Genomic DNA, 55,007 nt, shown 5'->3' with positions numbered 1-55,007 from the left:
GAGCTTCAGGCGACGCAGGGTGGGGTCCCACGTCCCCGTATGATAAAAGGAGAACCGCCGACGTTTCGGCGTCCGAGAGATTGGCATTTCAATTCACGACTGTGTTCTGGGAGGAATAGATGAGAGTCGGTCTGTACGAAAGATTCGTCCGCGCGGGTGCGACCCGGCGTGACATTCTCAAAGGCGCGGCCAGCATGGCCGCGCTCTCGGCGGCATCGGGTGCCGGTCTCGGCGCATTGACGCGTCCGGCTTTTGCCGCCGATGATCTGCGCGCGCAGTTGCTGCAGGTCCCCGGCGTCGGCAAGGGTCAACCGACCGACGCCGACTTTCAGAAGGTCGGTGAGATGTGTCTTGGCGCCACCAAGGCCAGTATCAAGCAAGGCGAGTTTGCCGGTGTCGAACTCACCTTCATGGGTCTCAACAACCTGAACCTGCACAATGTGCTGTATCGCGGCTTCCTGAAAGCGTGGGAAGATTATACCGGAGCCAAGTTCACCTGGATCGACCTAGCGCAGGCCGATTACAGCGCCCGCCTGCAACAGTCGATCGCCACCGGCACCGTCGACTTCGACGTCATCGAGATGGGTGCGCCCTTCGAAGGCGACGTTTGCGGTAAGGGGCTGGCCTCCGAGATGCCGGACTGGGTCAAGACCCAAATCGATATGGACGACCTGGTCAACTATCTCAAGCCGCCTGTCGGCACCTGGGATGGCAAGCAGTACCGCGTGACCGTCGACGGCGACGCGCACAATTTCAACTATCGCACCGATGTCTTCGCCGACAAGGGTCTCGCCGATGAGTGGAAAGCCGCTGGCAACACAACGCCCTGGGGCGTGCCGACCACCTGGCAGCAGGTGCAAGCCGTAACCAAGTTCCTCAAGGGCAAGAAATTCAACGGCCAGGACGTTTACGGTTACCTCGACGCGCCCAAAGGGTGGGGTGGCTTCGGCTTCTACTTCCTCGGCAGCCGCGCCACTGCCTATGCCAAGCATCCGGACGACAAGGCATGGCTGTTCGACGCCGACACGATGAAGCCGCGCGTCAACAATCCGGCCTGGGTGCGCGCCATCCAGGACGTCATCGACGCACTGCCTTCGGAGCCGGCCGACCAGATCAACGCCGATCCGAACACGACCGCCTTCCAGCAGTTCCTGGCCGGCACGGGTTCGATGGTGACCTGGTGGGGCGACGTCGGCTCGAACGTCAAGACCAACGATACTTCAGTAGTCGGCGACGTCACCGGATTTTCGATCCTGCCCGGCTCTGACGATGTCTACAATTCCAAGACAGGCAAGTGGGACAAGCTCGCCAGCGGCCCGAACTTTTCGCCGAACTGCGCCTATATCGGTTGGGGCGTCTATGTCATGGCCCGCGTCGACAGCGACGAAAAGAAGAAGAAGGCGGCCTGGTCGGCAGCTGCACATCTCGGCGGCAAGGACCTGTCGCTTTGGTGCGCGGCGTATCCGTCGGGCTTCCAGCCCTACCGCAAAAGCCATTTCAACATTCCGGAATGGGTGGCGGCCGGCTACGACGAGGCGTTCATCACCTCGTATCTCAAGTCGGAAGCCGACAGCTACAACCATCCGAACGCCGCCATCGAGCCGCGCATCCCCGGCATCTTCCAGTATTACAGCACCGCCGAGGATATCCTGGCCAACACGTTTGCCGGCAAGATGAAGGCGCAGGAAGGCGCCGACGCGATTGCCGCCGCCTGGGAGAAGCTGACCGACCAGATCGGCCGCGAAAACCAGGTCAAGCTCTACAAAGCCTCGCTTGGCATGTAGGCTTATCCTATCGTGATAACGGTCCGGCGGCGCAAGCTGCCGGATCTGACCGGCTCGGGCCGGTCGCAGGTTTAGTTTTTAGACGGACGGGGACGCGTGGCTGACCAGACCACCAATGCATGGCCGGCAAACGCCGGTCCAGCCGATCTGATCTCGCCAGGCCGTAAGCGGGCGGGGTTTGCCCTGATGGCCGCCGCCACGCTTGGCCTGCTGGCGGTGATCGCGCTGGAGATCCTCTACAAGAGTGAAGTCACCACGCTCGGTTTCGAGACTTGGCGCCCCGTCGTCTACGCCTATGTGTTGTGGGGCGTGGCGCTCGGCGCCGGCCAGGTGCTGACGCGCGGCGAAGACGGCCAGCGCGCGCTGTTCCTGCTGCCGGCGCTGCTGTTCACCATCGCCATGGTGATCTTCCCGACGCTGTTCGGCTTCTACATCGCCCTGACCGACTGGAACCTGTCGTCCTTTTCCGGCCGCAAGTTCAACGGGCTCGACAATTTCTGGCAGATGCTGGCCGACCCCTACTACCGCAACGCGCTGTTCAACATGGTGCTCTATGTGCTCGCCGTGCTGGTCGAATACGTCATCGCCTTTGGCCTGGCGCTGCTGCTCAACGCGCAGATCCGGGCGCGCAAATTCTTCCGTGTCGTCTTCCTGATGCCGCTGATGCTGTCGCCGGTCGCGGTGTCGTGGATGATCGGCAAATCGCTGATGGAGTACCGCTTTGGGCCGGCGGCGACGCTGGCGCGCCATCTCGGCTGGGAGAACCCCGCCTTCTTTTCCAACCCGATCACCGCCCGTATCTCGATCATGGTGCTCGATGCCTGGACCTTCATCCCGTTCATGATGATCATGCTGCTTGCCGGCCTGCAGGCGATGTCGCGCGACGTGTTGGAGGCGGCGCGCGTCGATGGCGCCACGACCTGGCAGACCTTCTGGCAGGTCACCTTCCCGCTGATGCTGCCGGTTTCGGTGACGGCGGTGATCCTGCGCATCATCTTCAAGCTGAAGCTTGCCGACATCATCATCACCGTCACCTCGGGCGGCCCCGGCGGCGCCACGGATTCGGTGTCGAGCTTCATCTACCGCGAATATCGCGACCGTTCGAACGTCGGCTACGGCACCATGCTGGCGATGGCCTATCTCGTCATCATCGTCGTGTTCGTGACCTGGCTGTTGAAATTCGCCAACCGCTTCGTGCGCAACGTGAACTGACGGGGGAGCATGAGCGTCCAGACCACCGACTATGTCGCTTCGGAAATCCGCTCGCCGGTGGGCTTCCTGGCCAACCGCGTCTTCATCTATGGCGCACTGGCGTTCTGGGCTTTCATTTGCCTGTTCCCGATCTACTGGACGATCTCGACCTCGTTCAAAACGGCCGTCGACGTCACCCAGGGCCATCTGATCCCGTTCGTCGACTTCCAGCCGGACTGGAAGGGTTGGCGCTCGCTCGGCCTGTCGCCGGATTCGATCTTCCAGACCTCGACGGTGCGCGAGGAATTTTTCAAGCGCTTCATGAATTCGGTCATCACCTCGGTCGGTGCTTCGAGCCTGGCGATCGTCATCGGCAGCCTCGCCGCCTATGGGCTGACCCGCTATCGCTATCAGTTCGCCTGGTTCAAGAACGAGGACATCTCCTTCTTCTTCCTGTCGCAGCTGATCCTGCCGCCGGTGGTGCTGGCCCTGCCCTTCCTGGTGCTCTACCGCGAAGTCGGCCTGCTCGACATGCGCATCGGGCTGATCCTGCTCTACACGCTGATGGTGCTGCCGATCGTCATCTGGATCATGCGCGACCAGTTCAACTCGATACCCGTCGAGCTCGAGGAAGCAGCCCTGGTCGATGGGCTGTCGATCTGGGGCGCCTTCCTGCGCATCGTCATGCCGATTGCGCTGCCCGGCATGGTCGCCGCCTTCATCCTGGCGATGGTGCTGTGCTGGAACGAGTACTTCTTCGCTGCCCTTCTAACCTCGACCGACGCCAAGACCATTCCGGTGATGGTGGCGAGCCAGACCGGCTCGCAAGGCATCAACTGGTGGTCGATGGCAGCGCTGGCCACCGCCGCGATCGCGCCACTGGCGGTGATTGGCATTGCGCTGGAACGCTATCTGATCATGGGTATGACGGCGGGCGCGGTGAAGTAGGGCGCCTCTTCCTTCTCCCCTTGTGGGAGAAGGTGGATCGGCGCGCAGCGCCGAGACGGATGAGGGGTGTTCCAGCGGAGTGAGGCGTTGGCGTTCCCTGGAACACCCCTCATCCGTCGCCTTCGGCGACACCTTCTCCCACAAGGGGAGAAGGGAAGAACCCCCGCTAGCGCCCCAATATCGCCCGCAGGTGATCCATGATCATCGCCACGCCCTTTTGCCCCAACTCCACCGACGCGTCCTTGGCACTCGCCGTATACCAACTGGTATTCTCGCCAAGACGACCGGCATCGACTGCTTCCGGGCACAGCGCCAGCATCAGGGAGGTCTCGCCGATGCCGGCATGGTCGAACGGGTACTTGCCGTTCATGGCGGCCGACATCAGCGGATGCACTTGCACCCAGTTGAAGAAATTTTCGCCGGCGGCGTGGCTGGCATAATAGTCAGCCATCTCGTTTGAGCCCCACCAGCCCTCGCCGCGCTGCTTCTCGAGGAAGCGGAAGATCGCCTGACGGCCAGCGGTCTTGAAGGCGAGATCGGTCGGCATCCCGGCGACGAAATTCTCGGTCTGGTGGTGGATGATGGCGTGTACGTTGCGAAAGCCGATGCGCAGCAGGCTGTAGAACAGTTCCTCGGCGAACGGCGCCAGTTGATTGCCGCCGACCTGCACCGAGCCGCTGCCTTCAGGTGCTGCCACCGCATAGCTTGCCGCGCCGTAATAGAAAGCCGGCAGGATGACGATGTCGGCCTCCTTTTCGTAGAGCTCCAGCGTCTTGATGACGGCCAGCGTGTCCATGCCGACAGCCATGTGCTCGCCGTGATATTCGAGCACGCCGAGGGGCAGCACGACCGGCCAGTTCTCGGCGATCGCCTTGCGGATCTGGTGCGGCAGCATCAATTCGTAGCGCATCGCGCCTACTCCATATTGGTGTGGCGGGCGCGCATGGCTTCGGACGACTGGCCGGTCCGTTGCTTGAGCTTGAGCACCATCACCTCGAACAGCAGGAACAACGCGCCTTCGAAGACCGAGCCCATCGGCAATACCGACGTCTTTTGCGGCCCCTGGTCACGCGCCATGGTCTGCGCCGGGATCAGCAAGGTGAGGTCGGCTAGCGCCGTTGCACTGCCCCCAGCCTCGGCTGTGAGCAGCAGCACCGTCGCGCCGGCCTTGCGGGCAACCTGCATCAAGGTGAGCACGGTCGTGGTCTCGCCCGGGCCGGAACTGACCAGGAAGACGTCACCGGGGCCAAGGGGTGGCGTGTTCATGTCGCCCACCACCGACACCTCGAGCCCGAGGTGATAGAGCCGCATGGCGAGGCCCTTGAGCTGCAAGGCCTCGCGGCCGCAGCCATAGACGACGATCTTCTGCGCGCGGGCCAGCGTTTCGCAAGTGGTGTCGATGCCGGCTTCGTCGACGCGCGCCAGCACGGCGCCCAGCTCTTGCAGGGCGGTCGCGAACATATCCGAGCCGGCATTCGTCATCAGGGTTCCACCAGGGTTGTGGCCGGGATTTCCGGTTGCGCATTTGCGGCGAAAGGCTTGTTTTTGTTCATGCTATCACCGTGAAAATGCGTGTCCAACCACTGCCGCGGCTTTTGCTGTGCCACCGGCGTGATAGTGTCATGTCAGACAAATCAATCCAGGAAATCTTAAGCGACATGAAGACACGGCATTTCGACCGCATCGGCAATGGCGGCATCGACTTCACCGAGCTTGGCTTCGGCAGCGCGCCGCTCGGCAACCTCTACCGCGCCGTCCCCGACGAGGATGCCAATGCGACGCTGGAGGCGGCCTGGGCGACCGGCTGCCGCTACTACGACACCGCTCCGCTCTATGGCTTGGGTCTGGCCGAAACGCGGCTTAATGCCTTCCTGCGCGGCAGGAAGCGCGATGACTATGTGCTGTCAAGCAAGGTCGGCCGGCTGCTACGCGCCTGCCCGCCGGAGGAACGCACCGGCATCGGCAAATTCTTCGACACGCCGACGCGCCGCGAGGTCTATGATTACAGCTATGACGGCGTCATGCGCTCGTTCGAGGCCTCGCTGGAGCGCCTAGGCGTCGACCGCATCGACATCCTTTTCGTCCATGACCTCGACATCTTCACCCATGGCAGCAAGGAAGCGTCCGACCGGCGCATCGAAGAGTTCATGGCCTCGGGCTATAACGGACTGCTGGCGCTGCGCGACCAGGGTGTGATCAAGGCGTTCGGCGGCGGCATCAACGAATGGGAGGTCTGCCAGACGCTGGCCGAGCGCGGCGATTTCGACCTGTTCCTGCTGGCCGGTCGCTACACGCTGCTTGAGCAGGAGGCGCTTCAATCCTTCCTGCCGCTCTGTGAGCAGCGCGGCATCGGCATCGTGCTCGGCGGGCCCTACAATTCCGGCATACTGGCGACCGGGCCGAAGCCAGGCGCCTATTACAATTACTCCGAGGCGCCACAGGACGTCATGGATCGCGTCGGGCGCATCGAGGCGGTCTGCAGGCGCCATGGCATCAGGCTGATCGAGGCGGCGCTGCAATTTCCGCTGCTGCACCCGTCCGTGGTGTCGGTCATCCCCGGTGGCCAGCGGCCGAGCGAAGTCGAAAGCAACCGCGCCCTGCTCGACGCCAAGCTGCCGGCAGCCCTTTGGGCCGATCTCAAGCAGGTAGGTCTTCTGCGCGCCGATGCGCCGGTGGGCTGACGGCCTGCCGCCTCCCCTTATCGTGAGGGCAAAAGAAAAGCCGGGCGGACCCGGCTTTTCAACATTCTCTGAAAAGAAAAAATGGTCTTAGTTGACCGCGTCCTTGAGGCCCTTGCCGGCCGAGAACTTCGGCACGGTACGCGCCGGAATCTTCACTTCCGCGCCAGTCTGCGGGTTGCGGCCGGTCGAGGCCGCGCGCTTGGAGACGGTGAAATTTCCGAAGCCGACGAGCCGTACATCGCCGCCCTTCTTCAGTTCGCCAGTGATGACGGAGAACACCGCATCGACCGCCGACTGTGCGTCACCCTTCGAAATGCTCGCGGATTCGGCGACAGCGGAAACCAGTTCGTTCTTGTTCATAAAAATTCCCTTCCATGAGAAAAACCGGAAATCTTCGACTCATCCGGCAGGAAACGGACTTTAGAAAGAAGCGCTCCCGCAACCAAGTCGAAAAGCGGGAAAAAAGTTGGAAAAAGCCCGGAAAAGGTGGGTTTTTCACATGAAAAAGCCGGGCTCAGGGCCCGGCTCTCTCTTTGTGCACTGCAACTTTAGCTAAAACTAACGCATGGCACCGAAAACCGCGGTCGGTTTTCGGAAAGGACCATGCGCCAGTCTAGAGTGCTAGAGCGTCCTTTGCGCGTCCAAGTGGACGCGCGGCGCTCTAGTGTGCAAGCGACTTTCCAGCATCGTCAACGGTATCGGTTGCGGCCGGCGGATTTACCGGCTCGACCCACTCGATCGGCTCCGGCATACGCACCAGCGCGTGCCTCAGAACCTCGCCGACGCGTGAGACCGGAATGATCTCCATGCCGTTCTTCACATTGTCCGGAATCTCCGCCAGATCCTTGGCGTTGTCTTCCGGGATCAGCACCTTCTTGATGCCGCCGCGCAGTGCGGCGAGCAGCTTCTCCTTGAGACCGCCGATCGGCAAGATGCGGCCGCGAAGCGTTATCTCGCCAGTCATCGCCACATCGGCCCGGACCGGAATACCTGTCATGACAGACACGATGGCTGTCGCCATGGCAGCACCGGCAGACGGGCCGTCCTTCGGCGTGGCGCCTTCCGGCAGGTGAACGTGGATGTCACGCTTGTCGAACAGCGGCGGCTCGATGCCGAAATCGATGGCTCGCGAGCGGACATAGGAAGCCGCCGCCGAGATCGATTCCTTCATCACGTCGCGCAGATTGCCGGTCACCGTCATGCGGCCCTTGCCGGGCATCATGACGCCTTCGACCGTCAGCAGCTCGCCGCCGACTTCCGTCCAGGCAAGACCGGTAACGACACCGACCTGATCGTCAGCCTCGACCTGACCGAAGCGGAAGCGCGGAACACCGAGGTAATCGGCGAGGTTCGCCGCCGTGATGCTCACCGTCTTCTTCTTCGTCTTCAGGATCTCGGTCACCGCCTTGCGCCCGAGCTTCATCAGCTCGCGCTCCAGGCTTCTGACGCCCGCTTCGCGGGTGTAGGTCTGGATGATGCCGCGGATCGCGTCCTCGCCGACGGAGAATTCCTTCGGCTGCAGCGCGTGGTCGCGGATCACCTTGGGCATCAGGTGACGCTTTGCGATCTCGATCTTCTCGTCCTCGGTGTAGCCGGCGATACGGATGATCTCCATGCGGTCCATCAGGGGCGCAGGGATGTTCAGCGTGTTCGCCGTCGTCACGAACATCACGCTCGACAGGTCGTATTCGACCTCGAGGTAATGGTCCATGAACGTCGAGTTCTGCTCGGGATCGAGCACCTCGAGCAAGGCCGACGACGGATCGCCGCGGAAGTCCTGGCCCATCTTGTCGATCTCGTCGAGCAGGAAAAGCGGGTTGGACTTCTTGGCCTTCTTCATCGACTGGATGACCTTGCCGGGCATCGAGCCGATATAGGTGCGGCGGTGGCCACGGATCTCGGCCTCGTCACGCACGCCGCCAAGCGCCATGCGGATGAACTCGCGGCCGGTCGCCTTGGCGATCGACTTGCCCAGCGAGGTCTTGCCGACGCCGGGAGGGCCGACGAGGCACAGGATCGGCCCCTTCAGCTTCTTCTGGCGGCTTTGCACGGCAAGATACTCGACGATGCGGTCCTTGACCTTGTCGAGGCCGAAATGATCGGTATCGAGCACGTTCTGCGCAAAGGCCAGGTCCTGCTTGACCTTGGAGTTCTTGCCCCACGGGATCGACAGGATCCAGTCGAGATAGTTGCGCACGACGGTCGATTCAGCCGACATCGGCGACATCGTCCGCAGCTTCTTCAGTTCGGCTTCCGCCTTTTCGCGGGCCTCCTTGGAGAGCTTCGTCTTCTTGATGCGCGCCTCGATCTCGGCGGCCTCGTCGCGGCCGTCCTCGCCTTCGCCGAGCTCCTTCTGGATCGCCTTCATCTGCTCGTTGAGGTAGTATTCGCGCTGCGTCTTCTCCATCTGGCGCTTGACGCGCGAGCGGATGCGCTTCTCCACCTGCAGAACGGAGATTTCGGCTTCCATGAAGCCCATCGCCTTTTCCAGCCGTTCCTTGACGGACAGCGTGGCCAACATCTCCTGCTTCTCGGGGATCTTGATGGCGAGGTGCGAAGCAACCGTATCGGCGAGCTTGGAATAGTCGTCGATCTGGCTGGCAGCGCCCACCACTTCGGGCGAGATCTTCTTGTTCAGCTTGACGTAGTTTTCGAAGTCGGTGACGACCGAACGGGCGAGCGCCTCGACCTCAACCTCTTCCTCTTCCGGCTCGACCAGCGCGGCAGCGCGGGCTTCGTGGAAGTCCGGACGGTCGGTGAACGAGACGATTTTGGCACGCGAAGCGCCTTCGACCAGCACCTTGACGGTGCCATCGGGCAGCTTCAGCAATTGCAGCACATTGGCGAGTGTGCCGATGTCGAAGATCGCATCGGGCTCGGGATCGTCATCGGCGGCATTCATCTGGGTGGCAAGCAGGATCTGCTTTTCCTGACCCATAACCTCTTCCAGCGCCTTGATCGACTTTTCACGCCCGACAAAGAGCGGAACGATCATGTGCGGGAACACCACGATGTCGCGCAGTGGGAGGACTGCGAAGACGCCGTCGCTGGGAGCCTTGGATATTTTGGCCATTGTCCAACCTTTCATGTCGCGGCCGCTAATTGAGCCAACCGCGAATCTCATATTAACGACCGTGGGTCGTTCCGCCTACCACCGTTTGTGACGGGAGTTTTACAGCACAGAATATGCCACCACGGCCTTCTGTTGTTAGTTGGATGCACGAGGGGCAAAGATCAAGGGTTAGCACGGTCCGTTCATCCACTCCGGCACAAGGCTTGGTACCTCACCACAGCAAAACGGCGCCCAAGGGGCGCCGTTCCATAAAAAGGTTGGGCCAGATGCCATATCAGGCGCTGACGTTGCCCTTCTTTTCCTTCTGCTCCGAATAGATGTAGAGCGGCCGGGCACTGCCGGTCACCACTTCTTCGGAAATCACCACTTCACGCACGCCTTCCAGCGCCGGCAGTTCGAACATGGTGTCGAGCAGGATCGCTTCCATGATSGARCGCAGGCCGCGGGCGCCGGTCTTGCGGTCGATGGCGCGCTTGGCGATCGCCGACAGTGCATTCTCGTGGAAGGTCAGGTCGACACTCTCCATCTCGAACAGCCGCTGATACTGCTTGACCAGCGCGTTCTTCGGCTCGGTCAGGATCTGGATCAGCGCCGGCTCGTCGAGGTCTTCCAGCGTCGCCAGGACCGGCAGACGGCCGACAAATTCGGGGATGAGGCCGAACTTCAAGAGATCCTCGGGCTCGACCAGGCGGAAGACATCGCCGGTGCGACGATCCTCGGGCGAAGCGACGATGGCACCGAAGCCGATCGAAGTCTTCCTGCCGCGATCCGAGATGATCTTGTCCAGCCCGGCGAAAGCGCCGCCGCAGATGAACAGGATGTTGGCGGTGTCGACCTGCAGGAATTCCTGCTGCGGATGCTTCCGGCCGCCTTGCGGCGGCACGGAGGCGACCGTGCCTTCCATGATCTTCAGAAGCGCCTGCTGGACGCCCTCGCCCGACACGTCGCGGGTGATCGAGGGGTTGTCCGACTTGCGCGAAATCTTGTCGATTTCGTCGATGTAGACGATGCCGCGCTGGGCGCGCTCGACATTATAGTCGGCCGACTGCAGGAGCTTCAGGATGATGTTTTCGACGTCCTCACCGACATAACCGGCTTCGGTCAGGGTCGTGGCGTCGGCCATGGTGAAGGGAACATCGATGATGCGGGCCAGCGTCTGGGCGAGCAGCGTCTTGCCGCAGCCGGTCGGGCCGATCAGCAGGATGTTGGACTTCGCCAGTTCGACATCGTTGTTCTTGCCGGCATGCGCCAGGCGCTTGTAGTGGTTGTGGACGGCCACCGACAGCACGCGCTTGGCGTAGGGCTGGCCGATGACATAGTCGTCGAGAACCTTCAGGATCTCCTGCGGGGTCGGCACGCCCTCGCGCGACTTCACCATCGAGGTCTTGTTCTCCTCGCGGATGATGTCCATGCAGAGCTCGACGCACTCGTCGCAGATGAACACCGTTGGGCCGGCGATCAGCTTGCGCACTTCGTGCTGGCTTTTGCCGCAAAACGAGCAATAAAGCGTGTTCTTGGAATCACCGCTGTTGTTGCCGACCTTGCTCATTTCCCTGTCCTTTCATCGCCGCCCGCCGATGGTCTGGCTGAAAGGGCGGATATTCTATCTATCGCGGGAATTCGCCGCCGCCAGTGCCCGGCTCCCGCAACGCATTCCGTACGAAACACAAATCAGAAAACGTGGCAATGATTCGCGGCAACCCCGCACAAAGCTAAGCCGTCGAAAATCAACATAGCATTAACGTAGGCAATCCCATCCGCCGAGGGAACAGCCAATTGTGGCCGAAATGCCGCAAATCCCAGCAAAAGCGCGTTATCCCGCCATCCAACTGCCATGCAGCCTTATGCGGCAGCGCCTTCCGCCGGCTCGCGCGACGAAATGACCTTGTCGATGAGGCCGAAATCCTTGGCTTCGTCGGCGGTCATGAAGTGGTCGCGGTCGAGGGTCCGTTCGATCTCCTCGTAGCTCTTGCCGGTGTGCTTGACATAGACCTCATTGAGGCGGCGCTTCAGCTTGACGATGTCCATGGCGTGGCGCTCGATGTCGGAAGCCTGGCCCTGGAAGCCACCGGAAGGCTGGTGAACCATGATACGGGCGTTCGGCGTGGCAAAACGCATGTCCTTGTGGCCGGCGGTCAAAAGCAGCGAGCCCATCGAGGCGGCTTGGCCAATGCACAGCGTCGACACCGCCGGCTTGATGAACTGCATGGTGTCGTAGATCGCCATGCCCGAGGTCACCACGCCGCCGGGCGAGTTGATGTAGAGGTTGATCTCTTTCTTCGGGTTCTCGGCCTCGAGGAACAAAAGCTGTGCACAAACCAGCGTCGCCATGCCGTCTTCGACCGGGCCGGTGATGAAAATGATGCGCTCCTTCAGGAGGCGCGAGAAAATGTCGTAAGCCCGCTCGCCGCGATTGGTCTGCTCGACCACCATCGGAACGAGGTTCATGTAGGTTTCGACGGGGTTCTTCATGGACTATCCCTTTTTGGAGATGGGGATTCCGGCGCCGGGAACATTAGCAATCGGGCAGAATCGGTTCTGGACGGTTAGGATGTAAATAGGATGCCGGCTCACCCTAGCGCAAGGCCGCCTTCTCCTAGCCATCTGGTTAAGTCGAATCAAGGTTTCCGCGCAAGGGGAAGCCCGAACGCGGCCGGCCGTGTTTTCGGGTGTAGCAATTCCTTAACCGCATCGCTTAACGAAATGCGGTGAAACCGCTTTCCCCAGGAGAACCATACCCTACAATTCAACGTTGAACCTGCGTTTTCGCGTTCAAACAGGGGGAGTGCCATGATCAGGAAAACAGCTTCCTTGGCGATTGCCAGCCTTGCCGGTCTCGGCATGGTGTCCGAGGCGGTTGCCGGCGGCAGGGCAGTCGAATGCTATGAGCCGGTGCACAGGCCGGCGCTCTACGACACTGTCTACGAAGACGTCATGGTCAGCCCCGGAGGACAGCTGGTCGACTACGACCCGCCGATCTACGGCACGCTCGAGCGCGTCGAGCAGATCGCGCCACCCCGCGTCACCTATGAGATCGTGCCGGCGAGAACCCGTACCGTTTACCGCACGGTCCAGGTCGACAATGGCGGCTATGCCTGGGAGTGGCGCGTCATCCACGGCCGCCGGGTGCTGTGCAAGGTCTGGCGCAAGGCCCGCTACGCGCGCGTCGCCGAAAGGGTGGTGGTTGAACCGGAGCGCACCCGCCGGGTTGTGCTGCCGGCCGAATACGAGAGCGTTGCCCATGAAGTGCTGGTGCGGCCGGAACGGCGGCACGTCACCGAGATCGCGCCGTCATACCAGAGGGTGGCGCGCCGGGTGGTGGTGCAGGAAGGCTCGACCAGCTGGCGCCGCGTGCATATTGCGAGGCACTGCCAGGATTAGAGTTCGACACTTCGTCGAGGGCCATCTCGGTTGGCTCAATCCATAGGCCCGTCGGTGGCCAACATACAGTCTGGCATCAGGCTGGGAAGGCGCGCTAATGGTCTGGCATGACCAAATCCTCGCCGCCCTACCTCACCTTTGACCCAGCCCCTCGCCGCCTGCGGCTGGATCCGCATGAGCCGGCGTTTTTCCAAAACCCTTACGAGGCCTATGCCCTCCTGCATGGCGTATCGAACGCTTTCTTCTGGGAAGAATTCGGCTTCTGGTGTTTTGGCAGCTTCGACGACGTCAACCGGCTGCTGCGTGACCGCCGCTTCGGACGCCAGAACCCGGCTGGCATCCCCGACAGCCGCGGCATCGACGGGGATCGCTCGCATCTCATCGCCTTCGACGGCATCGAGACCAATTCGATGCTCGAGCTGGAGCCGCCGGTGCACACCAGGCTGCGGACGCTGGTCAATCGCGCCTTCGTCTCGCGGCAGGTCGAGCGATTGCGGCCACGTGTGGAAGCGCTGGCCAATGAACTGATCGACCGCTTCGAACCGGCAGAAGTCGATCTGCTGCCTGCCTTCGCCGCGCCGTTGCCGATCACCATCATTGCCGAAATGCTCGGCGTGCCGGTCGAGATGGGGCCGCAACTGCTCGACTGGTCTCACCAGATGGTGGCCATGTACATGCATGGCCGCACCCGCGAAACCGAGGAGACGGCCAATCGCGCCGCGCGCGATTTTTCCGACTTTTTGCGCGGCTATGTCGCCAAGCGGCGCAAGCAGCCGGGCGACGATTTGTTGTCGCTGCTGATTGCGGCGCAGGAGGACGGCCAGAAGCTGTCCGAAGACGAATTGGTCTCGTCCGCCATCCTTTTGCTCAATGCCGGCCACGAGGCGACGGTGCACCAGACCGGCAACGCCGTGCGCACGCTGCTGGCGCAAGGCGGCGATCCCGCCCGCTTCTTCACGTCGCCGGAGGCTACCGCGGGCACGGTCGAGGAATGCCTGCGGTTCGACGCGCCATTGCATATGTTCACCCGCTACGCCTATCAGGAGGCCGAAATAGCGTCAGGGGTTATCATACAACCGGGCGAGACGATCGGCCTGTTGCTCGGCATGGCCAACCATGACCCGCTTGCCTTTGCCGAGCCTGGCACCTTCAAACCCGGCCGGCCGGACCAGAAGAACGTGTCGTTCGGCGCCGGCATTCATTTCTGCATCGGTGCGCCGCTGGCGCGGCTGGAATTGCAGGTGTCGCTGAAAACGCTGTTCGAGCGACAGCCGCAACTCCATCTTGCGGAGCAGCCGCGCTTCCGCGACACTTACCACTTCCATGGGCTGGAAAGGCTCGCCGTCGGTTTCTGACGCGAGGCTGGGGTGGCGCAATGAGGCTGTTTTCGACAAGGGCGATAGCGTTCGCCCTTGTGCTGTTTTGCGCAGGCATCGCCGGCGCATGGGCGCAACAACAAAACATCCCGCAGGAAAACAGCGACGCCATCGCCCGTGCCCTGGCAGGGCCCCTGCTCCAACGCCAGACAGGTGCTGCGGTGCCTGCGGACAAGTTCTGGGCCTATGAGGTCGATTTCAATCTCGACGGGTTCTCTGAAATCTACGCGTATGTCACGGATCCCGCCTGCGACGGAGTGAAGTGCGGACTGTTCCTGTTCGTGCTGGAAGGCGACAGCTATCGCGAGGTTCTTGGCGACATTCCGGGTGCCAGGCTGACGCCCCCGGACAGGGTCGGGCTCGGCGCTTTCAAACGCAACAGCTTCATCGACCTGCAGCTCGACCAGAAGCTGTTTGGCTGGACCGGCGATCGCTATGCCGATGTCTCGACGTTTCCTGCCACCTCGCTCGACGGTGCCGCCTTCATTGCTGCCTGCCAGAAAAGCAGATCAAACGAACAGCCCGAAGAAGGCGAGGCCGAAAGGGCCGCGGGAGAATGCCAATGCCAGTTCAACCGCTTTCAGGCGATCGGCTTCGCACAGACCGACCTCGATCAATATGCCGCCTCTCTGGGCGAGAAATTCGACTATCCGACGGGTGATAACGAGAAGGCCTGGCAGGCCATTGCCACCAACGCAAGCGACACCGCAACAGGCTGCGACATCATCGGCGGCAAGAGCCAATGGCAGCCGGCCTACTTCAACCATGGCGACCAGACGCAAGAGAAACTCGAATTCAATGCGTTCATCAGCGCCTGCCCTACGCAGGATTTCATCCTGACCAACCGCAAGATCGGCTCGCCGGACCGGGCACTTGGGCTCTGCGGCTGCCTGGCACGCGAAATGCCGACGCAAGGGGTGAAGCAGGAAGGGCTCGACCTGCTGACGCAATATTATCGCGATGAAATATCCGATAGTGATGTCGATGCCGGAAACGCCGACCTTTTGGCCGAGCACGACAAGGCCTCCGACGCATGCCTCGGCCAGTTTCCGGCGAAATAGGCGACCGCCAGCGACAAACCGTAGCGCCGGAATGATAGGGTCGAGCCGATGAGATTCGCCTTCCTGCAAGAACCTCCCTTCTGCTTCACCGACCCCTCCGGGGCACTGCACGGTTGCGACGCCAGGCTGGCGGAGAAAGCCTGCGGACTGCTGGCGGAGGCATTTTCACCGGTCGAGACTGAGTTTGCCGAACTGCTCCCCGGGCTGGTCGATGGTCGATGGGACATGACCACGGGCCTGTTCGTGTCGGAAGAGCGCAGGATGCTCGTCGACTTCACCCGACCGATCTGGATGCTGGCTGACGGGCTTCTGGTCGCCAAGGGCAACCCGCGTGCCTTCGACGGCTACCGGTCCGTTGCCGAGGATCAGGCAGCCTTGATCGGCATCATATCAGGCCAGATCCAACACCAGACAGCCCTGCAAAACGGTGTTCCTCCCGAGCGCATCAAGGTCTTTGCCACGCAGGCTGACGCGGCTGACGCCGTCGCTGCCGGTTTGGTGCATGCCTATGCCAGCGTCGCCATGGCGCATCGCGGCTATCTCGGCAGGCACCCCGATGCGCCGCTCACCGTCATCGACGTTCCCGCGGCGGAAAAAAAGCCGGCCGCCGGTGCCTTTGCGCTGGCCAAGGGCAATGCGGCGGTGCGCCGGCGCATCGATTCCTGCCTCGACGATGTGCTGGGCAGTTCCTGGCATCGCGAGATGATGAGCGAGTACGGATTTTCCGGCGCCGACATCGATCACCTTCTGTGAATCCGGGGCTAATTTAGAGCTTGATCACATACTCCTTGCGAGTCGTTTCGAGCACTTCCCAGCTGCCCCTAAAGCCCGGCCTGAGCACGAAACTGTCGCCGGCGCGCACCGTGCGCGCCTCGCCGCCGTCCTCGGCAACCACCGAGACGCCGGACAGGATGTGGCAGAACTCCCATTCGTCATAGACGATGCGCCATTTGCCGGGCGTCGCTTCCCAGATCCCGGCATAGAGGCCGCCGTCGCGCTCCTCGACATTCCACGTGCGGCTAGGCACCCCACCCCGGCGCTGCGCGCCGACCCTCCCCACAAGGGGGAGGGTAAAAGATCAAACCTTGGCCAGGGCCTGTTCGAGATCGGCGACGATGTCGTTGACATCCTCGATGCCGATGGAAAGCCGGACGGTGTCCGGCCCAGCACCGGCCTTGACCTTCTGCTCGTCGGAAAGCTGGCGGTGCGTGGTCGAGGCCGGGTGGATGACCAGCGACTTGGTGTCGCCGACATTGGCCAGATGCGAGAACAATTCGAGCGCCTCGACGAATTTGACGCCCGCCTCGTAGCCGCCCTTCAGGCCGAAGGTGAAGACAGCGCCGGCGCCGAGCGGCGAGTACTTCTTCTGCAGCGCGTTGTTCTTGTCGCTGGGCAGGCCGGGATAGTTCACCCAGGCGACCTTGGGATGGTTGGACAACCAGCCGGCTACGGTGACCGCGTTGTCGCAATGGCGCTGCATCCTGAGCGGCAAGGTTTCCAGGCCGGTCAGGATCAGGAAGGCATTGAAGGGCGAGATCGCCGGGCCGATGTCGCGCAGCCCAAGCACGCGCGCGCCGATGGCAAAGGCGAAGTTGCCGAAAGTTTCGTGCAGGACGATGCCGCCATATTCCGGGCGCGGCTCCGACAGCATCGGATATTTGCCCGATTTCGACCAGTCGAAGGTGCCACCGTCGACAATGGCGCCACCGATCGAATTGCCGTGGCCGCCGATGAACTTGGTCAGCGAATGGACGACGATGTCGGCGCCGTGCTCGATCGGCCGCACCAGATAGGGCGAGGCCAGTGTGTTGTCGACGACCAGCGGCAGGCCGTGCTTGCGGGCAATGTTGCCGATTTTCTCAATGTCGACAAATTCGCCACCCGGATTGGCCAGGCTCTCGATGAAGATCGCCTTTGTCTTGTCGTCGATCTGGCTCTCGAAGGTCGAGATGTCGTTGGTGTCGGCCCAGCGTACCTGCCAGTCGAAATTCTTGAAGGCGTGGCCGAACTGGTTGATCGAGCCGCCGTAAAGCCTTGTCGCGGCGACGAAATTGTCGCCGGGGCGCATGAGGTTGTGGAACACCAGAACCTGCGCGGCATGGCCCGAGGCAACGGCAAGCGCCGCGGTGCCGCCTTCGAGCGCTGCGATACGCTCCTCGAGTACCGCCTGGGTCGGGTTCATGATGCGGGTGTAGATGTTGCCGAATGCCTTCAGCCCGAACAGCGAGGCGGCATGGTCGGCATCGTCGAAGACGAAGGAGGTCGTCTGGTAGATCGGCGTGGCGCGCGCACCCGTCGCCGGGTCTGGCTTGGCGCCGGCATGGACGGCGAGCGTGTTGAAACCGGGCGTACGGGTCATCGAAACCTCCCTCTCCTGAAACCTTCTGAAAATCGCCGGGCATTGTTGGCGAAGCGCGGTCACGAATGCAAAGAAGAAAATACCTTTCGGCGGATCACCTGCGATGAACGCGCAGGAAAATCCACTTCTTCCCGGAATAATATTCTGCCTGAGCGGCAATGCGTCCGCCGGCGTTCCCGCACATCACTTCTGGCGCACGCCAAAACTCTGGAATCCCGAGCGCATCAGCGGCTTCTTTGACGACAAGACGCCGGAGTTGACACCGGTCCAGCCGATCTCACCCGACAGCTTGCCATATTCGATCTTCGGGCAGCGGTTCATCACCACCTTGATGCCCGCCGCCTCGGCGCGCGCGGCGGCCTCTTCATTGCGCACGCCAAGCTGCATCCAGACGACCTTCGGCAAGGGATCGAGCTTCAGCACCGCATCGACAATGCCAGGCACCGCCGCGGAGGCGCGAAAAATGTCGACCATGTCGACCGGCTCGGGCAGATCGGCAAGGCTGGCATACGTCATGCGACCGAGGATTTCCTTGCCGGCCTGCCCGGGATTGATCGGGAACACCAAAAAGCCCTTGGCCAGCAAATATTTCAGCACGAAAAAGCTCGGCCTGACGTCATTGGCCGACGCGCCGACCATGGCGATGGTCTTCACCGAATTGAGGATGCCGCCGATATAGGCATTGTCGTAGGTATCGTGGTTCATCCGGCAATCGCCTTCCTGCGATAGTGATATCGGTAGAGTTCTTGCGTAAACCCAAGCGAGGCATAGAGCGCGCGACCCGGCGCATTGTCGGCGACGACCTGCAGGCAGGCCGCCGAGGCCCCTGCCCCCCGCGCCCAGCCGATGAGACTGCCAACCGTCTTGCGGCCGAGGCCTTGCTGCCGAAATCGGCTGTCGGTTTCAACCGACTCCACCACAAGCAGCCCATCGCGGATGACGCCATAGGCCAAAGCGGCAATTTCGCTGTCGCGCTCGCACGACACGAACGCCTTGTCGCCGACGATCAGCCCAGGCATTTCGCGAAAAACGCGGCGATCGGTGTCGTCATAGGCGCCCATGCGGAATCGCGCCGCGAACCAGTCCTCATCAGGCGTCGGCGAAACGGTGACGTGGTCGTCACTGATATCAGCCAGCTCGTCGATCGCGCCATAGAGATGAATGGTTCCGCCCTCGAGGTCGTAGCCTTGGCGGTCGAGGAGCGCGTCCATTTCGGCGGCAATCCCGGGAACTCGAAACAGCGGCGTCTGGCCATGGCCGGCATAGAATGCCTCGGCCGCCTCAAGCACCTTGTCAGGCGCACCGCGTCTGCCGCGCAAGGGATTGACCGAGTTGCTGCGCCGGATCCGGCCACCGGAGCGCCTGAGCAGCCAGCCGTCGACGACCGTTTCAACCGCTGCCGGCCAGGCTTCGCGGCAAGCCTGTTCGCTCCGCCAATTGAGATCGTCGTCGCTCATCGTCACTCTTCGTCTTCCCGCAGCGCCTCTTCCATAAACGCCTGCGGGTCGGTGCAGAAGTCGCGCATCATGCGAAAATGATCGGTGTCGCTGAAATCGGTCGGATCGAGGCCGAAGCGGCTGATGCGAAACAGCCGCGCGCCGGGACAGGCCATCAGCAGCGGCGAATGCGTCGCCATGATCACTTGCGCGGTGCCTGACTGATCCATCCGCCGCAGCATTTTGAGCAGTTCGATCTGCCGTGTCGGCGACAGCGCACTTTCGGGCTCGTCGAGGATGTAAATGCCTTGCCGGCGGCAGCGCTCCTCGAAGAAACGGATAAAACCTTCGCCATGCGACCAGGACAGGAAATCCGGCGGTGGCGGCTTGAACGGATCTTCCAGCGCCGCCTGATCGAGATAGCGGGCGACCGAGTAAAAAGATTCGGCGCGAAAGAACCAGCCGGCGGTAACCTTTGGCAGCCAATGGCCGCGAAACGTGTTCGCCAGTGCGGCGCCGCTCTTGTCGATGGCGATGGAATGGTCGACCGGCCTGTAGCCCTTGCCGCCGCCGGCCTCATCGTAGCCGGCCAGCGCGCCGATCGCTTCCAGCAGCGTCGATTTGCCGGTGCCGTTTTCGCCAACGATGATGGTAATCGGCGTAGTGAATTCGAGTGAGAATTCATGGCCCCGAAACAGCGGCAGGTTCCACGGGTATTTTTCCCAGTCAGCCACCCGTTCGGGATCGAGCAGGATGCGCTTGAGATAAGGCGCCTTCAGCCGCGTCAGTTGCTTGCGATAGGCCATTCGGACCGATCAGTCCGGCAGCGAGATGGTGCCGTCTTCCGCGATCGGAAAGGCGGGATTGTGCGCGACTTCCCAGACATGGCCGTCGGCATCGGCGAAATAACCGTACCAGCCGCCCCAGAAGGCGCGCCCTGCCGGCTTGACGATCCTGCCGCCGGCTCTCTCCGCCACGGCGAGCACCTCGTCGACTTCGGCGTCGGAGCGTGTGTTGTAGCCGAGATAAACCGCAGACGGCGCCTTGGCGAAGGTGATGCCTGAATCTTCTTCGGCGCTTGGGCGCGGAAACAGGCCGAGAATGACGCCACCCATCTGGAAGAAAGCGACACCGTCGGTGATGCCGGCATGACGCTTGAGGCCCATGCCTTCATAAAAGCGCACGGCGCGCTCGAGATCGTCGGTGGCGATGGTGATGATGGAGATGCGTGGTTCCATGGTCGAAAAACCTATTCGTCCGACCATTGCGGCTTGCGCTTGCCGATGAAGGCGCCGATGCCTTCTTCCGCATCGCGCGCCAGCATGTTCTCGACCATGGTGCGGCCGGTATAGGCGTAGGCGTCGGCCAGCCCCATCTCGGCCTGCGCGTAAAAGGCTTCCTTGCCGGTCTTGATCACCAAAGATGATTTGGAAGCAATGGTTTGCACGTATTTGGTGACGATCTGATTCAAATATTCGCGCGGCACGACGCGGTTGACCAGGCCGAACTCCTTGGCCGTTGCCGCATCGATGGTCTCGCCGGTCAGAAGCATCTCCATGGCGTGCTTGCGCGACACGTTGCGCGACAGCGCCACCATCGGTGTCGAGCAGAACAGGCCGATGTTGACGCCCGGCGTGCAGAACGTGGCTTCATGCGAGGCAATGGCGAGGTCGCAACTGGCGACCAGCTGCAGCCCGGCGGCGGTGGCGAGACCATCCACTTCAGCGATTACCGGGAGTGGATGGCGAACGATTGCCTGCATCAGGGCCGCGCAGGCCGAAAATGTCTGCTCGAAGAACGCCTTGCCCTTGTCGGCGTCGGCGCGACGCGCGGTCAGTTCCTTGAGGTCATGGCCGGCACAGAAAACCTTTCCGGCCGCCGCCAGGACGATGACGCGGACGGATCTATTGGCCTTTGCATGGTCGAGTTCGGCACTCAGCGCCGCCATGACGGCAAGCGACAAGGCATTGGCGGGCGGGTTGGCGAGCGTCAGGCGCAGCACGCCCTTGTCCAGCCGGGCAATGACCGGCCCATCTATGGCAGCAGGTTTGATGGCAAGGATTTCGGCCATGATAAGGTCTCCGCGATTCCGCTGGGCGCCGCCAGACTATCTAATATCGGATCGGGTTTCATCAACACCCATCGCTTGCGCCAGAAAGGTGAAGGTGTTGCCAGAAACGCGCCATTGCGTTCATACAGGCCCGGCATAGAACGAGAAACCGACATGCCCGCCCAAGACAATCTCAAGCCGGTGTTGACGGCGGCCGAAGTCAATACGCTGATGGCCAGCGTCTACCCACAGCTCAACGACGAATTCACGTCGTACCAGGCGCTCGACGTATTCCCTGGCGGCTGCACGGTGCGGCTCAACGCCAACGAACGGCATTTGCGGCCCGGCGGCACCGTCTCAGGGCCGTCGCTGTTCACGTTGGCCGACATTGGCGGCTATGTCTGCGTGCTCAGTCATGCCGGGCCGGACGCGCTCTCGGTGACCACCAACCTCAACATCAATTTCATGCGCAAGGCAGAGGCCGGGCCGATCGATGGTCATTGCCGCATCCTGAAGCTGGGCAAGAGCCTGATGGTGTTCGACATCGACATCGTCGCCGGGGGACAGACTGTGGCGCATGCGACCGGCACTTATTCGATCCCGCCGAAGCGGACACCATCCTGACGATTGAATTTTTCATTTGATGTGTATATATGTGCGCATGGGTGACCTTTGCTGGAACGTGACAGCCGCAAGATCGTGAAGCGCCTCAAGGATGAGGGTTTCGAACTGATTTCCGTGCGAGGCTCGCATCACAAATTCCGCAAGGGTCCGATTGTGTTGATTGTTCCCCATCCTGAGAAGGATCTACCAACCGGCACCGCTCGTGCAATCGCCAAGCAGGCAGGCTGGACAAGAACGGACTGAGGCGCACCAGAGAGACGTCATGAAAAACTACTTCGCACTGGTCGACAAGGATCCCGACAGCGCATTTGGCATCCGCTTCCCTGATATCCCCGGCTGCTTTTCAGCTGCGGACGAAGCAGAAGATATCGTGCCGAATGCGGTTGAAGCCCTGCAATTGTGGGCGGAAGACATGCCGGTTCCCGAACCGTCGAGCCACGAGGCGATCCTTGCTCTCCCCGACATACGCAATGTGCTCGCTGAAGGCGGCTATTTGGTCTCGGTACCGCTCATCGACAATGACAGTGCCGTTGTGAGAGCGAACGTGACTTTTGAGCGCGGGGTTTTGCGAGCGATCGACGCTGCAGCCCGCGAGCGCGGCATCACGCGATCTGCGTTTCTGTCCAGCGCCGCCCGCAAGGAAATCGAGGCCAAGCACTAGAACTGCCGCGGTCCAGGCAGCCAAGCAGCGTGATTTCAATGTGGTAAAATAATACCTTTTTATCAAGCCTTTGTTTTCATTGATTTTTACACGCCAGCGTGCTTTTCCTTCGCCTTGACGCGCAAAGTCCCCTCGCCTATAAGCCCTCCCGAAGCAGCGGCCCGCAAAGGCCGCCGTTTTGTTATTGGCGGCGGGCAAGCGCTTTTCGCCAATCCAAGCAACAAGAAACGCCTTCTCCATCATTTGGGGTAGGTCCAAACCGAAAGCAGAAATCCATGGCAACCTTTTCGCAGAAGCCTGCGGATGTGGTGAAGAAGTGGGTGCTGATCGACGCCGAGGGTCTCGTCGTCGGCCGTCTCGCCACTGTCATCGCCAATCATCTTCGCGGCAAGCACAAGCCCACCTTCACCCCTCATGTCGACGACGGCGATAACGTCATCGTCATCAATGCCGACAAGGTGGTGTTCACCGGCAAGAAGTTCACCGACAAGGTCTATTACTGGCACACCGGTCACCCCGGCGGCATCAAGGAGCGCACCGCGCGCCAGCTGCTCGAGGGCCGTTTCCCCGAGCGTGTCGTCGAGAAGGCTGTCGAACGCATGATCCCGCGCGGGCCCCTCGGCCGTCGCCAGATGAAGAACCTCCGCGTCTATGCAGGCACGGAACATCCGCATGTCGCCCAGCAGCCCGTCACCCTCGACGTCGGCGCGCTGAACGCCAAGAACAAGAAGGTTGCATAAGATGGCTGAGCTTTCCTCGCTCGCAGAATTGGGCGCCGCCACCGGCAACACCAACACCCAGCCGGCAGCACCCGTCCATGTCCAGAAGCTCGACAAGTCGGGCCGCGCCTATGCCACCGGCAAGCGCAAGAACGCCATTGCGCGCGTCTGGGTCAAGCCGGGTTCCGGCAAGATCGTCGTCAACGACAAGGAATTCGCGACCTATTTCGCGCGCCCTGTCCTGCAGATGATCCTCAACCAGCCGATCATCGCTTCCAACCGCGCCGGCCAGTACGATATCGTCGCCACTGTCATCGGCGGCGGCCTGTCCGGCCAGGCCGGTGCCGTTCGTCACGGCATCTCCAAGGCGCTGACCTATTACGAGCCGGCACTGCGCGCCGTGCTCAAGAAGGGCGGCTTCCTGACCCGCGACAGCCGCGTCGTCGAGCGCAAAAAGTACGGCAAGGCGAAGGCCCGCCGCAGCTTCCAGTTTTCCAAGCGCTAAGAAGCGCTTGGGGCCAAGTTCTCGAAGCGCTAAGCGCTACGAAGTTCCAGACATCGAAAAGGCCGCCTCCGGGCGGCCTTTTTGTTTTTTGCGTTTCGGCAGTCACCCCMCCCGCGCCTTCGGCGCGACCTCCCCATCGAGGGGAGGTAGGAGGTCGCGGCAGTTTCGCCGCCCGAACAATCCACAATGATACCAAGCCAATCGCCCGACTGAAGGGCGCGACGCCCTACCTCCCCTCGATGGGGAGGTCGGCGCGCAGCGTCGGGTGGGGTGATGGCGCCAGCCTCGGTTCAAGTCTCAGGTCTTGCTGACCTTAATATAATCGATAAACGCCCGTAGCGGCGCTGGCACCAGACGCCGTCCCGGATAATAGAGGAACGGCCCGGGAAAGCTCTGCCACCAAGGTTCGAGCACCGGCTCAAGGGCGCCGCTCTCGAAGTGTGGTCGAAGCCAGCCCTCGAAGAGAGCGATGATGCCGCTGCCGGCAATCGCCGCATGGACGGCAAGATCGCTCGCGCCGCCGATCCGCACGATCAGCGGCCCCGTCGTGTCGATCCGCACCACCTCGCCATCGCGCTCAAACTCCCATGGCAGCATTGCACCGCTGGCAAAGCGGCCGCGCAGGCAGGAGTGGCCAAGCAGGTCGCTCGGATGTTGCGGCCGCCCATGAAGATCCAGATAGGCCGGGCTGGCGGCAGTGGCGAAATGCTGCACGCGCGGTCCGATCGGCACCGCGATCATGTCCTGTTCCAGCCGCTCGTCGTAGCGGATGCCGGCATCGCACCCAGCCGCCAGCACATCGACAAAATTCTCGTCGGCGATCACCTCCAGCCGGATACCGGGGTAGGCGGCAAGGAACCCCGGGACGATGTCGGGCAGGATCAGCCGCGCGGCGCTGACCGGCACGTTGAGGCGCAGCGAGCCTGCCGGCCTGTCGCGAAAGCCATTCACCACGTCGAGAGCCGCCTCCACCTCCGACAGCGCCGGGCCAAGCCGTCCGAGCAGGCTGAGGCCTGCTTCGGTCGGAACAACGCTGCGTGTCGTGCGGTTGAACAGCCTGACGCCGAGCTGCGTCTCCAGGCGGCGCACCGCCTCGCTCAAACCCGACGCGCTGCCACCGCTGGCGCGAGCCCCTTCGCGAAAACCGCCGGCACGCGCCACCGCCACGAAGGCGTTCAGATCGCCAAGATCCATCATTGTTCGCCATTCCGCACAAGCTGTGCGGATTGTAGCTGATTATCCTGAGATTGAGCAGCGTCTATCTTCGTCTTCCCAAAGGAGATCGACCATGTCCACTGTCCAAAAGTCCGGCACATTCAAACTCGGCAGCCACACTGTGAAGCGGCTCGGCTATGGCGCCATGCAACTTGCCGGCCCGCACGTTTTCGGTCCACCGAAGGATCGTGACGCGGCCATAGCGGTGTTGCGTGAGGCGGTGGCGTCCGGGGTCGATCACATCGACACCAGCGACTATTACGGCCCGCATGTCACCAACCAGCTGATCCGCGAAGCGCTGGCGCCGTATCCGCAAGACCTCGTCATCGTCACCAAGATCGGGGCGCGTCGCGGCAGCGATGGCTCCTGGCTGCCTGCCTATTCGGCCAAGGAGCTTGAGCAAGCCGTACACGACAATCTGAGGAATCTCGGACTTGAGGTTCTGGATGTCGTCAACCTGCGCATAATGTTCGGGATGGGCCCGACCGAGGGCTCGATCGAAGCGCAGCTGACGGCACTCGCCGAGCTGCAACGCAAGGGCTTGGTGCGCCATATCGGCCTGAGCAACGTCACAAGCGCGCAGGTCGAGGAAGGCCGCCGGATCGCCGAGATCGTCTGCGTGCAGAACCAGTACAATCTGGCGCACCGGGATGACGATGCGCTGATCGACGAGCTGGCGCGCGACGGTATCGCCTACACGCCGTTCTTCCCGCTCGGTGGTTTCAACCCGCTGCAGTCGTCGACCTTGTCGGACGTGGCGGCGCGGCTCGGCGCCACGCCGTTGCAGGTTGCGCTCGCCTGGCTGCTCAAGCGCTCGCCGAATATCCTGCTGATCCCGGGGACGTCGTCGGTCGGGCATCTGAGGGAGAACCTGGCGGCGGCGGAGCTGGAGCTGTCGGCGGACGTGCTCGATGAGCTGGATGGCATGGCGAAGGCGGCGTGAGATTAGCCAATCTCCCCCCAAGTGGGGGAGATGGCCGGCAGGCCAGAGGGGGGCGCGAAGGATCGCCCACTTCTCGTCAAACCCATGTTAGCAACTGGCTCCACGCAATTTTAAATTTGACCGAGATTGACTGACAGGCCGGCGGGACAGCGCCCCCCTCTGCCCTGCCGGGCATCTCCCCCACAAGGGGGGAGATCAGCAGCTTCCCCGCTCTAATTGATACTCGCCGTGCTCGCCGGCTCGGCCGGCCGCGCCTCATCGGCATAAGGCACGCGAAATCCGTTGGCGGCCAGCCAGCCAATCGCCGCCTTCGGCTCGTCGGTCTGGATGATGGTGGCGCCGCGTTCGGCCCAGAAGCCGTAGGTCTCGGCCGGCAGGCTGGCCTGCACGGCAAGCTCGTCGCCGCGGCCACCGGAAAGGAAGCCGCCCGGCTTGTTGACGATGGCGTAGGTGTCGGCCCAGATGTGCCAGCCGCCCCGCACCGACATCGCCCGCATGCGGGTGCTGAACAGTGGTCCACCGGTCTGCGTCAGCGTTTCAGCCCCTGCCCGCCAGTTGATCAGTTCGATGGCGCCGGGCGCAAAAGCCTTGCCGACCTGCTCGGCAAAGGCGGCGTCGTGCACCGCGTCGTCGGCGATGATCGGCATGAACTGGAAGCCGCCGCCGGTAACGTCAAGTGCCGCCTTGACGGTGTCGATCCGCTGCTGGTTCCAGAGGTTCTCCTTGACGATCACCTGATCGGCCATGCCGAGATCGCGCGCGATGACGATCATACCAGGCAGCGCCTGGACATCGAGCTTGTTGTCGAGATTAATCAGGATCCGGTCCCGGGTTGCCAGCAGCATTTCGCGCAGCGTGGAAACCGCCTCATTGGTGACGGCACCGGTGCCTTCGACCACCAGCCTGCAGCGCTTGAGTTCGGCCAGCGTGTAGTTGACCACCTCGCCCTTGCAGGTCGTCGTGCGGTCGAGCCAGCTGTCGTGCATCACGACGAATTCGCCATCCTTCGAGCGCCGGATGTCGACCTCGACGATCTCGGCGCCCATCGCAATCGCGCCCTCGACGGCGGCGAGCGAGTTTTCGGCATAGAGCGTTTTGCCGGCCTGCATGCTGCCGGCGCGGTGCGCGGCGACCATGACATGGTCGCGCCACTGGTTGGCATGTTCGAAGCGGTCGAGAATCTGCCTGGCGCGAGTCTCGCTCGCCGAGGCCTGGCCGGTGAAGACGCCAAGTGCTGCGCAAAGCAGAAGGCAGATGGTCCGCATCGAGAATCGCTCCTTGCCGGATCGAACCCGGGGATAGGCGACGTCAGTGACAGGCCGGTGAACGAAGCCGGCTAGTGGATTGTCGCGCCTCTGCAACAAGGTCGTGCTGAAACCATGCCGACAGCGCGCCGGAGCGGAATTGAGAAGGCAGCCTGTAGAACGCCACGGCGTTTCGCCAAGCTGTGACTGGCATCTTGCGTGCCGGTTCTGTAGTTGTGGCAGCCCGATGAACAAAGAGGACCCGTAATGGCGAACCAGACCATCGACAACGCCTTCACCGCCCGCTCCAAGACGGGGCCATCCTTCGAGCCGACCTATGCCGGCGCGCTGTCGTTCATGCGGCGCAAATACACCAAGGATGTAAAGGGCGCGGACGCCGTCGTGTGGGGCATTCCCTTTGACGCCGCCGTCACCAATCGGCCGGGCGCGCGCTTTGGGCCGCAGGCGATCCGCCGCGCTTCGGCGATCCTCGACAACGATCCGCAATATCCGTTCTCGCGCGACCTGTTCGAGCATCTGTCAGTCGTCGACTATGGCGATTGCCTGCTCGATTCGGGCAACCACCAGAAGACCCCCGGCACGATCGAGCGCGAGGCGGCAAAAATCCTGAAATCGGGCGCTTTCCTGTTGTCGCTCGGCGGCGACCATTTCGTTACCTGGCCACTGCTCAAGGCGCATGCCGCCATCCATGGGCCGCTGGCGCTGGTGCAGTTCGACGCCCACCAGGACACCTGGCCGGACGACGGCAAGCGCATCGACCACGGCTCCTTCGTCGGCCGCGCCGTCAATGAAGGCATTATCGATCCCGACCGCTCGATCCAGATCGGCATCCGCACCCATGCCCCTGATACGTTCGGCATCAAGATCCTCTACGGTCACGAGATCGAGGAGATGCGCGCATCCGATATTGCCTATGCCATTGTCGACCGCACCGGCGGCAGGAAGACCTACCTCACCTTCGACATCGATTGCCTCGACCCGGCCTTCGCACCCGGCACCGGCACGCCGGTCGCCGGCGGACCGTCCTCGGCCAAAATCCTGTCGACACTGCGCCAGCTCGGCCAGGTCGATATTGTCGGCGCCGACGTCGTCGAGGTTGCGCCGGCCTATGATCACGCCGATATAACGGCGATCGCCGGTTCGATGGTGGCCATGCATTATCTCGGACTGGTCGCCGAGCGAAAAGCACGGGCGGAAGACTTGAACAACGGCAACCATGGCGCGGCGAACCACGGCCAAGGCATTTAGGTTTGAGTTAGCAGGGAATTGACGGGCACATGAAACCGAAAATCTTCATCGACGGCGAACACGGCACCACCGGCCTGCAGATCAGGGCGCTGCTGGCCGAGCGCGGCGACCTCGAGATCATCTCGATCCCGACCGAGCGCCGCAAGGAAACGGCGGCGCGCGCCGAATTCCTCAATGCCGCCGATGTCGCCATCCTGTGCCTGCCGGATGCGGCCGCCAAGGAAAGCGTTTCGCTGATTGCCAACGACACCACCAAGGTGATCGACGCCTCGACGGCGCATCGCGTCGCCGAGGGCTGGGAGTATGGTTTTGCCGAACTGGACAAGGGGCAGGCGAAAACCATCGCCAACGCCAAGCGCGTCGCCAATCCCGGCTGCTGGCCGCAAGGACCGATCGCGACGCTGCGGCCGCTGGTGACGGCAGGCCTGCTGCCGCCGGATTTCCCGATCACGGTCAACGGCATTTCGGGCTATTCGGGCGGCGGCCGGCCGATGATCGAGGAGTATGTCGCCCAGGGCGAGGATGCCTCCGAATTCCTGCCCTATGGGCTGACCCTGCAGCACAAGCATGTGCCGGAACTCCGCACCTATGCGAAGCTGTCGCATGATCCGATCATGCAGCCGGCGGTCGGCAATTTCGCGCAAGGCATGATCACCGTGGTGCCGCTGCAGCTCGGCGGCCTCGATTATGTGCCGGCCGGTGCTGACCTGCACGCCGCGATCGCCGACCATTTTGCCGCAATAGAAGGCGGCGTGGTCGAGGTGGCGCCCTACGCGCATATGGAGCGGATGCCGGAGATCAATCCGGAGGTCTATAACGGCACCAACCGCATGAAGGTCTACGTCTTTGCCAATGACGACAGGGCGCAGGCGCTGCTGATTGCTGTCTATGACAATCTCGGCAAGGGCGCTTCGGGTGCGGCCGTGCAGAACATGGACCTGATGCTCGGCCTTTAATGCAGTTGGAGTGAGCATGATGTTGCCCGAAAACCGCTTAACACTTTTCGGCATCATGCTCTGAATGGACGCGCCGGCATTTCCAAAGCGCTGGAAGGTCAGCGCACCCGAACTCATTGACGAGACGTTTTCAAGCCGCATCTGGAAGGTGCGGCTCGAGGACGGCTCGCCGGCCATCGTCAAGGCGCTCAAACCTTTCGACGATGTCGAGGACGAGTTGCGTGGCGAGCACTATCTCGCCTGGCGGCGCGGCGAAGGCGCGGTGCGCCTGCTTGGCCGCGACGGCCACCGCATGCTGCTCGAATATGCCGGCGATACCTTGCTTTCCGAGGTTCTGGACAAAGCAGGCGATAACGCGGCCACGGCAATCGCGGCCGAATTGATGGCGCGGCTGTTTTCACCCTCAAAGCACCCTGCCCCACCGGATTTGCAGCCGTTGCGAACACGGTTCGCCAGCCTGTTCAAAAAGGCCAATACCGATCGCAACGCCGGAGAGCGGAGCCCCTACGTCGAGGCCGCCGAAATCGCGGACCGGCTGCTCGATGCCCCGCATGCGGTGAAGCCGCTGCATGGCGATTTGCATCACGACAACATTTTGCACAGTGCGCGCGGCTGGCTGGCGATCGACCCGAAGGGCGTGCTCGGCGATCCCGGCTTCGACGCCGCCAACCTGTTCTACAACCCGCTCGAACGCGACGACCTCTGCCTCGATCCGGAACGCATCGCGCATATGGCGGAAGTCTTCGCTGCAACACTTGGCCAGACGCCCGCCGCCATACTCGACCACGCCATCGCCTGGGGCTGCCTGTCGTCCGCGTGGCATCATGAAGACAGCAATACGGTCGACGAGAACCGTGAACTGTCGGTCGCCGAGGCGGTACTGAAGGTACGGCGCGGCTTTTGATCTGGTCAGGAACGCAGGTGGAGTAACCGCCTGTTCACCATGATGCGCTACCAGAGGACCAGCATCCGCGAAGGGACTCAAAGGCCATGGTCAGTGCTATTTCTGCTTCGTCCCAGACAGCACAGATCTCTTCGTCCATTGCCGCCGACAACGCCGCGCAGGAGGCAGCCCTCGAAAAGCAGATTTTGGCCAAGCAGGACGAGGCCAAGACCGTCGAGGATCAGGTCCAGGCTGCCAAGCTGCAACAGGAGATCGCCGCGCTGAAGGCCAAGCTCGATGCGCTCAAGGCCGCCGACAAGGCGACCGAGCAACAGTCGTCGGCTCCTTCCAGCGCCGCCGCCCGCCAAGCAGAGTTCGACGGTGGCCAGACCGAGCGCTCGACGCTCTTCTGGATGTAGCCCTCGCGGCCGGGATGACCGGCGTCAGCTTCTGACTGATATCTCGTGCGGCAACGGATAGGCGCCCTTGGTGCCGCGCCAGTGGGCGGCGGCAAACCCCAGCAGGACAAGCGCGAAGGCCTGATGGGTCAGCGCCATGTGCAGCGGCACCTGCATTAGCAGCGTGCCGATGCCGATCGAGGCCTGCACCAACACCAGCAGAAACAGCAGTGTCGCGCGCCTTGCATGCGTCGTTCCCGGCTGGCGCACCCGCGTCGCGATCATATGCCAGAGCGCGACGGCGAAGATCGTGTAGGCGCCAAGCCGGTGAACGAACTGCACCGTCTTCGGGTTCTCGAAGAAATTGCGCAAGGCCGGTTCGAGCAGCAGCAGGTCGCTGGGGATCACCTTGCCGTCCATCAGCGGCCATGTGTTGTAGCTCAGGCCGGCATCGAGCCCGGCGACCAGGCCGCCGAGATAGATCTGGACCAGCGCCAGGAGCACAATGAAGCCGGCGAGCCTTTGCGTCGACCGGTCGGCGGCAGGCTCGGAGTGCGGCGCCAGCCCGCGCGCGACCACCATGGTGGCGGTGAAGATCAATGCGGCAAGGGTCAGGTGTGTCGCCAGCCGGTACTGGCTGACGGAGACCCGGTCGACCAGGCCGGAGGCCACCATCCACCAGCCGATGGCGCCTTGCAGGCCGCCGAGCAGAAGAATGCCGAGCAGTTTTGGCCCAAGGCCGCGCTCGATGCGGCGCGCCGCCCAGAAGACCAGCAGCGGCAGGCCGAAGACCAGGCCGACACTGCGCGCGAGAATGCGGTGGGCCCATTCCCACCAGAAGATCGACTTGAAGGCGTCCAGGCTCATGCCCTTGTTGAGCTCGGCATATTGCGGGATTTTTTGGTAGAGTTGGAATTCCTCCTGCCACTCGGCGTCGTTGAGCGGCGGTATCACACCGTGGATCGGCTTCCATTCGGTGATCGACAGGCCGGAATTGGTGAGCCTGGTGGCGCCGCCGACCAGCACCAGCGCAAACAGCACCAGAAGCACGACATAGAGCCAGCCGCGCACCAGCGCCCGGTTGTGCAGGGTGCGGTCGCGATCAATGTAGGGCGCGGCAGCTGATATGGCAGCCATGGATCTGTCCCGGCAGGTTGATGTGGCGAAGTGGTGAACCATCGCAACCCGGCTGACAAGACCGGACGGCGCGGCACGCCGTCGCGCCGCAAGTCACAGGTTGCACAGGCGCCCGCTTGGGCCTAAGCGAAGGCGATCAACGAGAACGCCTCATGCCCATCCGCCTGAAAAAGCTGATCGGAACCTTCCTGCTGGTGGCGCTGGTCATCATTTATGCGCTGGTCGCGTCGATCATAGCGGTGGCGCAGCTGTCGGAATCCGGCCCGCTGGTGCATTTCCTGTTCTTCCTGTTCAGCGGCCTGTTCTGGGTGCTGCCGGCGATGGGCATCATCAAATGGCTGATCCTGGAGCCGCGGCCGAAAGGCTGAAAGCGGGCCATTTGCAGGCCGGCTGAATATCAACGCATCCTAAATCGTCACCACCATCTTGCCGGCATTGGCCAGCGGCGTCGTCACGCCCGACAACATGGTGCGGATGTGGGCGACGCTCTGGTAGCGGCCATTGACCGAAATGCGCGGCAGCGCGTGCAGGAAGCCGGCGTGCTCGGCATGCAGCACGCCGTGGCGGGTCGTCACCGCCGAGGCGTAGCCGGCATCGCGGGCAAAGCCCACTTCACGGCAGCCGACAGCGCTGGCGTAGCCATAGGGGTAAGCGAGATGGCGCGGCTCTTCGCCGAGCTGTGCCTGCAGCTGGCGCCTGACGTCGCCGATCTCAAGGCGCGCATCGGCTTCGTCAAGCCGCTTCAGATTGCGATGGTTGACCGTATGCGCGCCGATCGTCACCAGCCTGTGCCCGGCCATGGCGCGTATATCGTCCCAATTCATCAGCGTGCTTGAGCGCAAGCCATCGAGTTCGATGCCGTTCGAGCGCGCGAGATCGCGAAGCACGGCGCGCTGATCCTCCTCGCGCACCTCGAGCGTCAGGTAGGTGTGCAGGCGCGCATTGGCCTGGAGTTTCTTGCCGTGGCTCGAGCAATCGATCGACACCGGACCCTTCGGCGTCGCCAGCGTCAGCCGGTCGCGCGCGTTGACGATGTCCTCGACGACGTCCCACCACAGGTCGGCGCTGCCGTCGATCAGACCCGGCGCGACGTATATGGTGATCGGCGCGTCGTGCTTTTCCAGCACCGGCAGCGCCTCCGTCATGTTGTCGCGATAGGCGTCGTCGGCCGTGATGGTGGCGAACTGGCCATCCTTGCCGCCGGCCTTGATGCGTTCGATCGCCTCGTCGAACGTGACGAAAGCATAGCCCCTCGCCTTCATGTCGGCGACCAGGGCATCAAGGAATCGCGGGGCGATGTTGAGGTGACGGTTGACGCCGTCGGGCTTCTCCGGCGTGGCGGTGACCCGGTGCAACATGAGGATGGCGCCGATGCCGCCGACGAAGGGCTTGGCCAGCGGTGCAAGGCCGGTAAAGCGGGCGATGTTAAGCGCCAGTTTCCGAACTGCCTCCCCGCCGTCGATCATTCATTCACCTTTTGCGCCTAGGCTCAATCCAAGCACGGAACGCGCCGACGCGAACTCCCTGATCGCGACGAATACGCCTTAAGGATTGAGGTATGGTTGACGCCACCGCGTCATTTGACGGCAATCGACTCGCCGCAAGCAAGGCGTCTGCGCGCGCACCGGCTGCCGACCAGGTCAGCCTGTCGGTGTCGATCGCAGACGCTGCCGCACTCGCCTCTTATGGCGAATTCTGCCGTTCGGCGCTGTTTGCACCGCCGCAAAGCGCTGCATGGGTCCGTGCCTGGACGGCGCAGGCCAATCCCGATGCCGTCGTCGCCACGCTAAAAATCGAGGACAGGCCGGTCTTTGCACTGGCACTCGAAATCACGCGAACTGGTCCATTCCGCGTCGCTCGCTTCATGGGCGGACGTCATGCCAACGGCAATTTCGCCGCCGCCGATCCGACCTGGCTGGCAAAGACCGATACTGGGGCGATCCGCAGGCTGGTGACGGCGATCGGCAAGGCGCGTCCCGATGTCGACCTCGTTGCGCTGGAAAGGCTGCTGCCCGACCTCGATGGCCTTGCCAATCCGCTCGCGACATTCTCCAATTTTGCCAGCCCCAATCTGTCGCTTGCCGTCAACCTCGATGGCGGTTTCGATGCGCTGCTGTCGCGCGCGAGCGGCAAGCGCAAGCGCAAGAAGCACCGTTCGCAGACGCGCAAGTTCGAGGCTGTCGGCAGTCATCGCCGCATCGAAGCGCGGAACCCGGAAGATGTGAACAGGCTGCTCGACGCCTTCTTCGAGATGAAGGAGTTCCGCTTCCGTAAGATGGGCATCGCCAATGTCTTCGGCGAGCCGGAGGTGCGCGCCTTCTTCCGCACCCTGTTCACCGGCGCACTCACCGAGGAGAAACCGGCCTTCGTGCTGCATGGGCTCGAAGTCGCCGGCAAGCTGCGCGCCATCACCGGTTCGAGCCGCTCGGGCAAACGGCTGATCTGCGAATTCGGAGCCATCGCCGAGGACGATCTCGGCCACACCAGCCCCGGCGATTTCCTGTTCTTCGACAACATCCAAGAAGCCTGCGAGACAGGTTTTGACGTCTATGATTTCTCGGTCGGCGACGAGCCCTACAAGCGGCTCTGGTGCGATATCGAGAGCCAGCATTTCGAGGTCCTGGTGCCCCTGACGCTCAAGGGACGCGCCCTTGCGTCGGCGCTGCGGCAAGGCGCGCGGGCGAAAGCCTTCATCAAGAATAACCCGACGGTCTGGAAGCTGACCAAGATGCTGCGCCGCAAGGCTGCCGGATAGGCAGCGCCCGCGGCTACGGAAGACGAAAACTAGCCGTCAAAAATTCAGAGCCTCGCGGAGCGCTGGACCGGCCATGACTCGCAGATCGAGATCAGCCTCGATGTGGTCGATATGGTGCAGCATCAGCCGGCTTGCCAAGCCGGAGTCGCTCCTCTCCAGCGCGCCGACAATTTCCGTGTGCTCGCTGTGCCCGCAGGCCGACACGCCAGAGCGCCCGTAAAGGGCGATAACGAGTGAGGAGCGCGCAACCAGTTCCTCCATGAAGCGCTGCAGGATGGCATTGCCGGCGACGGAGGCGAGCAGCAGGTGGAAATCGCCTGATGCCTTGATTTCGGAGCGGCGCGCATTCGGTCCGCGCTCGGCGATGAAGCGGCCCTCCTCGTCGAGTTGCGCCCGGAACGCCGCGATATCGGTGGCTGTGACCCGCCCGCAGGCAGCGATCGCGATGCCCGGTTCGATCAGCCGGCGGGAGGCGAACACCTGGCGCGCTTCCTCGGGCGACGGGTTGGCAACGAAGGCGCCACGGTTTCGCTCAGTACGCACCAACCCCTCGAAGGACAGCATCTGCAGCGCCGCGCGCGCAACGGTGCGCGAGACGTCAAACAGCGTGCCGACCTCGCCTTCCGACAGCTTGGTGCCTGGCGCCAGCCGACGGTCGACGATGGCGTCGCGCAGGTTATCGCGGATCGCCTGGGCGCGGTCCTGATTGGCGCTATCGGCTGCGGAATAGATCTGATCGGCAATGTTCATGGCGATGATGTTCCCGCCCCCTTCTAGCGCGACTCGTCGTCGCCGCACGAGAGGCAAAGTGGACACGAAGGCAAAAAAGATTGCATACGATTCTTGTGCAGATCGCGCACAATCGCCCATAATTTGTGCAATGCACAAGGCAGCCAGCCAGATAGGCAGCAATCCGGAAACCTGATTTTTCAGACAATTCAATCGCTTGGCCGCTGACCCCGAAATTGGCACGCATGATGCTTCGGTTAATGCGACCAAACGGGGAAGCCTGAATGTCCAAAGCCGCCGAGATCGACATCGTGTCCGTTTCGAAAGTGTACGGAACGACGACTGCCGTCGAGGCCATCAGCCTGAAAATACCGGCAGGCACCTATTGCTGCCTGCTGGGTCCCTCCGGTTGCGGCAAGACCTCGACGCTGCGCATGATCGCCGGCCATGAAAGCATTTCGTCGGGCGATGTCCGGCTTGGCAACACTGTCGTCACCGATCTGCCGCCCGCCAAGCGGGGCACGGCGATGATGTTCCAATCCTATGCGCTGTTCCCGCATCTCGACCTCATCGACAATGTAGCCTTCAGCCTGAAGATGAAGGGGGTCGACAAGGAGCAGCGCCGCGCCAAGGCGCTCGACATGCTCAAGCTGATGCAGATGGAGGCCTATGCGACACGCCGGCCAGCGCAGCTTTCCGGCGGCCAGCAGCAGCGCGTGGCGTTGGCGCGGGCGCTGATCACCGATCCCGAGGCGCTGCTGCTCGACGAGCCGCTGTCGGCGCTCGACCCGTTCCTGAAGATACGCATGCGCGCCGAACTGAAGAAATTGCAGACCTCGCTCGGCATCACTTTCGTCCACGTCACCCACAGCCAGGAGGAGGCCATGGCCTTGGCGGATCTGATCGTGGTGATGAATGACGGTCGCATCGAACAGGCGGCACCTCCGCGCGATGTGTTCGAAAGGCCGGCCACCGCCTTTGTCGCGCGCTTCATGGGTGACCACAATGTCATCTCCGGCCGGGTCAGCGGCGCGCGCGACGGCATGGTCGTTTTCGACGTCAATGGCGGCGCCTCGCTAGCCGCCTGCGGTCAGGGCCAGGAAGTGGGGACGCCAATCGATATCGCCATCCGCACCGACCACGTGCGCATGGGTGAAGCCCCCTCTCCCGGCCTCGGCTTCACCGGCATCGTCTCCAACATCGAATATCGCGGCGCCACGGTGAAGCTGTCGGTGACCGGCGCCGGCATCGACGATTTCACGGTCATTGTCGACGATTCCGACTTCTTCGCCAAACCCGTCGCCATTGGCGACGCCGTACCGCTCGCCTGGGATTCCGAGGATGCCATCGTCCTCGGACGCCTTCATTCATGAATTCAACGAAGCAAAACAAAACAGGGGAATAAGCATGACAAACACTATAGAAACCAAGACTGGCATTTCGCGCCGCTCGCTGCTCAAGACGGGTGCCGCCGCCGTCGGCCTCGCCGCCGGCTCCGGCGTCATCACAGGCTTCCCGACCATCTGGGCGCAGTCCAACATCACACTGCGCCAGTTCGGCACCGGCGTCTCGAACCTCAACGCCATCGCCGACAAGTGCAAGGCCGACCTCGGCATCACGCTGGAGATGACGGCGACCGATTCCGATGCCGCCGCCCAGCGCGCCGTGACCCAACCCGACAGCTACGACATAGCCGACATCGAATACTGGATCTGCAAGAAGGTATTCCCGAGCGGCGTGCTTCAGCCGATGGATGTCAGCAAGCTGAAATATTACGACGAGCTTGTGCCGCTGTTCAAAACCGGCAAGCTAACCCCCGACAGCGTCATCGCCCAGGGCACCGCGCCGCACACCGTCGGCTATGTCGAGGCGCAGGACTCGAAGACCTTCGCCAAGGCGCCGACCAACTGGTTCACCATGGTGCCAACCATCTACAACGCCGATACGCTGGGCATCCGCCCCGACCTCGTCGGCCGTGACATCACCACCTGGGCCGACATCATGGACCCGGCCTTCAAGGGCAAGACAGCTATCCTCAACATTCCGTCCATCGGCATCATGGATGCGGCCATGATCATGGAGGCCACCGGCAACATCAAATATGCCGACAAGGGCAACATGACCAAGGAGGAGATCGACAAGACGATCGACTTCCTGATCAAGGCCAAGCAGGCCGGCCAGTTCCGCGCCTTCTGGAAGTCGTTCGACGAGAGTGTCAACTTGATGGCATCGGGCGAAGTGGTCATCCAGTCGATGTGGTCACCGGCCGTCGCCGCCGTGCGCTCCAAGGGCATCGCCTGCCGCTTCCAGCCGCTCAAGGAAGGCTACCGCTCATGGGGCGGCGGCCTTGGCCTTGCCGCCCATCTCAAGGGCGCCGAGCTCGACGCGGCCTACGAATACATCAACTGGTATACGTCGGGCTGGGTCGGCGGCTATCTCAATCGCCAGGGCTACTACTCGGCCAATATGGTCTCGGCCAAGAAGTTCATGTCCGAGGACGAATGGGGCTACTGGATCGAGGGCAAGCCCGCCAAGGGCGAGATCAAAGCACCGGATGGCACCGTCATGGAAAAGGCCGGCGCCGTGCGCGACGGCGGCTCGTTCGAAGAACGCATGGGCAAGGTCGCCTGCTGGAACTCGGTCATGGACGAGGACCGCTACATGGTGAAGCGCTGGAACGAGTTTATCGCGGCGTAAGGGAACAAGCAGCGTCCCTCCTCTACCCCTTCTCCCGCTTCTGGGAGAAGGGAACGCGGTTCAGGCCGCATCGCCAAACCCGAGAGCATTGATGACAGTCGCGCTCGAACGCCCCGCCATCGCCGCCGCTAATCCCAGCAAGCGCCGCCGCTTCTCGCTCGGCGCCGTCACGCCCTATTTGCAGTCCGCGCCGCTGGCGCTCATCCTCGGTGCGTTCCTGCTGCTGCCTATCATCATGATCGCCGTCGTGTCTTTTTGGGATTACGACTTCGCCGCCATGTATCCGGATTTCCTGACGACGAACTATTCCGACGTGCTTGGCTCCTGGGTGACGTGGAAGACCTATCTCAACACCCTCAAATTCGCTGCCATCGTCTGGGCGCTGACTTTGTTCATCGGCTTCTGGGTCGCCTATTTCCTGGCCTTCCACATCCGCACCACGGCCATGCAAATGGTACTGTTCCTGGTCTGCACCGTGCCGTTCCTGACCTCCAACATCATCCGCATGATCTCGTGGATCCCGGTTCTTGGCCGCAACGGGCTGATCAACTCGACGCTGGTGCAACTGGGGCTGGTGCCAAAACCCATCGAATGGCTGCTCTATTCCGAATTCGCCGTCGTGCTGGCCATGGTGCATCTCTACACGCTGTTCATGGTGACGCCGATCTTCAACACGTTGATGCGCATCGACCGCTCGCTGGTTGAGGCCGCGCGCGATGCCGGCGCGTCCGGCTGGCAGGTGCTATGGAACGTCATCATCCCGCTGGCCAAGCCCGGCATGGCGATCGGCACCATCTTCGTCGTCACGCTGGTGATGGCCGATTTCTCCACCGTGCAGGTGATGTCGGGCGGCCAGAGCGCGTCGGTCGCGCTGATGATGAAGAACCAGATGTCGCTGCTGCAATATCCTGCCGCCGCCGCCAACGCCGTGGTGCTGCTGGTGCTGGTGTTGCTGATGGTCGCCGGCATCCTGCGCATCGTCGACATCCGCAAGGAGCTTTGAGGTGAGCCACGAAAAACGCACCCTCGAATTCTATGTGCTTGCGGCCTTCTTCACTCTGTTCGTCCTGTTCCTCTATGGCCCGCTGTCGGCGATCCTGATCCTTTCTTTCCAAGGCGAGACCGGCGGCCTCACCTTCCCGCTCAATGGCGTGTCGCTGCACTGGTTCGCCAATCTGTTCGAGCGCCAGGCCGTCGGAGATTTCGGCGGCAGCTTCAAGCGCTCGCTCGTGCTCGGCCTGATGGTGATGATCGTCACCGTCGTCGTGTCGCTGCTGGCAGGGCTCGCTTTCCGGCAAAAATTTCGTGGCGCCACCGCGCTGTTCTACCTGGCGGTCGCCAGCCTCGTCGTACCTTCGATCATCATTTCGTTGGGCATCGGCGTCGTCTTCCAGCAGGTCGGCTTCCGCCCGGCCTGGTACACGTCGGCCTTCGGCGCGCACCTGACCTGGACCTTGCCCTTCGGCGTGCTCATCATGTTCGCCGTCTTCAACCGCTTCTCGCCCGCCTATGAGGAAGCCGCGCGTGACCTGGGCGCCAACTCCTGGCAGACCTTCGCCCATGTCGTGCTGCCGATGATCGCGCCGAGCCTGATTGGCGTCGGCCTGTTCGGCTTCACGCTGTCCTACGACGAGTTCGCCCGCACGCTGATGACGTCGGGCACCTTCAACACGCTGCCGCTCGAGATCTACGGCATGACCACCAATGTCACGACGCCGGTGCTCTACGCACTGGGCACGGTGACCACCGTGTTCTCTTTCCTGGTGATCCTGGCCACACTGGGCGCCATCCTCTATGTCGGCCGCAGGCGGGCCAGGGTTTGATTGTGCAGATACTGGTGGTGAACCCCAACACGACGGCGAGCATGACCGAGACGATCGCGGCGGCGGCGCGCGGCATTGCCGGCGCCGGGACCGAGGTGATAGCGGTCACCTCCTCGATGGGCCCGGCCTCGATCGAGGGCTATTATGACGAGGCATTGGCCGTGCCCGGCCTTTTGATGGAGATCGCCGCCGGCGAACGTGCCGGGGCGCAGGCCGCCATCATCGCCTGCTTCGACGATACCGGCCTGGATGCGGCACGCGCCATGGCCTCCATTCCGGTCATCGGCATCTGTGAGGCCGCACTCAGTGTCGCCTCGTACATTGCCCAGCGCTTCACAGTCGTAACGACCACCGAACGCTCGCGTGTCCCTGTCGAGGGGCTGGTGCAGCGCTACGGCATGGCCGGGCGCGCCCGCGTACGTGCCGCCGACATTGCGGTCCTTGCACTTGAAGATCCGGCGTCGGGCGCCGTCGAGAAACTGCGCGGCGAGATTGCCCGTGCCATTGAGGAGGACCGCGCGGAGGCCATCGTGCTCGGCTGCGCCGGCATGGCTGACCTCGCCCACCAATTGCAGGAGGAGTTCGACCTGCCGGTCATCGACGGCGTCGGCGCCGCTGTCAAGCAGGCCGAGGCGCTGATCGCCTTGGGGCTGTCGACCTCGAAGCGCGGTGCCTATGCCAGCCCGCTGGCCAAGTCCTATCGCGGCGTGCTGAAATCCTTCTCGCCCGGGACTATCGCCGCGGAGTGAGCCATGAAGCCGACCATCCGTGCGCTGTCACTGCAAGAACTGGCCGTTCTAATCGACTGGGCGGCCGCCGAAGGCTGGAACCCTGGCCTTGACGATGCCGCCGCGTTTCAGCCAACCGACCCTGAAGGCTTCATCGGCGCCTTTGTCGGCAACGAGTTGGTCGCAGCCATATCGGCCGTCGCCTATGGCGGCAATTTCGGTTTCATCGGTCTCTACATCTGCCGACCAGATATGCGCGGCCAAGGCCATGGCAAAGCGGTCTGGAGCGTCGGCATGGCCAGGCTGGCCGGCCGAACGGTCGGCCTCGACGGCGTCGCGGCGCAATTGGCTAACTACCGGCGTAAGGGATTCAGGCCAGCTTACGAAACCATCCGCTTCAGTGGCCGTGCCGCGACCCCGCCCGTCCGAAGCGAAAGGGTGCGCATGATAACCACGCAACTCGTGCCCGACATCATCGCCTATGACGCCCGCTGTTTCCCCGCACCCCGGCGAGCCTTCCTGCACCGTTGGGCGCAGCCACCGCATTGCGGGTTCGCCGCGATCAGTTCACTCGGTACCATAGGTTACGCCGTGGCTCGTCCCTGCCGTTCGGGTTACAAAATCGGCCCGCTGTTTGCCGACGACACCGAGACCGCGATGCAACTCTTGGGCGGTCTGGCTGGTGCATGCGAAGGCGGCGACCTGCATATCGACGTTCCAGCCGACAATATCGATTTCACTACGGCGCTTGCAGCGATTGGTTTCAGGCCGACCTTCACCACCACCCGCATGTACAAAGGCCCGCCTCCGAAGGTCGACTCGCGCCGAATATTTGGCGTGACGACCCTGGAGTTAGGGTAGATCCCGGCGCAGCCTGACGGGCTTGGCCAGGCGCTTGCGCTTCTTCACACCGCGCAGCTGACAGCTTTGGTTTTTGGGAGCCCGCGCGCAATGGACGATCGACTCTGCAAGAAACTGGTGGGCGCCGCCTAAGTAGAATTGTCTGATGTCTCAGGCGGCGCTACGTCGTCCCGGCACGGGGTTTCCCGGCGTCTCATGGCCTACCGGCGTCACCAGAGTGAGGTCCGGATAGCCGCTTTCGATCAACTTGACGGCGGCCTGCGCCACCTCATCGTCCGCTTGCAGCATGGAGAGGAAGACCTCGGTGCTGTCGCCGACCAGTCGGCTGATGCCGTTCGCGTCGGCCGGTCCGCATTCGACAATGACCAGATCATAGGCGGTGGTCAGCGACTGCATGATGATCGGCAGCCGGTCGGCGGCGCGCATGGCGCGAACCGGGTCGGCGGTGCCGACGGGAACGACATGGCAGTCGGAATAGAGGTCGGCGTGGATGACGTCGCTGAACTGCGCTTCCGAAGCCAGCAGATTGGTGATGCCGGGGAAAAGCCCGCTGTCCAGCATCGGCCGCGAGGCCGCACCCGATGCAGTCAGGTCGAGCAGCAGCACGCGCAGGCCGGCGTCGGAGACTTCGCGCGCCACCAGCACCGCCGAGGCCGCGGCCTCATCGCCTTCAGGCGACACGAAGATGGCACGCGCAGCACCACTGGCGATCAGCTTTTCGGCGGCCTTCTCGACATCGATCTCACCAAGGCTGGAGCGTACCGGTTCGGGTTCGGTGACCTCGACGGCTGCTTCTTCCACTGCTGCAGGAACCGCCTCCGGCTCCAGTTCGGACTCCATGTCCGCCGGCCGGTCTTCCGCCGCCTCGGTCGCTGCCGCCGGTTCCGGCTCAACGGCCGGCCCCGACATGGCCGGCATAGACATGGCCGGCATCGCAACCTGTTCGATGCGCTCCAAGCGGGCGCCGGGAGCCGGGCGCATGGCGCGGCCCGAAAACAGCTCCTGCAAGAGCGTGATGACCGACATCAGCAACAGCGAGCCGACGAAGGCAGCGCCGACGATCGGGACAAGTTTGGGGAAATAGGGCTCCGAAGGCACGCGCGCCTCGGAAAACACACTGGCATCGACCGGCAGATAGTTCTTGCGCGAGGACACTTCGCGAAAACTTGTCATATAGGATTCAAGCTGCTGGCGCCGGACGTTCGCCTCACGCTGCAGCGCATCCAGCTGGACCTGCTCCTCGCCGGCGCGCGACGACGCCGCCTTCAGCTTGTTGACGTCCGAGATGAGCTGGTTTTCGCGCGCCTGGGCGGTCTGCGCCTGCGTCAGCAACCCGCGCATGACCTTTTGCGCCTCGATGCGGATCTGACCGTCGAGATCGGCTAGCTGCGACCTCAGCGCCCGCAGACGCGGGTGATTGTCGAGCAAGGTTGTGGAAAGATCGGCGATGTTGGTCTTGAGCTCGATCTGACGCTCACGCAGCCGCTGGATCAGGTCGGAAGACAGCACTTCGGGTACAGCGTCCAGCGAGCCGCCATTCTGCAAGGCTTGGCGCACCCTTTCGGCCGTCGCCTCGGCCGAAGCGCGGTTGGCGCGCACACGCGACAGTTCGGTCGACAGTTCGGACAATTGCTGTGTCGCCAGTACCGAATTGTTGCCGCCCATCAACAGGTCCGACTGGGCGGAGCGGAAGGCCGCGACCTTGGCCTCTGCATCCCTGACTTGTTTCTGCAGCTCATCAATCTGCGGCCCCAGGAAGGCGGTCGCGGCGGCGTTCGACTTGGTCTTGGCATCCGCCTGATAGGCCATGTAGGCCTTGGCGATGGCATTCGGAATGTCGGCGGCAAGCCCGCGATCTTCCGAGGAAAATTCGACGGCGATGGCGCGCGTCTTTTCCACGCCATAGACATTGAGCTTGTCGCGCATCTTCGTCAGCACGCGCTCTTCGAGCGGAATCTCGTCCGGGTCACTCTTTAGCCCGGCAATGACCAGAAGCCGGCTTACCGGCGACATGCCGAGCGCATCGTTGAACTCGGGCTTGTTGTCCAGATTCAGATCGCCAGCCACCTTGTTGAGAATGTCGGATGAGGAAATGACCTGGACTTCGGTTGCAACGCCTTCCGGGTCGAGCACAGGTTTGTCGTCTTCATTGGTGCCGGCAGGCCGCGTATAGGCCGATTCGTTCAGCTGGATTTTCAGTTGCGTCGTCGCCTTGTAGTGCGGCGTGGCAAGCCATGCGAAGGCGAAGGCGAGACCGGTGACGATGAGCGTGACCACAAGGATGCGCAGCCAGTTCCTCGCCAGACTGGCGAAGAGCTGTCTCAGGTCGACGTCGACATCTGCGGCCGCGGACTGAACGGACATGCATTCCTGCTCCGGAACATGAGTCTAGTAAGTACCGTAAACAACTATGGTAACTCAGGTGTTAAGATGGCGGTAAGCAGCCGTTAGGGTTTGCTGATGGGCGGTAAACAAAGCCAGCAAAACTATACGGCTTTTTGTCGATTGCCGCCAAATCGGCCGCATCCCTTTACCGGCCATTAACCCTAACAGGATGATAACAAACCCAGATCCTTAAGGTTTGCCGCCGCGCCATGGCGGCCACAGCGACGAAGGTGTGTGTCCGATCATGAAAAGCGCTGCTGGTCTGTTTCGCGCTCTGCTGGCCGTGTCGATGCTCGCCGGCTGCTCCAGCTACCGGCCGACGCCGGCGGCCTTCCACGAAGTCCTCGACCAGCCCTATCGGCTCGGCGCCGGCGACCGTGTCCGCGTCACCGTGTTCGAGCAGGACGGACTAACCAACACCTACAGCGTCGACCAGTCCGGCTACATGTCCTTCCCGCTGGTCGGTGCTGTGCCGGCACGCGGCCATACGGCCCAGCAGCTGGAAAAAGAGATCGCCGACAAACTGCGCCAGGGCTATCTGCGCGACCCCGATGTGTCCGTCGAGATCGACCGCTACCGGCCGATCTTCGTCATGGGCGAAGTGGGGGCGGCCGGCCAGTATTCCTACGTGCCGGGCCTGACCGTGCAGAAGGCGATTGCGATTGCCGGCGGCTTCTCGCCGCGCGCCAACCAGGAAAGCGTCGACATCACCCGTGACATCAACGGCAAGGTGATGACCGGGCGGGTGGTCACTTCGGATCCGCTGCTGCCCGGCGATACCGTCTACGTTCGCGAACGCCTGTTCTGACATCAACGTGGCGGACCAGCTCAGGATCGTCCACTGCTTTCGCTCACCCGTCGGCGGGATCTTCCGGCATGTGCGCGATCTGACGGAGGCGCAGCTCGCCGCCGGGCACGTCGTCGGCATCGTCTGTGATTCGACCACAGGCGGCGAATACGAGGAACGCCTGTTCGATCAGATGAAGGACAGCCTGGCGCTGGGTATCCATCGCACACCGATGCAGCGCCATGTTGGACCGGGCGACCTCGCCTCGGCCTGGCGTACCTATCGAATCATCAAGGAATTGCGGCCGGACGTGTTGCACGGACATGGCGCCAAAGGTGGCGCCTATGCCCGTCTGTTCGGCTCATTGTTGCGGGTATCAAGGTCTCGCGTAGCCCGCCTTTATTCGCCGCATGGTGGCTCCCTCCACTATGACGAAACGACGACCACCGGAAAGCTGTTCTTCGCGCTGGAGCGCTTCATGGCGCGCTTCACCGACTGCCTGCTGTTCGTCTCCGACTATGAGCGGCGCACCTATCGGCGGAAGGTCGGCGAGCCGCCGATCCCGAACACGCTGGTCTATAACGGACTGCGCGCCGCTGAGTTCGAGCCGGTGGTAACCGTGCCCGACGCAGCCGACCTGCTCTACATCGGCATGATGCGCGACCTCAAAGGGCCCGACATTTTCATCGAGGCACTGGCGCTGGCCGGCACGCAGCTCGAGCGTCGCTTGACCGCAGTCATGGTCGGCGACGGCGACGACCTGCCTCGCTACCACGCGCAGGTGAAACGGCTGGGGCTTGAAAAACAGGTTCGCTTCCTGCCGCCAATGCCAGCCAGGGACGCCTTTGCACTGGCCGACCTCGTGGTCGTGCCGTCGCGCGCGGAAGCCATGCCCTATATCGTGCTGGAGACGCTGGCCGCCGGCAGGCCGATGATCGCCACCGCGGTGGGCGGCATACCCGAAATTTTCGGCGAGGGATCCCCTGCCCTGATCCGTCCCGACCCGCGCCAACTCGGCGACAAGATGGGCGAGGCGCTGCGCGATCTCGACGCCTATCGGCGCGCAATGCCCGATACCGCCAGCCTCAAGGCGCGATTCGGCGCCGATGTGATGGCGGCCGAAATCGAAAAGGCTTATTTCGCCGCGCTCAGCAAATAGACGACCTACCAAAACCATAGGTTGTCTCAAGGTTTTTTTAGCTCTCTTCTGCTATGGTCGGGGCGGAAGCTTGTGGGAAACCCGATGAACGAGACCGACCCCACGCGCCGCTTCTCGGCCGACGCGGTGCGCAAATTCGACGGTCCTGCCGAGAGCCCCACGCACGGCGGCATGAACAGTGTTGCCCGCCAGGTCGCCTCGCAATACCGCCGCGATACGATGTCGCCGGTCATGGTCAGCGGCGTGCTGCGCATCGTCGAATTCGGTTTGCTGCTCCTGTCGGGGCTGGTGCTCTACTTCCATTTTGTCGGCTTCTTCACCTACCTCGCCTGGCAATATCCGCTGACCATCGCCGCAGCCTCTTTCCTGGCCGTGGTGCTGCTCGACGTCAGCGATTGCTACCAGATCTCCGCCTTGATGCGGCCAATCTCCAACCTCGGCCGCGTGCTGATGGTCTGGGCCGGCACGTTCGCGCTGATGGCGCTGACAGCCTTCGTCATGAAGATGTCTGAGGATTATTCGCGCCTGCTGTTCGGCACATGGTTCGTCGTCGGCCTGCTTCTGCTGTTCGGCCTCAGGCTGGTGATGTCGAAGCTGATCCGGCGCTGGGCGCGCGACGGCCGCATGGAACGCCGCGCCGTTATCGTCGGCGGCGGCAAGGCGGCCGAGATGCTGATCCGCTCGGTCGAGAAGCAGCCCTACAACGACATCCGCATCTGCGGCATCTTCGATGACCGGGGCGACAAGCGCTCGCCGCCGATCGTGGCCGGCTATCCCAAGCTCGGCACCATTTCGGAACTGATGGAATTCGCCCGCATCGCGCGCATCGACATGCTGATCGTGTCGTTGCCACTGACCGCCGAAACGCGCGTGCTGCAGCTGTTGAAGAAGCTCTGGGTGCTGCCGGTCGACATCCGGCTCTCGGCGCATTCGAACGCGCTCCAGTTTCGCCCGCGTGCCTATTCCTACATCGGCTCGGTGCCGATGCTCGACATCTTCGACAGGCCGATCAACGACTGGGATTCGGTCGCCAAGCGCGCCTTCGATATCGTCTTCTCGCTGATCGGCATCATCCTGTTTTCACCGGTGATGCTGGTGACGGCCCTCGCCATCAAGCTCGACAGCAAGGGGCCGGTGCTGTTCAAGCAGAAGCGGCATGGCTTCAACAACGAGATTGTCGAAGTCTATAAATTTCGCTCCATGTACACCGACCGCTCGGACCCAAGCGCCAAGCAGACGGTGACCAAGAACGATCCGCGCGTTACCCGCGTCGGCCGCTTCATCCGCAAGAGTTCGATCGACGAACTGCCGCAGTTCTTCAACTCGCTGTTCGGCTCGCTGTCGCTTGTCGGTCCGCGCCCGCATGCGATCGCCGCGCAGTCGCACAACCTTCTCTACAACGAGGTGGTCGACGGCTATTTCGCCCGCCACAAGGTCAAGCCCGGCGTCACTGGCTGGGCGCAGATCAATGGCTGGCGCGGCGAGATGGACACCAACGAAAAGATCCGCATGCGCACGGAGTACGACCTCTATTACATCGAGAACTGGTCGATGCTGTTCGACTTGCGCATCCTGTTCCTGACGCCGCTGCGGCTGCTCAACACGGAAAACGCCTATTGAGCGCGATTTCCCATGAGGTGCCGCAGGCCGCGGTCAACACGTTGCCGCCTTCGGCGGTCAACGCCAAGCTGATCGCACTGATATCCTCGGGCGCGGTGTTTTTTGGCGTCTTCCTTTCGGGTTTCGTCATCGACGAGCCTGCGCCTTACGATCTCTTCATGGTTGGGCTGATCGGGGTGTGGGGACTGTTTGGCCTGCGCATATCGCGCGCGGCGGTGCCGCTTCTGGTGTTGCTGATCACGATGAACATCGGCGGCATGATTGCGATGACGCAGATGGCCGATCTCGCCAACACGCCACTCTATCTCGCCGTCTCGCTGTTCCTCGCCTTCACCGCTGTGTTCTTCGCCTCGGTGACGGCCGTGCAGCCGAACCTCTACCGGCTGATCTTCATCGCCTATGTCTTCGCGGCTGTGGCGACGTCGCTACTTGGCATTGCCGGCTATTTCCACGCTTTCCCCGGCGCCGACATCTTCACCAGATACGACCGCGCCCAGGGCGCCTTCCAGGATCCGAACGTGTTCGGGCCGTTTCTGGTGCTGCCCGGCATCTATCTGCTCTATCTGCTCCTAACCGGATCGATCGCGCGCATGCCGCTTCTGGCGGTGCCGCTGCTGATCATCACCGCCGGCATCTTCTTCTCATTCTCGCGCGGCGCCTGGGGCATGTTCGCCGTCTCGGCCATCCTGCTCACCGGCGCCCTGTTCCTGCAGAGCAACAGCGGCAAGTTCCGGCTGCGCGTCGTCATCATGACCATCGCCGCTGTCGCACTGCTGGTGGTGGCCATGATCGTCATCCTGCAACTGCCGGGTGTCAGCGAGATGTTCTCCAGCCGCGCCCAGCTGGAACAGAGCTACGACACGGCGCGGCTTGGGCGTTTCGCCCGCTACACGATCGGCTTCCAGATGGCGCTTGAGCATCCGCTCGGCATCGGCCCGCTGGTCTTCGGCACCATCTTCGGCGAAGACACGCACGACATCTGGCTGAAGACACTGATGGACTATGGCTGGCTCGGCTTCGTCTCATTCCTGTCGCTGACGCTGTGGACGATCGCGGCGGGTTTCCGCATCCTTTTGCGCGACCGGCCGTGGCAACCCTATCTGCTCTGCGCCTACGTCGCCTTCATCGGCAATATCGGGCTCGGCACCTTCATCGACATCGACCACTGGCGCCACCTCTACCTGCTGCTCGGCCTGATCTGGGGCGCGATCGCACTGGAATACAGGCATCAGCGCGGGTTGAGGGCGGGAGCCAGCGGCGGCGATCGGCTTTCCGATTGGTCGCCAGAAGTTTGAAGCACCTCTGGAACCGGCCAAGGCTTTGGGGAAGAGCAGCCAGGAGGAAGATGGTAGGGAATGCCCTAAAAGTCCTTGGCCACTCTGCCTGCAGCTCCGCCTAGATAGGTGTCCCAAACATAGTCGCGGAGCAGTTTCCTGTGTTCCACCGTTCGGTGGTGGTACCCCGGTCGGTCTGGATATGACACGCCAGCCGCGTGGAAGAAGGCTTCCTCGATAATCTCGTGATGTCCAACAGCGCCGGCCATTGTCATTGGGCTCTCGCGCACCGTTGCAACCGCTACATCTTTCTTCTCATCCAGCTGAGAGTAGAGAGTATCCCAATTGGCACCGCCAGTGTCGAGGCCAAGGTTAAGACGAGGTTCGAAGTTCAACTTTCGGTCAGCCACAGCGGAAAAGCGATAGAAACAGAAGCCTGCCCACAAATTCCAATACCTATCACCTGACTTTGCCTTATAGACGTGGTTTTCGCCGGCAGAAAACCTTCGGCCGTAGACCTTCTTCCCTTCAAGTTTGGCTGCGAGGTCAAAGGGCGCGACGGGAAAGCAATCATGGTCGATAAAGCCAAATAACTCAGGCCTCATATGCCTGACAACGTTATGGAACGCCCACATTATCGCCGTCCCGTGAGACCTTGAAAGATGTTTCTCGACGCGCTCGGGAAGCGCCACGTACGGGACGCCTCTTGCCTTACATATCTGAGCGATAACTTCTCTCGCGAGAGGGTCCGTCGAGTTATCGAGCACCACAAGTGTCATGCCAGGCGGATGTAGCTCCCAAGCCTTGGCAAGCGCATCTATTACCCATGGTGTATTGAACGCTATCGTAATGCAGATACGCGAAACCCATGCCTCTTGCAGTTGTTCTGCAAACGAGCGCCCCGCATTCTGTCCGCGATACTCAAAAATCTTATAGATGACGCGATTCCTGATCTGCTTTGCTGCGACAACAGCCGGCGATCTGGTTATGACATCTACAATCTTGAGCCCCATGGCGGGGTACATAGCTTATCGACGCGATCAATGGAAGACTTGGGCTTACATCTTCAAAGCTCAATATCGCGTGCCAAACGCGCGGGGATGAGGTCAGACAAAAATTCAACAAACACTGGGATGGCCCCATATACCGGTGGCCCATTGGAGCTCTCAGCCGAAGCCACCCAGGACTTCTGGAAAATGCACAGCCATCGCACCGGCATTAGCCTGCTCGGCATACATCATATGTGTCTTGCAGCCATCATAGTGAGCGCGCCGTTTTTTCCGCTCATCGTTTAGCAGAAGCCCTCGCGCAGCGTCGATGCGGCGTCCAAACCTCTTTAACACGCCTCGCTCGAATGGAATGCGTTGCCGAAAGCGCTTAAGCCAAGGCGTGTCCTTCGCAAGGTCGCGGTAGACCGCCAGCGCGTCGAGTTCCACGCCGACCTGGCCTCCCCATGGCTTGCTACCGGAAAAATGCCGAGCGTATGCCTGAGAGAATCGGTAGTCCCTCGTGTAGTTGGACATCAAATTCCAGTTTGGATGCATCGTCTGCCACTTTCCCTCGAAAGCGATGTTCAGCGCGTTCTGGTCGTTCAGCTTTTTTTCGATGGCGAGTTGACGGGTGCGTTCCAAAAGGCCCTGGGCACGCACAGCCGTCATGTCAAACAGCAGCACACCCGAATTGAAGTACGGTGCTCCCGGCTGCATCGAGAGCTTTTGTCGATAGGTCGGCAGGAAGTACATATAGTCGTCGTGCGCTGCCAGCAGTGGGGCTTGAAGCTGTTGGCTCGTCAGATTCCCGATGTCCCGGTTGAACAGCACGTCGCAGTCGGTATAGGCGATGCGGTCGTAAGCCGCGAATTCAGGCACCTGATCGGCGAAAAGTCGAATGAACGCCGCGATGCTGCTGTTACGAAAGCCGGACCTTACCTCCTCCATGAATGAGGAAACGTCGACCAGTTCGACCTGGTCCTTGAGGAGACGCCGGCCCGCCTGCATATCATCGTCGTTTACGCCGACGTGAAGAATGAAGCCTGGGGTGGCCGCGGCGGAAACGTCTATTATTCTCCGCGCCGTTAGGCAGGCATACGGGAAATAACCGCCATCCGCCGCGAGAAAAAAGCAGGAACCTGACAAACTCGGCCTTCCCTGATCGAAGTTGGCGAGCCATACCGCCTTCGTGTTGCGCCGACAAGGCCGGCTGGCTGTCGGACTTTGCATCGGGCGAGGTCTGTCCAATGGATTCTGGCGTCCATCTCCCGGCTATCCAGAAAACAGCCGGTGAAGCTCCGCCGGACTTTTTTGCCTGGTCACGCAATATTAGCCCAGCTCGTTCACATGCGCCGTTTTAGCGCTTGCACCATAACCCTTGAAAATATATGGCTTTGCGCGGTCCGGAGTGTAGCGCAGCCCGGTAGCGCACTTGACTGGGGGTCAAGGGGTCGTCGGTTCGAATCCGGCCACTCCGACCAAACAAAACAGATGGTTAGCCGCTTCCCCCAAAGTGGCTACAGATTTTTCAGCCATATTGCAGCCACCATACGGCCTGCCGAAGCATCGCAGCAGCGTCACTCGCCAAGGAAGCGTGCGGCGGGCGCCTTCCGTATAGAGCAGTTGGCGTCCTTCACGTTTTCGACTTAGCGCTTCCCGTGAGCAAGAAGCGTTTTTTACGACGTCATGCTGCCGTGCCGCTCGATGAAAGGCTCGATGGGGCCCGTGAGAAAAGCAGCCTCCTGCTTGATCTTCTCGTCGCTCCATTCCCACCACCGGATCGCCAGCAATTTCGCAATGACGTCCTGTGAAAAGCGATAGCGGATAAGCTCGGCCGGGACCCCGCCGACGATCGCGTATGGCGGCACATCCTTGGTGACAACGGCGCCGGCCGCAACAATAGCGCCATCGGCGATGTGGACGCCTGGCATGATCATCGCATGGCGGCCGATCCAGACATCGTTGGCGATGGTAATGCCGACGGGTTTGCCGCCATGCGCATTGGGGTCGGTCGAGTCCATCATGCGGCTGTGGATCGGAAAAGTGGTTGCAGCCCAAGGCATGTGGCTTCCCCCGGAACATTCAAAGCTGACGTTGCCGGCGACCGAACAGAACGCCCCGATGGTCAACGGAGTGGCGTCAGACGCTCCAAGCACCTTCTTCCGGCTCACGCCATAGGTGTGACGTCCGAGGGTCACGCTTGAGGGCAGCTTGGATCGAAACGGGTTTTTCAGCCGTAGCCAACGGGTCACAGTGACCACCTCTGCCTCTGCTGCCGAAGACCTGCTGGGGTTCGCCACAGACGGTATCGAGCAGTCCTTACAACCGGTATCGCGCCGCGATGGTAAAGCTCGTTCTCACCATAGGCGATGTGGCCAAAACCGTCGTTCATTGCAGCACGTATAGTGGGTCGCTCAATCTTCTTCTAGCTACTCTCGCAGTCGTATTGCCTCAAACCCTCCTACCCAATCACTTGAACGATCTCTACTGGCACACATCGACCCATTCGGCGCCGACGATCTCGGCCATGCGCTGCGGGCTGAGCCGTATGGCGGCGTTGGTGGCGCCGGCCGCGGGGACAACTTCGTCAAAGGCGCGCAACGAGACGTCGCAATAGACCGGCAACGGCGCCGGCAGGCCGAACGGACAGACGCCGCCGACTGGGTGGCTTGTGGCGGCGACAACCTCATTGGCGTCAAGCATGCGCGGCTTGCCGCCGAAGCGGTCCTTGAATTTGCGGTTGTCCAGCCTCGACATGCCTCCGGCCACGATCAGCATGGTCTGCTCGCCGACGCGCAGGCAGATGGTCTTGGCGATCTGCGCCGGTTCCACGCCATGCGCCGCCGCTGCCAGCGCCACGGTCGCCGAACTGGCTTCGGTGACTAAAACTTCGACATCGGGCGCATGGGCAGCCAGAAAAGCACGCACGGTCTCAAGACTCATTCCTCTCCTCCATTCGATCCGGCGCGCAACAGACACGTGTTTTTCGCAATTCCCAAGAGAAGCGCTACGCGCTTTTCCTGGGAAAAACCGCTCAAACTTTTCCTGGAACTGCTCTGGCCATTCGAACATGAAAAAGCTCGCCAGGGCAAACCATGGCGAGCTTGTTGAGAGACGCCTTGGCGTCGTTGTTATGAAACGGACCGATTTTCCACAGGCGCTGCTGGCGCCGGGGTATCGATCAGGGCCGTTTCCGGCAATTGCAATGCTGCGGCGATCCGGCGAAGTTTCGACGGATCGGTGTCCTTGCCGCTCTCTATGTCGGCAATCTCGCTGGTCGACAGACCGCAGGTCAGGGAAAGCTCTTCAATACTGTATCCCTTTGTCTCCCGGATGGCTTTCAGGCCGGGGTGCTCAAGCGCAACATCGGCCGCCAGCCTGGAGAAGGGTTCGTGTTTTGCATTTTGGGGCATTGGCAACTCCATGGGGCTAAAGAGTTTTGGATCAAATGATAGGGTGTTGCCTGAGAGCCGGGACAATGCCCGCTCAAAAGTGATTTGCCAAGACCCAAACCGACCGTCACGGCATCGTGAACCGGCGTCAAAAACCACCTGGCATCGGGTACGTCGCGATCAAGTTCTTTTGAAGGACCGCACGCCGAAATGATCAGCGGTTTCTGCCCTCTCGCGCGTTAGCCTGATGTTGCTGGCAGCCGCATCGGGCCAGCTTTCCCCAAGAGGATCAGACCCATGACATTGAAGACATCAGCCATCGTGCTCGCCACGATCTCAGGCCTCGCCGGCGCCAGCCTGGTCGAGGCGCAAGCCGCCGACGCCGTGCGCATTCGCGGCACTGTTACCACCTTTGCCGGATCGACGCTGACGGTGAAGACCCGCGAAGGCGCCACCGACGCCATCGCGCTGGCACAAGGCTGGAAGATTTCCGGCGTCGCCAAGGCGGCCGCCGGGGATATCAAGCAAGGCGATTTCCTCGGCATTGCCTCGGTTTCAAAGGCCGATGGCGGCAGCGGCGCGCTGGAGGTGGTGATCTTCCCGGCTGCGCTTAAAGGCACCGGCGAAGGCGACCGCCCGTGGGATCTCGAGCCCAACAGCCGGATGACCAACGGCACGGTTGCCGATGTCACCGAGATTGCGGGTCGGACGGTGACGCTCACCTACGACAATGGCCAGAAAAAGCAGATCGCGATCCCGCAGACGACACCGGTGGTGACCTTCGCACCTGCGACGCCGGCCAACCTTCAGCCTGGTGCTGTGGTGTTCGTCAACGCCGAGCGTGGCAGCGATGGCACGTTGACCGCCGGCCGGGTCGTGGTCGGAAACAACGGGGTCATTCCGCCGATGTGAAAGCGGTTGCTGCGTCTGCGAAGGTGCCAGACACAATCCAGAAACAAAATTCTACAGTCCGGAAAAACTGTCGAAAAGTTCGGAGGCGATAGTCATGGCTGCGGGGTTCACGTCACCGATCTTGCTCGGTGGCGGTCAAATTCAGCCCGCGCAGAAAAGGAAAACGAAGTCATGAAGAAGTCCCTCCTGTCGGCTCTCGGGCTGGCTTTCGCCCTTGCTGTCTCGCTGCCGATCATCGGCGCCAGCAGCGCGGACGCAGCTCCGATGGCGAAGAAGCATCACCATCATCATCATCACCACAAGCACCACAAGAAGCATCACCGCCATCATCACCACCATCACCACAAGAAGGTGGAAGCCAAGAAGGCCTGAGCCGGCTGACTTGCCCGACGGGAAGGCTGGCCTTGGAGTCCTCGCCAAGGCTGCCTTCCCGTTGGTTTTTTGCCAGGCGAGACGTGGTGAGATGAAGACAGGATTCGATGGCGGCCATGCGCCAGAAGGCGAGCAACTAACGAACGTATCAGGCGCAAGACCGAGGCAGCACAGCGGTTGCGAGGCATGCTGCAGGACACCGCGAGTGTCTCAGTGTGTTGCCGAAAACCCGCTAGGATGGCGCCGCGAACGCGAGCACTATCGCGATCAGAATCAACAGCGGTCCCATCCATTTGAAATGCTTCGCGACCTGCAGCAACCACGGCTGCTGACCTGACCGAGCCTGAAAAGGACTTTGGAGTAGTCCAAAGCCAACGCCTGTCACCCACAGCCCAACGCAGAACATGATGAACTCGTCGATGTAATTTGCGACCACGCCCCGCCTCCTCCGCCGGTATCTTTGGATTGGCGTTATAGCCGCAGCTAGGAGCCTGACTCTGTAATGGGACCCGCCGAGGCGATCTGGGTCGGCAGGGATTCTGGCGTGGATGACAGAGTGCGTCCGATCGAGCCGCGGTTGTGTCACAATGATCAGGCCGGTGTCATCGATCTTTGTGCTCCTGCCAGCTT

Annotated in this window: 56 protein-coding genes, 1 tRNA gene and 1 pseudogene; 33 read left to right on the top strand and 25 right to left on the bottom strand. The window is 62.1% G+C overall.

What is annotated here, in order from left to right; translation table 11 throughout:
- Window positions 1–119: 119 nt before the first annotated feature.
- From AC1DYO_RS30085 to AC1DYO_RS30075, 3 genes are all read left to right on the top strand, one after another.
- Window positions 120–1,784, top strand: coding sequence for an ABC transporter substrate-binding protein (locus tag AC1DYO_RS30085; protein WP_477268023.1), 1,665 nt, complete (start codon window positions 120–122; stop codon window positions 1,782–1,784).
- A 96-nt stretch (window positions 1,785–1,880) separates the two neighbouring features.
- Window positions 1,881–2,996 carry a carbohydrate ABC transporter permease gene (locus tag AC1DYO_RS30080; RefSeq protein WP_477268021.1) on the top strand — a complete coding sequence of 372 codons (1,116 nt, stop codon included), beginning with the start codon at window positions 1,881–1,883 and terminating at the stop codon, window positions 2,994–2,996.
- A gap of 9 nt (window positions 2,997–3,005) precedes the next feature.
- Window positions 3,006–3,923 carry a carbohydrate ABC transporter permease gene (locus tag AC1DYO_RS30075; protein ID WP_477268019.1) on the top strand — a complete coding sequence of 306 codons (918 nt, stop codon included), beginning with the start codon at window positions 3,006–3,008 and terminating at the stop codon, window positions 3,921–3,923.
- Window positions 3,924–4,089: 166 nt separating this feature from the next.
- Here the strand turns inward: AC1DYO_RS30075 and AC1DYO_RS30070 are convergent, their stop codons facing one another.
- Window positions 4,090–4,833 carry a creatininase family protein gene (locus AC1DYO_RS30070; RefSeq protein ID WP_477268018.1) on the bottom strand — a complete coding sequence of 248 codons (744 nt, stop codon included), beginning with the start codon at window positions 4,831–4,833 and terminating at the stop codon, window positions 4,090–4,092.
- Between the two features lie 5 nt (window positions 4,834–4,838).
- Window positions 4,839–5,405 carry an SIS domain-containing protein gene (locus AC1DYO_RS30065; protein WP_477268016.1) on the bottom strand — a complete coding sequence of 189 codons (567 nt, stop codon included), beginning with the start codon at window positions 5,403–5,405 and terminating at the stop codon, window positions 4,839–4,841.
- 176 nt (window positions 5,406–5,581) lie between these two features.
- On the opposite strand from AC1DYO_RS30065, the gene AC1DYO_RS30060 reads away from it, so the two are divergent.
- Window positions 5,582–6,604 (top strand): aldo/keto reductase, encoded by a 1,023-nt coding sequence (locus tag AC1DYO_RS30060; RefSeq protein ID WP_477268053.1) that lies wholly within the window; start codon window positions 5,582–5,584, stop codon window positions 6,602–6,604.
- Between the two features lie 87 nt (window positions 6,605–6,691).
- Here AC1DYO_RS30060 and AC1DYO_RS30055 read toward each other — a convergent pair whose 3' ends face one another.
- The 4 genes from AC1DYO_RS30055 to clpP form a co-directional block, all read right to left on the bottom strand.
- Complete coding sequence (locus AC1DYO_RS30055) at window positions 6,692–6,964, bottom strand: HU family DNA-binding protein (RefSeq protein WP_112392385.1); 273 nt, start codon at window positions 6,962–6,964, stop codon at window positions 6,692–6,694.
- 301 nt (window positions 6,965–7,265) lie between these two features.
- The gene (gene lon / locus AC1DYO_RS30050) at window positions 7,266–9,677 is read right to left on the bottom strand and encodes an endopeptidase La (protein ID WP_477268014.1); all 2,412 of its coding nucleotides are present in this window, start codon (window positions 9,675–9,677) and stop codon (window positions 7,266–7,268) included.
- Between the two features lie 274 nt (window positions 9,678–9,951).
- Window positions 9,952–11,226 carry an ATP-dependent Clp protease ATP-binding subunit ClpX gene (gene clpX / locus AC1DYO_RS30045; protein WP_477268012.1) on the bottom strand — a complete coding sequence of 425 codons (1,275 nt, stop codon included), beginning with the start codon at window positions 11,224–11,226 and terminating at the stop codon, window positions 9,952–9,954.
- Window positions 11,227–11,519: 293 nt separating this feature from the next.
- Window positions 11,520–12,149, bottom strand: coding sequence for an ATP-dependent Clp endopeptidase proteolytic subunit ClpP (clpP, locus tag AC1DYO_RS30040; RefSeq protein WP_477268010.1), 630 nt, complete (start codon window positions 12,147–12,149; stop codon window positions 11,520–11,522).
- A 318-nt stretch (window positions 12,150–12,467) separates the two neighbouring features.
- Between clpP and AC1DYO_RS30035 the strand changes: the two genes are divergently transcribed.
- The 4 genes from AC1DYO_RS30035 to AC1DYO_RS30020 all read left to right on the top strand — a co-directional run bounded on the left by AC1DYO_RS30035 (window position 12,468) and on the right by AC1DYO_RS30020 (window position 16,248).
- A complete protein-coding gene (locus AC1DYO_RS30035; protein WP_477268008.1) occupies window positions 12,468–13,058 on the top strand; it encodes a hypothetical protein in 591 nt (196 codons plus the stop codon).
- 107 nt (window positions 13,059–13,165) lie between these two features.
- Window positions 13,166–14,413: a cytochrome P450 gene (locus tag AC1DYO_RS30030; RefSeq protein ID WP_477268007.1), complete on the top strand. Its 1,248-nt coding sequence runs from the start codon at window positions 13,166–13,168 to the stop codon at window positions 14,411–14,413.
- Window positions 14,414–14,433: 20 nt separating this feature from the next.
- Entirely contained in the window at window positions 14,434–15,495 is a 1,062-nt protein-coding gene (locus tag AC1DYO_RS30025; RefSeq protein ID WP_477268005.1) for a hypothetical protein, read from the top strand.
- A 48-nt stretch (window positions 15,496–15,543) separates the two neighbouring features.
- Window positions 15,544–16,248, top strand: coding sequence for a transporter substrate-binding domain-containing protein (locus tag AC1DYO_RS30020; RefSeq protein WP_477268003.1), 705 nt, complete (start codon window positions 15,544–15,546; stop codon window positions 16,246–16,248).
- 13 nt (window positions 16,249–16,261) lie between these two features.
- Here the strand turns inward: AC1DYO_RS30020 and AC1DYO_RS30015 are convergent.
- The 7 genes and pseudogenes from AC1DYO_RS30015 to AC1DYO_RS29985 all read right to left on the bottom strand — a co-directional run.
- Window positions 16,262–16,513, bottom strand: a pseudogene (locus AC1DYO_RS30015) (cupin domain-containing protein); the annotation flags it as partial.
- 60 nt (window positions 16,514–16,573) lie between these two features.
- Window positions 16,574–17,854, bottom strand: a complete 1,281-nt coding sequence (locus tag AC1DYO_RS30010; RefSeq protein ID WP_477268001.1) for an O-acetylhomoserine aminocarboxypropyltransferase — start codon at window positions 17,852–17,854, stop codon at window positions 16,574–16,576.
- 183 nt (window positions 17,855–18,037) lie between these two features.
- On the bottom strand, window positions 18,038–18,559 hold the full coding sequence (locus AC1DYO_RS30005) for a CoA-binding protein (protein ID WP_477267999.1): 522 nt from the start codon (window positions 18,557–18,559) through the stop codon (window positions 18,038–18,040).
- The gene (locus tag AC1DYO_RS30000; RefSeq protein ID WP_477267997.1) at window positions 18,556–19,311 is read right to left on the bottom strand and encodes a GNAT family N-acetyltransferase; all 756 of its coding nucleotides are present in this window, start codon (window positions 19,309–19,311) and stop codon (window positions 18,556–18,558) included. The genes AC1DYO_RS30005 and AC1DYO_RS30000 overlap by 4 nt, the downstream gene beginning before the upstream one ends.
- 2 nt (window positions 19,312–19,313) lie before the next feature.
- A complete protein-coding gene (locus AC1DYO_RS29995; RefSeq protein ID WP_477267995.1) occupies window positions 19,314–20,096 on the bottom strand; it encodes an AAA family ATPase in 783 nt (260 codons plus the stop codon).
- A 9-nt stretch (window positions 20,097–20,105) separates the two neighbouring features.
- Complete coding sequence (locus AC1DYO_RS29990) at window positions 20,106–20,528, bottom strand: VOC family protein (protein ID WP_477267994.1); 423 nt, start codon at window positions 20,526–20,528, stop codon at window positions 20,106–20,108.
- An 11-nt stretch (window positions 20,529–20,539) separates the two neighbouring features.
- Window positions 20,540–21,361 (bottom strand): enoyl-CoA hydratase, encoded by an 822-nt coding sequence (locus AC1DYO_RS29985; RefSeq protein ID WP_477267992.1) that lies wholly within the window; start codon window positions 21,359–21,361, stop codon window positions 20,540–20,542.
- A 153-nt stretch (window positions 21,362–21,514) separates the two neighbouring features.
- Between AC1DYO_RS29985 and AC1DYO_RS29980 the strand changes: the two genes are divergently transcribed.
- The 5 genes from AC1DYO_RS29980 to rpsI all read left to right on the top strand — a co-directional run bounded on the left by AC1DYO_RS29980 (window position 21,515) and on the right by rpsI (window position 23,849).
- Window positions 21,515–21,964, top strand: coding sequence for a PaaI family thioesterase (locus tag AC1DYO_RS29980; RefSeq protein WP_477267990.1), 450 nt, complete (start codon window positions 21,515–21,517; stop codon window positions 21,962–21,964).
- Window positions 21,965–22,015: 51 nt separating this feature from the next.
- Window positions 22,016–22,207: a type II toxin-antitoxin system HicA family toxin gene (locus tag AC1DYO_RS29975; protein WP_477268051.1), complete on the top strand. Its 192-nt coding sequence runs from the start codon at window positions 22,016–22,018 to the stop codon at window positions 22,205–22,207.
- A gap of 19 nt (window positions 22,208–22,226) precedes the next feature.
- A complete protein-coding gene (locus AC1DYO_RS29970) occupies window positions 22,227–22,625 on the top strand; it encodes a type II toxin-antitoxin system HicB family antitoxin (RefSeq protein WP_477267988.1) in 399 nt (132 codons plus the stop codon).
- Between the two features lie 275 nt (window positions 22,626–22,900).
- Window positions 22,901–23,365: a 50S ribosomal protein L13 gene (rplM, locus tag AC1DYO_RS29965; RefSeq protein ID WP_023669409.1), complete on the top strand. Its 465-nt coding sequence runs from the start codon at window positions 22,901–22,903 to the stop codon at window positions 23,363–23,365.
- Window position 23,366: 1 nt separating this feature from the next.
- Window positions 23,367–23,849, top strand: coding sequence for a 30S ribosomal protein S9 (gene rpsI, locus AC1DYO_RS29960; protein WP_023669408.1), 483 nt, complete (start codon window positions 23,367–23,369; stop codon window positions 23,847–23,849).
- Window positions 23,850–24,146: 297 nt separating this feature from the next.
- Here rpsI and AC1DYO_RS29955 read toward each other — a convergent pair whose 3' ends face one another.
- Window positions 24,147–25,046, bottom strand: coding sequence for a LysR family transcriptional regulator (locus AC1DYO_RS29955; protein ID WP_477267985.1), 900 nt, complete (start codon window positions 25,044–25,046; stop codon window positions 24,147–24,149).
- A 91-nt stretch (window positions 25,047–25,137) separates the two neighbouring features.
- Between AC1DYO_RS29955 and AC1DYO_RS29950 the strand changes: the two genes are divergently transcribed.
- Window positions 25,138–26,007 (top strand): aldo/keto reductase family oxidoreductase, encoded by an 870-nt coding sequence (locus tag AC1DYO_RS29950; RefSeq protein ID WP_477267984.1) that lies wholly within the window; start codon window positions 25,138–25,140, stop codon window positions 26,005–26,007.
- Between the two features lie 212 nt (window positions 26,008–26,219).
- On the opposite strand, the gene AC1DYO_RS29945 is transcribed toward AC1DYO_RS29950, so the two are convergent.
- Window positions 26,220–27,272, bottom strand: coding sequence for a glycerophosphodiester phosphodiesterase family protein (locus tag AC1DYO_RS29945; RefSeq protein ID WP_477267982.1), 1,053 nt, complete (start codon window positions 27,270–27,272; stop codon window positions 26,220–26,222).
- Between the two features lie 246 nt (window positions 27,273–27,518).
- Here AC1DYO_RS29945 and speB point away from each other — a divergent pair, with 246 nt between their 5' ends.
- The 4 genes from speB to AC1DYO_RS29925 all read left to right on the top strand — a co-directional run bounded on the left by speB (window position 27,519) and on the right by AC1DYO_RS29925 (window position 30,778).
- Window positions 27,519–28,520, top strand: a complete 1,002-nt coding sequence (speB, locus tag AC1DYO_RS29940; protein ID WP_477267980.1) for an agmatinase — start codon at window positions 27,519–27,521, stop codon at window positions 28,518–28,520.
- A 29-nt stretch (window positions 28,521–28,549) separates the two neighbouring features.
- The gene (gene argC, locus AC1DYO_RS29935) at window positions 28,550–29,476 is read left to right on the top strand and encodes an N-acetyl-gamma-glutamyl-phosphate reductase (RefSeq protein WP_477267978.1); all 927 of its coding nucleotides are present in this window, start codon (window positions 28,550–28,552) and stop codon (window positions 29,474–29,476) included.
- A 64-nt stretch (window positions 29,477–29,540) separates the two neighbouring features.
- The gene (locus AC1DYO_RS29930) at window positions 29,541–30,380 is read left to right on the top strand and encodes an aminoglycoside phosphotransferase family protein (protein WP_477267976.1); all 840 of its coding nucleotides are present in this window, start codon (window positions 29,541–29,543) and stop codon (window positions 30,378–30,380) included.
- 86 nt (window positions 30,381–30,466) lie between these two features.
- Window positions 30,467–30,778, top strand: coding sequence for a hypothetical protein (locus tag AC1DYO_RS29925; RefSeq protein ID WP_477267974.1), 312 nt, complete (start codon window positions 30,467–30,469; stop codon window positions 30,776–30,778).
- Between the two features lie 24 nt (window positions 30,779–30,802).
- Here the strand turns inward: AC1DYO_RS29925 and AC1DYO_RS29920 are convergent, their stop codons facing one another.
- Window positions 30,803–31,894 carry a COX15/CtaA family protein gene (locus AC1DYO_RS29920; RefSeq protein WP_477267972.1) on the bottom strand — a complete coding sequence of 364 codons (1,092 nt, stop codon included), beginning with the start codon at window positions 31,892–31,894 and terminating at the stop codon, window positions 30,803–30,805.
- 152 nt (window positions 31,895–32,046) lie between these two features.
- Here AC1DYO_RS29920 and AC1DYO_RS29915 point away from each other — a divergent pair, with 152 nt between their 5' ends.
- Window positions 32,047–32,262 (top strand): DUF2842 domain-containing protein, encoded by a 216-nt coding sequence (locus AC1DYO_RS29915; RefSeq protein WP_142868027.1) that lies wholly within the window; start codon window positions 32,047–32,049, stop codon window positions 32,260–32,262.
- A gap of 39 nt (window positions 32,263–32,301) precedes the next feature.
- On the opposite strand, the gene AC1DYO_RS29910 is transcribed toward AC1DYO_RS29915, so the two are convergent.
- Entirely contained in the window at window positions 32,302–33,360 is a 1,059-nt protein-coding gene (locus AC1DYO_RS29910) for a polysaccharide deacetylase family protein (RefSeq protein ID WP_477267970.1), read from the bottom strand.
- A gap of 92 nt (window positions 33,361–33,452) precedes the next feature.
- Here AC1DYO_RS29910 and AC1DYO_RS29905 point away from each other — a divergent pair, with 92 nt between their 5' ends.
- Window positions 33,453–34,649: a GNAT family N-acetyltransferase gene (locus AC1DYO_RS29905; RefSeq protein ID WP_477267968.1), complete on the top strand. Its 1,197-nt coding sequence runs from the start codon at window positions 33,453–33,455 to the stop codon at window positions 34,647–34,649.
- A gap of 36 nt (window positions 34,650–34,685) precedes the next feature.
- On the opposite strand, the gene AC1DYO_RS29900 is transcribed toward AC1DYO_RS29905, so the two are convergent.
- Window positions 34,686–35,399 carry a GntR family transcriptional regulator gene (locus AC1DYO_RS29900; RefSeq protein ID WP_477267966.1) on the bottom strand — a complete coding sequence of 238 codons (714 nt, stop codon included), beginning with the start codon at window positions 35,397–35,399 and terminating at the stop codon, window positions 34,686–34,688.
- A gap of 263 nt (window positions 35,400–35,662) precedes the next feature.
- On the opposite strand from AC1DYO_RS29900, the gene AC1DYO_RS29895 reads away from it, so the two are divergent.
- The 6 genes from AC1DYO_RS29895 (at window position 35,663) to AC1DYO_RS29870 (ending at window position 41,487) form a co-directional block, all read left to right on the top strand.
- Entirely contained in the window at window positions 35,663–36,751 is a 1,089-nt protein-coding gene (locus AC1DYO_RS29895; protein ID WP_477267965.1) for an ABC transporter ATP-binding protein, read from the top strand.
- A 34-nt stretch (window positions 36,752–36,785) separates the two neighbouring features.
- A complete protein-coding gene (locus AC1DYO_RS29890) occupies window positions 36,786–38,075 on the top strand; it encodes an ABC transporter substrate-binding protein (RefSeq protein ID WP_477267964.1) in 1,290 nt (429 codons plus the stop codon).
- Between the two features lie 91 nt (window positions 38,076–38,166).
- A complete protein-coding gene (locus AC1DYO_RS29885; RefSeq protein WP_477267963.1) occupies window positions 38,167–39,078 on the top strand; it encodes an ABC transporter permease in 912 nt (303 codons plus the stop codon).
- A gap of 1 nt (window position 39,079) precedes the next feature.
- Complete coding sequence (locus tag AC1DYO_RS29880; protein WP_352460127.1) at window positions 39,080–39,898, top strand: ABC transporter permease; 819 nt, start codon at window positions 39,080–39,082, stop codon at window positions 39,896–39,898.
- A 2-nt stretch (window positions 39,899–39,900) separates the two neighbouring features.
- Window positions 39,901–40,647, top strand: coding sequence for an aspartate/glutamate racemase family protein (locus AC1DYO_RS29875; RefSeq protein ID WP_477267962.1), 747 nt, complete (start codon window positions 39,901–39,903; stop codon window positions 40,645–40,647).
- 3 nt (window positions 40,648–40,650) lie between these two features.
- Window positions 40,651–41,487 carry a GNAT family N-acetyltransferase gene (locus tag AC1DYO_RS29870; protein ID WP_477267961.1) on the top strand — a complete coding sequence of 279 codons (837 nt, stop codon included), beginning with the start codon at window positions 40,651–40,653 and terminating at the stop codon, window positions 41,485–41,487.
- A gap of 150 nt (window positions 41,488–41,637) precedes the next feature.
- Here AC1DYO_RS29870 and AC1DYO_RS29865 read toward each other — a convergent pair whose 3' ends face one another.
- A complete protein-coding gene (locus AC1DYO_RS29865; protein WP_477267960.1) occupies window positions 41,638–43,851 on the bottom strand; it encodes a GumC family protein in 2,214 nt (737 codons plus the stop codon).
- 265 nt (window positions 43,852–44,116) lie between these two features.
- Between AC1DYO_RS29865 and AC1DYO_RS29860 the strand changes: the two genes are divergently transcribed.
- The 4 genes from AC1DYO_RS29860 to AC1DYO_RS29845 all read left to right on the top strand — a co-directional run bounded on the left by AC1DYO_RS29860 (window position 44,117) and on the right by AC1DYO_RS29845 (window position 48,733).
- On the top strand, window positions 44,117–44,680 hold the full coding sequence (locus AC1DYO_RS29860; RefSeq protein ID WP_112561792.1) for a polysaccharide biosynthesis/export family protein: 564 nt from the start codon (window positions 44,117–44,119) through the stop codon (window positions 44,678–44,680).
- Window positions 44,681–44,687: 7 nt separating this feature from the next.
- Window positions 44,688–45,818 carry a glycosyltransferase gene (locus tag AC1DYO_RS29855; protein ID WP_477267959.1) on the top strand — a complete coding sequence of 377 codons (1,131 nt, stop codon included), beginning with the start codon at window positions 44,688–44,690 and terminating at the stop codon, window positions 45,816–45,818.
- An 84-nt stretch (window positions 45,819–45,902) separates the two neighbouring features.
- Window positions 45,903–47,438: an undecaprenyl-phosphate glucose phosphotransferase gene (locus tag AC1DYO_RS29850; RefSeq protein WP_477267958.1), complete on the top strand. Its 1,536-nt coding sequence runs from the start codon at window positions 45,903–45,905 to the stop codon at window positions 47,436–47,438.
- Window positions 47,435–48,733: an O-antigen ligase family protein gene (locus tag AC1DYO_RS29845; RefSeq protein ID WP_477267957.1), complete on the top strand. Its 1,299-nt coding sequence runs from the start codon at window positions 47,435–47,437 to the stop codon at window positions 48,731–48,733. Before AC1DYO_RS29850 ends, AC1DYO_RS29845 begins: the two co-directional genes overlap by 4 nt.
- A gap of 65 nt (window positions 48,734–48,798) precedes the next feature.
- On the opposite strand, the gene AC1DYO_RS29840 is transcribed toward AC1DYO_RS29845, so the two are convergent.
- Together AC1DYO_RS29840 and AC1DYO_RS29835 are read right to left on the bottom strand one after the other, a co-directional pair.
- The gene (locus tag AC1DYO_RS29840) at window positions 48,799–49,725 is read right to left on the bottom strand and encodes a hypothetical protein (protein WP_477267956.1); all 927 of its coding nucleotides are present in this window, start codon (window positions 49,723–49,725) and stop codon (window positions 48,799–48,801) included.
- Window positions 49,726–49,878: 153 nt separating this feature from the next.
- The gene (locus AC1DYO_RS29835; RefSeq protein WP_477267955.1) at window positions 49,879–50,931 is read right to left on the bottom strand and encodes a glycosyltransferase family 8 protein; all 1,053 of its coding nucleotides are present in this window, start codon (window positions 50,929–50,931) and stop codon (window positions 49,879–49,881) included.
- A gap of 174 nt (window positions 50,932–51,105) precedes the next feature.
- On the opposite strand from AC1DYO_RS29835, the gene AC1DYO_RS29830 reads away from it, so the two are divergent.
- A tRNA-Pro gene (locus AC1DYO_RS29830) sits at window positions 51,106–51,182 on the top strand.
- 195 nt (window positions 51,183–51,377) lie between these two features.
- Here the strand turns inward: AC1DYO_RS29830 and AC1DYO_RS29825 are convergent.
- The 3 genes from AC1DYO_RS29825 to AC1DYO_RS29815 all read right to left on the bottom strand — a co-directional run bounded on the left by AC1DYO_RS29825 (window position 51,378) and on the right by AC1DYO_RS29815 (window position 53,114).
- The gene (locus tag AC1DYO_RS29825) at window positions 51,378–51,962 is read right to left on the bottom strand and encodes a CatB-related O-acetyltransferase (RefSeq protein ID WP_477267954.1); all 585 of its coding nucleotides are present in this window, start codon (window positions 51,960–51,962) and stop codon (window positions 51,378–51,380) included.
- Between the two features lie 223 nt (window positions 51,963–52,185).
- Window positions 52,186–52,644 carry a YbaK/EbsC family protein gene (locus AC1DYO_RS29820; RefSeq protein ID WP_477267953.1) on the bottom strand — a complete coding sequence of 153 codons (459 nt, stop codon included), beginning with the start codon at window positions 52,642–52,644 and terminating at the stop codon, window positions 52,186–52,188.
- A 188-nt stretch (window positions 52,645–52,832) separates the two neighbouring features.
- Entirely contained in the window at window positions 52,833–53,114 is a 282-nt protein-coding gene (locus tag AC1DYO_RS29815; RefSeq protein WP_477267952.1) for a helix-turn-helix domain-containing protein, read from the bottom strand.
- A 276-nt stretch (window positions 53,115–53,390) separates the two neighbouring features.
- Here AC1DYO_RS29815 and AC1DYO_RS29810 point away from each other — a divergent pair, with 276 nt between their 5' ends.
- Together AC1DYO_RS29810 and AC1DYO_RS29805 are read left to right on the top strand one after the other, a co-directional pair.
- Window positions 53,391–54,005 carry a hypothetical protein gene (locus AC1DYO_RS29810; protein ID WP_477267951.1) on the top strand — a complete coding sequence of 205 codons (615 nt, stop codon included), beginning with the start codon at window positions 53,391–53,393 and terminating at the stop codon, window positions 54,003–54,005.
- Between the two features lie 171 nt (window positions 54,006–54,176).
- A complete protein-coding gene (locus AC1DYO_RS29805) occupies window positions 54,177–54,377 on the top strand; it encodes a hypothetical protein (RefSeq protein WP_477267950.1) in 201 nt (66 codons plus the stop codon).
- A 232-nt stretch (window positions 54,378–54,609) separates the two neighbouring features.
- Here AC1DYO_RS29805 and AC1DYO_RS29800 read toward each other — a convergent pair whose 3' ends face one another.
- A complete protein-coding gene (locus tag AC1DYO_RS29800) occupies window positions 54,610–54,813 on the bottom strand; it encodes a hypothetical protein (RefSeq protein WP_477232894.1) in 204 nt (67 codons plus the stop codon).
- Window positions 54,814–55,007 lie beyond the last annotated feature (194 nt).

This window comes from Mesorhizobium sp. P2_F5 (assembly GCF_056403715.1).
This window is presented reverse-complemented; position numbering and strand designations above follow the sequence as displayed.

Excerpts from the sequence above, each read along its gene's own strand:
- argC (WP_477267978.1), top strand. The coding sequence starts at position 28,550 with ATGAAACCGAAAATCTTCATCGACGGCGAACACGGCACCACCGGCCTG.
- AC1DYO_RS29895 (WP_477267965.1), top strand. The coding sequence starts at position 35,663 with ATGTCCAAAGCCGCCGAGATCGACATCGTGTCCGTTTCGAAAGTGTAC.
- clpP (WP_477268010.1), bottom strand. The coding sequence starts at position 12,149 with ATGAAGAACCCCGTCGAAACCTACATGAACCTCGTTCCGATGGTGGTC.
- AC1DYO_RS29990 (WP_477267994.1), bottom strand. The coding sequence starts at position 20,528 with ATGGAACCACGCATCTCCATCATCACCATCGCCACCGACGATCTCGAG.
- AC1DYO_RS29885 (WP_477267963.1), top strand. The coding sequence starts at position 38,167 with ATGACAGTCGCGCTCGAACGCCCCGCCATCGCCGCCGCTAATCCCAGC.
- AC1DYO_RS30025 (WP_477268005.1), top strand. The coding sequence starts at position 14,434 with ATGAGGCTGTTTTCGACAAGGGCGATAGCGTTCGCCCTTGTGCTGTTT.
- AC1DYO_RS29985 (WP_477267992.1), bottom strand. The coding sequence starts at position 21,361 with ATGGCCGAAATCCTTGCCATCAAACCTGCTGCCATAGATGGGCCGGTC.
- AC1DYO_RS30075 (WP_477268019.1), top strand. The coding sequence starts at position 3,006 with ATGAGCGTCCAGACCACCGACTATGTCGCTTCGGAAATCCGCTCGCCG.
- AC1DYO_RS30070 (WP_477268018.1), bottom strand. The coding sequence starts at position 4,833 with ATGCGCTACGAATTGATGCTGCCGCACCAGATCCGCAAGGCGATCGCC.
- AC1DYO_RS29980 (WP_477267990.1), top strand. The coding sequence starts at position 21,515 with ATGCCCGCCCAAGACAATCTCAAGCCGGTGTTGACGGCGGCCGAAGTC.
- AC1DYO_RS30000 (WP_477267997.1), bottom strand. The coding sequence starts at position 19,311 with ATGAGCGACGACGATCTCAATTGGCGGAGCGAACAGGCTTGCCGCGAA.
- AC1DYO_RS30030 (WP_477268007.1), top strand. The coding sequence starts at position 13,166 with ATGACCAAATCCTCGCCGCCCTACCTCACCTTTGACCCAGCCCCTCGC.
- AC1DYO_RS29820 (WP_477267953.1), bottom strand. The coding sequence starts at position 52,644 with ATGAGTCTTGAGACCGTGCGTGCTTTTCTGGCTGCCCATGCGCCCGAT.
- AC1DYO_RS29920 (WP_477267972.1), bottom strand. The coding sequence starts at position 31,894 with ATGGCTGCCATATCAGCTGCCGCGCCCTACATTGATCGCGACCGCACC.
- lon (WP_477268014.1), bottom strand. The coding sequence starts at position 9,677 with ATGGCCAAAATATCCAAGGCTCCCAGCGACGGCGTCTTCGCAGTCCTC.
- rpsI (WP_023669408.1), top strand. The coding sequence starts at position 23,367 with ATGGCTGAGCTTTCCTCGCTCGCAGAATTGGGCGCCGCCACCGGCAAC.
- AC1DYO_RS29900 (WP_477267966.1), bottom strand. The coding sequence starts at position 35,399 with ATGAACATTGCCGATCAGATCTATTCCGCAGCCGATAGCGCCAATCAG.
- AC1DYO_RS29805 (WP_477267950.1), top strand. The coding sequence starts at position 54,177 with ATGAAGAAGTCCCTCCTGTCGGCTCTCGGGCTGGCTTTCGCCCTTGCT.
- AC1DYO_RS29995 (WP_477267995.1), bottom strand. The coding sequence starts at position 20,096 with ATGGCCTATCGCAAGCAACTGACGCGGCTGAAGGCGCCTTATCTCAAG.
- AC1DYO_RS29955 (WP_477267985.1), bottom strand. The coding sequence starts at position 25,046 with ATGATGGATCTTGGCGATCTGAACGCCTTCGTGGCGGTGGCGCGTGCC.
- AC1DYO_RS29890 (WP_477267964.1), top strand. The coding sequence starts at position 36,786 with ATGACAAACACTATAGAAACCAAGACTGGCATTTCGCGCCGCTCGCTG.
- rplM (WP_023669409.1), top strand. The coding sequence starts at position 22,901 with ATGGCAACCTTTTCGCAGAAGCCTGCGGATGTGGTGAAGAAGTGGGTG.
- AC1DYO_RS29860 (WP_112561792.1), top strand. The coding sequence starts at position 44,117 with ATGAAAAGCGCTGCTGGTCTGTTTCGCGCTCTGCTGGCCGTGTCGATG.
- AC1DYO_RS29815 (WP_477267952.1), bottom strand. The coding sequence starts at position 53,114 with ATGCCCCAAAATGCAAAACACGAACCCTTCTCCAGGCTGGCGGCCGAT.
- AC1DYO_RS29905 (WP_477267968.1), top strand. The coding sequence starts at position 33,453 with ATGGTTGACGCCACCGCGTCATTTGACGGCAATCGACTCGCCGCAAGC.
- AC1DYO_RS30055 (WP_112392385.1), bottom strand. The coding sequence starts at position 6,964 with ATGAACAAGAACGAACTGGTTTCCGCTGTCGCCGAATCCGCGAGCATT.
- AC1DYO_RS30085 (WP_477268023.1), top strand. The coding sequence starts at position 120 with ATGAGAGTCGGTCTGTACGAAAGATTCGTCCGCGCGGGTGCGACCCGG.
- speB (WP_477267980.1), top strand. The coding sequence starts at position 27,519 with ATGGCGAACCAGACCATCGACAACGCCTTCACCGCCCGCTCCAAGACG.
- AC1DYO_RS30065 (WP_477268016.1), bottom strand. The coding sequence starts at position 5,405 with ATGACGAATGCCGGCTCGGATATGTTCGCGACCGCCCTGCAAGAGCTG.
- AC1DYO_RS30010 (WP_477268001.1), bottom strand. The coding sequence starts at position 17,854 with ATGACCCGTACGCCCGGTTTCAACACGCTCGCCGTCCATGCCGGCGCC.
- AC1DYO_RS29850 (WP_477267958.1), top strand. The coding sequence starts at position 45,903 with ATGAACGAGACCGACCCCACGCGCCGCTTCTCGGCCGACGCGGTGCGC.
- AC1DYO_RS30005 (WP_477267999.1), bottom strand. The coding sequence starts at position 18,559 with ATGAACCACGATACCTACGACAATGCCTATATCGGCGGCATCCTCAAT.
- AC1DYO_RS29910 (WP_477267970.1), bottom strand. The coding sequence starts at position 33,360 with ATGATCGACGGCGGGGAGGCAGTTCGGAAACTGGCGCTTAACATCGCC.
- AC1DYO_RS29840 (WP_477267956.1), bottom strand. The coding sequence starts at position 49,725 with ATGGGGCTCAAGATTGTAGATGTCATAACCAGATCGCCGGCTGTTGTC.
- AC1DYO_RS29930 (WP_477267976.1), top strand. The coding sequence starts at position 29,541 with ATGGACGCGCCGGCATTTCCAAAGCGCTGGAAGGTCAGCGCACCCGAA.
- AC1DYO_RS29950 (WP_477267984.1), top strand. The coding sequence starts at position 25,138 with ATGTCCACTGTCCAAAAGTCCGGCACATTCAAACTCGGCAGCCACACT.
- AC1DYO_RS30020 (WP_477268003.1), top strand. The coding sequence starts at position 15,544 with ATGAGATTCGCCTTCCTGCAAGAACCTCCCTTCTGCTTCACCGACCCC.
- AC1DYO_RS29870 (WP_477267961.1), top strand. The coding sequence starts at position 40,651 with ATGAAGCCGACCATCCGTGCGCTGTCACTGCAAGAACTGGCCGTTCTA.
- AC1DYO_RS29810 (WP_477267951.1), top strand. The coding sequence starts at position 53,391 with ATGACATTGAAGACATCAGCCATCGTGCTCGCCACGATCTCAGGCCTC.
- AC1DYO_RS30035 (WP_477268008.1), top strand. The coding sequence starts at position 12,468 with ATGATCAGGAAAACAGCTTCCTTGGCGATTGCCAGCCTTGCCGGTCTC.
- AC1DYO_RS29970 (WP_477267988.1), top strand. The coding sequence starts at position 22,227 with ATGAAAAACTACTTCGCACTGGTCGACAAGGATCCCGACAGCGCATTT.
- AC1DYO_RS29865 (WP_477267960.1), bottom strand. The coding sequence starts at position 43,851 with ATGTCCGTTCAGTCCGCGGCCGCAGATGTCGACGTCGACCTGAGACAG.
- AC1DYO_RS29915 (WP_142868027.1), top strand. The coding sequence starts at position 32,047 with ATGCCCATCCGCCTGAAAAAGCTGATCGGAACCTTCCTGCTGGTGGCG.
- AC1DYO_RS29945 (WP_477267982.1), bottom strand. The coding sequence starts at position 27,272 with ATGCGGACCATCTGCCTTCTGCTTTGCGCAGCACTTGGCGTCTTCACC.
- AC1DYO_RS29925 (WP_477267974.1), top strand. The coding sequence starts at position 30,467 with ATGGTCAGTGCTATTTCTGCTTCGTCCCAGACAGCACAGATCTCTTCG.
- AC1DYO_RS29835 (WP_477267955.1), bottom strand. The coding sequence starts at position 50,931 with ATGCAAAGTCCGACAGCCAGCCGGCCTTGTCGGCGCAACACGAAGGCG.
- AC1DYO_RS30060 (WP_477268053.1), top strand. The coding sequence starts at position 5,582 with ATGAAGACACGGCATTTCGACCGCATCGGCAATGGCGGCATCGACTTC.